The 56,195-nt window shown below is 71.0% G+C and carries 53 protein-coding genes (1 of these 53 cut by a window edge); 27 read left to right on the top strand and 26 right to left on the bottom strand.

The genetic code is table 11. The annotated features are described in order from the left end of the window. Positions 1–219, bottom strand: partial view of an alpha-L-fucosidase gene (locus tag VMS22_07120; protein ID HXJ33798.1) — the 5' portion only. The gene continues 1,053 nt to the left of window position 1, outside the view; only the first 219 of its 1,272 coding nucleotides appear in the window; the start codon lies at positions 217–219; the stop codon falls past the left edge of the window. Between the two features lie 18 nt (positions 220–237). Between VMS22_07120 and VMS22_07115 the strand changes: the two genes are divergently transcribed. Then, positions 238–1,023, top strand: a complete 786-nt coding sequence (locus tag VMS22_07115; GenBank protein HXJ33797.1) for a hypothetical protein — start codon at positions 238–240, stop codon at positions 1,021–1,023. Between the two features lie 6 nt (positions 1,024–1,029). Next, positions 1,030–1,569 (top strand): hypothetical protein, encoded by a 540-nt coding sequence (locus VMS22_07110; protein ID HXJ33796.1) that lies wholly within the window; start codon positions 1,030–1,032, stop codon positions 1,567–1,569. A 4-nt stretch (positions 1,570–1,573) separates the two neighbouring features. Here VMS22_07110 and VMS22_07105 read toward each other — a convergent pair whose 3' ends face one another. Then, on the bottom strand, positions 1,574–2,209 hold the full coding sequence (locus VMS22_07105; GenBank protein ID HXJ33795.1) for a peroxiredoxin: 636 nt from the start codon (positions 2,207–2,209) through the stop codon (positions 1,574–1,576). Between the two features lie 191 nt (positions 2,210–2,400). On the opposite strand from VMS22_07105, the gene modA reads away from it, so the two are divergent. The 4 genes from modA to VMS22_07085 are packed head-to-tail and all read left to right on the top strand — an operon-like array spanning position 2,401 to position 5,045. Beyond that, positions 2,401–3,108, top strand: coding sequence for a molybdate ABC transporter substrate-binding protein (gene modA / locus VMS22_07100; protein ID HXJ33794.1), 708 nt, complete (start codon positions 2,401–2,403; stop codon positions 3,106–3,108). After that, on the top strand, positions 3,105–3,770 hold the full coding sequence (gene modB, locus VMS22_07095) for a molybdate ABC transporter permease subunit (protein HXJ33793.1): 666 nt from the start codon (positions 3,105–3,107) through the stop codon (positions 3,768–3,770). Before modA ends, modB begins: the two co-directional genes overlap by 4 nt. Next, on the top strand, positions 3,767–4,444 hold the full coding sequence (locus VMS22_07090; protein ID HXJ33792.1) for an ATP-binding cassette domain-containing protein: 678 nt from the start codon (positions 3,767–3,769) through the stop codon (positions 4,442–4,444). The genes modB and VMS22_07090 overlap by 4 nt, the downstream gene beginning before the upstream one ends. A 40-nt stretch (positions 4,445–4,484) precedes the next feature. After that, on the top strand, positions 4,485–5,045 hold the full coding sequence (locus VMS22_07085; GenBank protein ID HXJ33791.1) for a hypothetical protein: 561 nt from the start codon (positions 4,485–4,487) through the stop codon (positions 5,043–5,045). Here VMS22_07085 and VMS22_07080 read toward each other — a convergent pair. From VMS22_07080 to VMS22_07070, 3 genes are read right to left on the bottom strand one after another with little or no spacing between them, the layout of a single operon-like run. Further along, positions 5,004–6,425: a hypothetical protein gene (locus tag VMS22_07080; protein HXJ33790.1), complete on the bottom strand. Its 1,422-nt coding sequence runs from the start codon at positions 6,423–6,425 to the stop codon at positions 5,004–5,006. The genes VMS22_07085 and VMS22_07080 overlap by 42 nt on opposite strands. Further along, complete coding sequence (locus VMS22_07075) at positions 6,425–7,192, bottom strand: glucose 1-dehydrogenase (protein ID HXJ33789.1); 768 nt, start codon at positions 7,190–7,192, stop codon at positions 6,425–6,427. The genes VMS22_07080 and VMS22_07075 overlap by 1 nt, the downstream gene beginning before the upstream one ends. Positions 7,193–7,232: 40 nt before the next feature. Further along, positions 7,233–8,438 carry an MFS transporter gene (locus tag VMS22_07070; GenBank protein HXJ33788.1) on the bottom strand — a complete coding sequence of 402 codons (1,206 nt, stop codon included), beginning with the start codon at positions 8,436–8,438 and terminating at the stop codon, positions 7,233–7,235. Positions 8,439–8,531: 93 nt separating this feature from the next. Here VMS22_07070 and VMS22_07065 point away from each other — a divergent pair, with 93 nt between their 5' ends. From VMS22_07065 to VMS22_07050, 4 genes are all read left to right on the top strand, one after another. Beyond that, positions 8,532–10,655 (top strand): YfhO family protein, encoded by a 2,124-nt coding sequence (locus tag VMS22_07065; GenBank protein HXJ33787.1) that lies wholly within the window; start codon positions 8,532–8,534, stop codon positions 10,653–10,655. Positions 10,656–10,731: 76 nt separating this feature from the next. After that, complete coding sequence (locus VMS22_07060) at positions 10,732–11,535, top strand: SDR family NAD(P)-dependent oxidoreductase (protein ID HXJ33786.1); 804 nt, start codon at positions 10,732–10,734, stop codon at positions 11,533–11,535. Between the two features lie 164 nt (positions 11,536–11,699). Beyond that, positions 11,700–13,556: an ABC transporter substrate-binding protein gene (locus VMS22_07055; GenBank protein HXJ33785.1), complete on the top strand. Its 1,857-nt coding sequence runs from the start codon at positions 11,700–11,702 to the stop codon at positions 13,554–13,556. A gap of 53 nt (positions 13,557–13,609) precedes the next feature. Continuing rightward, entirely contained in the window at positions 13,610–14,650 is a 1,041-nt protein-coding gene (locus VMS22_07050) for a dihydrodipicolinate reductase (protein ID HXJ33784.1), read from the top strand. Positions 14,651–14,698: 48 nt separating this feature from the next. On the opposite strand, the gene VMS22_07045 is transcribed toward VMS22_07050, so the two are convergent. The 5 genes from VMS22_07045 to VMS22_07025 all read right to left on the bottom strand — a co-directional run bounded on the left by VMS22_07045 (position 14,699) and on the right by VMS22_07025 (position 19,219). Beyond that, a complete protein-coding gene (locus tag VMS22_07045; protein HXJ33783.1) occupies positions 14,699–15,139 on the bottom strand; it encodes a DUF1134 domain-containing protein in 441 nt (146 codons plus the stop codon). A gap of 114 nt (positions 15,140–15,253) precedes the next feature. Next, a complete protein-coding gene (locus tag VMS22_07040) occupies positions 15,254–17,998 on the bottom strand; it encodes an OmcA/MtrC family decaheme c-type cytochrome (protein ID HXJ33782.1) in 2,745 nt (914 codons plus the stop codon). Between the two features lie 105 nt (positions 17,999–18,103). Continuing rightward, a complete protein-coding gene (locus VMS22_07035) occupies positions 18,104–18,301 on the bottom strand; it encodes a hypothetical protein (protein ID HXJ33781.1) in 198 nt (65 codons plus the stop codon). Then, positions 18,298–18,879 carry a NapC/NirT family cytochrome c gene (locus tag VMS22_07030; GenBank protein HXJ33780.1) on the bottom strand — a complete coding sequence of 194 codons (582 nt, stop codon included), beginning with the start codon at positions 18,877–18,879 and terminating at the stop codon, positions 18,298–18,300. The genes VMS22_07035 and VMS22_07030 overlap by 4 nt, the downstream gene beginning before the upstream one ends. A gap of 28 nt (positions 18,880–18,907) precedes the next feature. Continuing rightward, a complete protein-coding gene (locus VMS22_07025) occupies positions 18,908–19,219 on the bottom strand; it encodes a c-type cytochrome (GenBank protein HXJ33779.1) in 312 nt (103 codons plus the stop codon). Positions 19,220–19,430: 211 nt separating this feature from the next. On the opposite strand from VMS22_07025, the gene VMS22_07020 reads away from it, so the two are divergent. Genes VMS22_07020 through VMS22_07010 form a run of 3 tightly spaced genes read left to right on the top strand, consistent with a single transcriptional unit; the run spans position 19,431 to position 23,352 of the window. Then, on the top strand, positions 19,431–20,495 hold the full coding sequence (locus VMS22_07020) for a cytochrome c3 family protein (GenBank protein HXJ33778.1): 1,065 nt from the start codon (positions 19,431–19,433) through the stop codon (positions 20,493–20,495). Beyond that, positions 20,492–21,367: a DmsE family decaheme c-type cytochrome gene (locus VMS22_07015; protein ID HXJ33777.1), complete on the top strand. Its 876-nt coding sequence runs from the start codon at positions 20,492–20,494 to the stop codon at positions 21,365–21,367. Before VMS22_07020 ends, VMS22_07015 begins: the two co-directional genes overlap by 4 nt. Before the next feature lie 26 nt (positions 21,368–21,393). Further along, positions 21,394–23,352, top strand: coding sequence for a hypothetical protein (locus tag VMS22_07010; GenBank protein ID HXJ33776.1), 1,959 nt, complete (start codon positions 21,394–21,396; stop codon positions 23,350–23,352). Position 23,353: 1 nt separating this feature from the next. On the opposite strand, the gene VMS22_07005 is transcribed toward VMS22_07010, so the two are convergent. Continuing rightward, positions 23,354–23,773, bottom strand: coding sequence for a CBS domain-containing protein (locus tag VMS22_07005; GenBank protein HXJ33775.1), 420 nt, complete (start codon positions 23,771–23,773; stop codon positions 23,354–23,356). A gap of 192 nt (positions 23,774–23,965) precedes the next feature. Here VMS22_07005 and VMS22_07000 point away from each other — a divergent pair, with 192 nt between their 5' ends. From VMS22_07000 to VMS22_06985, 4 genes are read left to right on the top strand one after another with little or no spacing between them, the layout of a single operon-like run. Continuing rightward, the gene (locus VMS22_07000) at positions 23,966–25,753 is read left to right on the top strand and encodes a wax ester/triacylglycerol synthase family O-acyltransferase (protein ID HXJ33774.1); all 1,788 of its coding nucleotides are present in this window, start codon (positions 23,966–23,968) and stop codon (positions 25,751–25,753) included. Further along, positions 25,702–26,049: a hypothetical protein gene (locus VMS22_06995; protein HXJ33773.1), complete on the top strand. Its 348-nt coding sequence runs from the start codon at positions 25,702–25,704 to the stop codon at positions 26,047–26,049. Before VMS22_07000 ends, VMS22_06995 begins: the two co-directional genes overlap by 52 nt. Positions 26,050–26,070: 21 nt before the next feature. After that, complete coding sequence (locus tag VMS22_06990) at positions 26,071–26,478, top strand: DUF2267 domain-containing protein (protein ID HXJ33772.1); 408 nt, start codon at positions 26,071–26,073, stop codon at positions 26,476–26,478. Positions 26,479–26,524: 46 nt separating this feature from the next. Beyond that, a complete protein-coding gene (locus tag VMS22_06985; GenBank protein ID HXJ33771.1) occupies positions 26,525–27,514 on the top strand; it encodes a zinc-dependent alcohol dehydrogenase family protein in 990 nt (329 codons plus the stop codon). On the opposite strand, the gene VMS22_06980 is transcribed toward VMS22_06985, so the two are convergent. Continuing rightward, the gene (locus VMS22_06980) at positions 27,509–27,940 is read right to left on the bottom strand and encodes an Hsp20/alpha crystallin family protein (protein ID HXJ33770.1); all 432 of its coding nucleotides are present in this window, start codon (positions 27,938–27,940) and stop codon (positions 27,509–27,511) included. The genes VMS22_06985 and VMS22_06980 overlap by 6 nt on opposite strands. 200 nt (positions 27,941–28,140) lie before the next feature. On the opposite strand from VMS22_06980, the gene VMS22_06975 reads away from it, so the two are divergent. After that, the gene (locus VMS22_06975) at positions 28,141–28,866 is read left to right on the top strand and encodes a hypothetical protein (GenBank protein ID HXJ33769.1); all 726 of its coding nucleotides are present in this window, start codon (positions 28,141–28,143) and stop codon (positions 28,864–28,866) included. Between the two features lie 15 nt (positions 28,867–28,881). Continuing rightward, the gene (locus VMS22_06970; protein HXJ33768.1) at positions 28,882–30,597 is read left to right on the top strand and encodes an HAD hydrolase family protein; all 1,716 of its coding nucleotides are present in this window, start codon (positions 28,882–28,884) and stop codon (positions 30,595–30,597) included. Positions 30,598–30,612: 15 nt separating this feature from the next. On the opposite strand, the gene VMS22_06965 is transcribed toward VMS22_06970, so the two are convergent. From VMS22_06965 to VMS22_06950, 4 genes are read right to left on the bottom strand one after another with little or no spacing between them, the layout of a single operon-like run. Beyond that, positions 30,613–31,512 (bottom strand): carbamate kinase, encoded by a 900-nt coding sequence (locus tag VMS22_06965; GenBank protein ID HXJ33767.1) that lies wholly within the window; start codon positions 31,510–31,512, stop codon positions 30,613–30,615. After that, on the bottom strand, positions 31,509–32,843 hold the full coding sequence (locus VMS22_06960; protein HXJ33766.1) for a cyclic 2,3-diphosphoglycerate synthase: 1,335 nt from the start codon (positions 32,841–32,843) through the stop codon (positions 31,509–31,511). Before VMS22_06960 ends, VMS22_06965 begins: the two co-directional genes overlap by 4 nt. Further along, positions 32,840–35,263: an ATP-binding protein gene (locus tag VMS22_06955; protein ID HXJ33765.1), complete on the bottom strand. Its 2,424-nt coding sequence runs from the start codon at positions 35,261–35,263 to the stop codon at positions 32,840–32,842. Before VMS22_06955 ends, VMS22_06960 begins: the two co-directional genes overlap by 4 nt. Next, positions 35,263–37,224: a protein-L-isoaspartate(D-aspartate) O-methyltransferase gene (locus VMS22_06950; GenBank protein ID HXJ33764.1), complete on the bottom strand. Its 1,962-nt coding sequence runs from the start codon at positions 37,222–37,224 to the stop codon at positions 35,263–35,265. Before VMS22_06950 ends, VMS22_06955 begins: the two co-directional genes overlap by 1 nt. 189 nt (positions 37,225–37,413) lie before the next feature. Here VMS22_06950 and VMS22_06945 point away from each other — a divergent pair, with 189 nt between their 5' ends. Both VMS22_06945 and mgtA read left to right on the top strand, forming a co-directional pair. Beyond that, positions 37,414–37,911, top strand: a complete 498-nt coding sequence (locus tag VMS22_06945) for a hypothetical protein (GenBank protein ID HXJ33763.1) — start codon at positions 37,414–37,416, stop codon at positions 37,909–37,911. Next, entirely contained in the window at positions 37,896–40,415 is a 2,520-nt protein-coding gene (mgtA, locus tag VMS22_06940; GenBank protein ID HXJ33762.1) for a magnesium-translocating P-type ATPase, read from the top strand. Before VMS22_06945 ends, mgtA begins: the two co-directional genes overlap by 16 nt. A gap of 90 nt (positions 40,416–40,505) precedes the next feature. On the opposite strand, the gene VMS22_06935 is transcribed toward mgtA, so the two are convergent. The 5 genes from VMS22_06935 to acsA are packed head-to-tail and all read right to left on the bottom strand — an operon-like array spanning position 40,506 to position 46,065. Beyond that, positions 40,506–41,216, bottom strand: coding sequence for an OsmC family protein (locus tag VMS22_06935; protein ID HXJ33761.1), 711 nt, complete (start codon positions 41,214–41,216; stop codon positions 40,506–40,508). Next, the gene (locus tag VMS22_06930; protein HXJ33760.1) at positions 41,213–42,361 is read right to left on the bottom strand and encodes a dihydrolipoamide acetyltransferase family protein; all 1,149 of its coding nucleotides are present in this window, start codon (positions 42,359–42,361) and stop codon (positions 41,213–41,215) included. The genes VMS22_06935 and VMS22_06930 overlap by 4 nt, the downstream gene beginning before the upstream one ends. Further along, positions 42,354–43,328 carry a pyruvate dehydrogenase complex E1 component subunit beta gene (locus tag VMS22_06925; GenBank protein ID HXJ33759.1) on the bottom strand — a complete coding sequence of 325 codons (975 nt, stop codon included), beginning with the start codon at positions 43,326–43,328 and terminating at the stop codon, positions 42,354–42,356. The genes VMS22_06930 and VMS22_06925 overlap by 8 nt, the downstream gene beginning before the upstream one ends. Next, positions 43,325–44,272, bottom strand: a complete 948-nt coding sequence (gene pdhA / locus VMS22_06920) for a pyruvate dehydrogenase (acetyl-transferring) E1 component subunit alpha (protein ID HXJ33758.1) — start codon at positions 44,270–44,272, stop codon at positions 43,325–43,327. Before pdhA ends, VMS22_06925 begins: the two co-directional genes overlap by 4 nt. A 26-nt stretch (positions 44,273–44,298) precedes the next feature. Beyond that, positions 44,299–46,065: an acetate--CoA ligase gene (gene acsA / locus VMS22_06915; GenBank protein HXJ33757.1), complete on the bottom strand. Its 1,767-nt coding sequence runs from the start codon at positions 46,063–46,065 to the stop codon at positions 44,299–44,301. 138 nt (positions 46,066–46,203) lie between these two features. Here acsA and VMS22_06910 point away from each other — a divergent pair, with 138 nt between their 5' ends. The 3 genes from VMS22_06910 (at position 46,204) to groL (ending at position 48,870) form a co-directional block, all read left to right on the top strand. Further along, positions 46,204–46,746, top strand: a complete 543-nt coding sequence (locus VMS22_06910; GenBank protein ID HXJ33756.1) for a CDP-archaeol synthase — start codon at positions 46,204–46,206, stop codon at positions 46,744–46,746. A gap of 114 nt (positions 46,747–46,860) precedes the next feature. After that, entirely contained in the window at positions 46,861–47,247 is a 387-nt protein-coding gene (locus VMS22_06905; GenBank protein HXJ33755.1) for a hypothetical protein, read from the top strand. A gap of 3 nt (positions 47,248–47,250) precedes the next feature. Continuing rightward, positions 47,251–48,870, top strand: coding sequence for a chaperonin GroEL (gene groL, locus VMS22_06900; protein ID HXJ33754.1), 1,620 nt, complete (start codon positions 47,251–47,253; stop codon positions 48,868–48,870). A 190-nt stretch (positions 48,871–49,060) separates the two neighbouring features. On the opposite strand, the gene VMS22_06895 is transcribed toward groL, so the two are convergent. The 3 genes from VMS22_06895 to VMS22_06885 form a co-directional block, all read right to left on the bottom strand. Next, the gene (locus VMS22_06895; GenBank protein HXJ33753.1) at positions 49,061–49,276 is read right to left on the bottom strand and encodes a hypothetical protein; all 216 of its coding nucleotides are present in this window, start codon (positions 49,274–49,276) and stop codon (positions 49,061–49,063) included. Positions 49,277–49,428: 152 nt separating this feature from the next. Further along, a complete protein-coding gene (locus VMS22_06890) occupies positions 49,429–49,827 on the bottom strand; it encodes a cytochrome c (protein HXJ33752.1) in 399 nt (132 codons plus the stop codon). Positions 49,828–49,969: 142 nt separating this feature from the next. After that, a complete protein-coding gene (locus VMS22_06885) occupies positions 49,970–50,404 on the bottom strand; it encodes a pyridoxamine 5'-phosphate oxidase family protein (protein HXJ33751.1) in 435 nt (144 codons plus the stop codon). An 80-nt stretch (positions 50,405–50,484) separates the two neighbouring features. On the opposite strand from VMS22_06885, the gene VMS22_06880 reads away from it, so the two are divergent. Beyond that, positions 50,485–51,465 carry a ferritin-like domain-containing protein gene (locus VMS22_06880; protein ID HXJ33750.1) on the top strand — a complete coding sequence of 327 codons (981 nt, stop codon included), beginning with the start codon at positions 50,485–50,487 and terminating at the stop codon, positions 51,463–51,465. A 114-nt stretch (positions 51,466–51,579) separates the two neighbouring features. Here VMS22_06880 and VMS22_06875 read toward each other — a convergent pair whose 3' ends face one another. Together VMS22_06875 and VMS22_06870 are read right to left on the bottom strand one after the other, a co-directional pair. Next, positions 51,580–51,936 (bottom strand): hypothetical protein, encoded by a 357-nt coding sequence (locus tag VMS22_06875; protein ID HXJ33749.1) that lies wholly within the window; start codon positions 51,934–51,936, stop codon positions 51,580–51,582. 12 nt (positions 51,937–51,948) lie between these two features. After that, the gene (locus VMS22_06870) at positions 51,949–54,333 is read right to left on the bottom strand and encodes an arylsulfatase (protein ID HXJ33748.1); all 2,385 of its coding nucleotides are present in this window, start codon (positions 54,331–54,333) and stop codon (positions 51,949–51,951) included. A gap of 355 nt (positions 54,334–54,688) precedes the next feature. On the opposite strand from VMS22_06870, the gene VMS22_06865 reads away from it, so the two are divergent. Both VMS22_06865 and VMS22_06860 read left to right on the top strand, forming a co-directional pair. Continuing rightward, the gene (locus VMS22_06865) at positions 54,689–55,390 is read left to right on the top strand and encodes an ion channel (GenBank protein HXJ33747.1); all 702 of its coding nucleotides are present in this window, start codon (positions 54,689–54,691) and stop codon (positions 55,388–55,390) included. 240 nt (positions 55,391–55,630) lie between these two features. Further along, positions 55,631–56,122, top strand: coding sequence for a hypothetical protein (locus tag VMS22_06860; protein HXJ33746.1), 492 nt, complete (start codon positions 55,631–55,633; stop codon positions 56,120–56,122). Positions 56,123–56,195 lie beyond the last annotated feature (73 nt).

Genomic DNA, 56,195 nt, shown 5'->3' with positions numbered 1-56,195 from the left:
GCGCGCGGCCCCCGGACGCGGCGCGAACGTGAGCGCGTTGGCGTGGTACGCCTCGGCGGGCACGTCCTGGCAGTGGTGGAGGTTCTTCACGCCGCCCACGAGCGGCCACGAGAGCTCCCAGCCGCGCTGGCTGCCGTGGCCCCAGTGCACGAACAGGCCGAGTCGGGCGCCGCGAAACCAGGCGGCGGTGGGATCCCTGGTTGCGCTCTCGGCGGACATCGCAGTACGTCATCCTCGATGCAGGACTCCCCGGTCAAGGTCGGACACATGCTGCTCACCATGGTCGATCCCCATCGCGGCCACGAGGTCGCGTACAATCGCTGGTACGAGCGGGATCACTTCTACGCCGGGTGTCTGGTGGGGCCGTGGTTGTTCGCGGGACGCCGCTGGGTCGCGCCGCGCGCCTTGAAGGCACTGCGCTATCCGCGCGAGAGCGCGCTCGCGAAGCCCGACGTCACGGCGGGCTCGTACGTCGCCATCTACTGGATCCACGCCGATCGCTTCGACGAGCATCGCGAGTGGGCGGGGCAGCAGGTCCGCTGGCTCTACCAGAACGGACGCGGGTTCGCGGCGCGGACGCACGTGCACACGCTCCTCTACAACCTCGAGTGGACCCTCTACCGCGACGCCGATCCGGTGCCGATCGAGCTGGCGCTGGATCACGGCTTCGCCGGCATGGCGATGCTGGCCGTGCGGCGCGCGCCGGGCGTTTCCGCCGCTGCGGTCGACGCCTGGTGGCGCGCGGCGCTCCCGCCCGCGATCGCCGGCACGCCGATCGCCACCTGCGCGTCGTGGTCGGCGGTGCCGCAACGGGGCGCGCCGATGGACATTCCGGTCGTCGACGAGCCGGAGCGCCTCCGCATGCACCTCTTCTTCCTCGACACCGACCCGCTCCGCACCTGGCACCGCTTCGAGACCCTCGGGCGCGAGCTCGCGGCGTCCAAGCTCGGCGAGGTCGTGTTCGCGTCGCCATGGCTGCCGACGATCGTCGGCACCGACACCTACACGGACGAGCTCTGGTAGCCCGCGATGGCCGCGCCCTACCGCTGCCGCGACGACGTCGTCGTCCCCGCCGCGAGTGAGGCGTGCTTTGCGGTGCTGCGCGACATCGGAACCTACGCGCGGTGGTGGACGCTCGTGCGCGTCGATCCGGTCGCGGGCGGGACGCGGCTCAGCCCCGGGATGCGCTTCCGCTTCACGGGCGGCCGGCCCGATGGCCGGGAGGTATCGTGGGTGACGCGCGTCACGGCGGTGCACGCCCCGGTGCGGATCGGGCTCGAGTACGACGAGGGCGACCTCACCGGGAGCACGGGGTGGGAGCTCACGGACACCGCGGCGGGAACGCGGGTCGCCTACGTGTACTACGGCGTCACGCCGCACGGTCCGGCTGCGGAGGCGACGTTCGGCCGCTACGGCACCCGGCTCCACAGCGTCGCGATGCGCGAGGACGCGCTGGCGGGGCTGGTCCGGCTGTTCGGCGGCGCGGGCGCCGATCTCGACGACACCACGTGGCGCGCGCACGTCCGGTCCCGTCTCGTGGCCGGCGTGCGCGCGCTCGAGCGGTCGTGATGGGCTAGCGGTTCGGCTGCGGCGTCATCCGCAGGTACGGGCGGAGCGCCTTCCAGCCCTTCGGGAACTTCCCCTTCGCGTCCTCGTCGGAGAGCGCGGGCACGATCACGCAGTCGTCACCGTCCTTCCAGTTGACCGGCGTCGCGACCTTGTAGTCGTCGGTGAGCTGGAGCGAGTCGAGGACGCGCAGCAGCTCGTCGAAGTTGCGTCCCGTGCTCGCGGGGTAGGTGATCGTCGCGCGCACCTTCTTGTTCGGATCGATGAAGAAGACCGCGCGCACCGTGAGCGTGTCGTTCGCCTGCGGGTGGATCATGCCGTAGAGGTTCGCGACCTTGCGCTCGGGGTCGGCGATGATGGGGAAGTTCATCGTCGTCTTCTGGGTGTCCTCGATGTCGCCGATCCACCTCTTGTGCGACGGCAGGTCGTCGACGCTGACCGCGATCATCTTGCACTTCCGCTTCTCGAACGCCGACTTCAGCTTCGCCGCCATGCCGAGCTCGGTCGTGCAGACAGGCGTGAAGTCCTTCGGATGGGAGAACAGGACCGCCCAGGTGTTGCCGATCCACTCGTGGAATTTGATCCTGCCCGCCGTCGTGTCGGCCTCGAAGTCCGGGGCGATGGTCCCCAACTGAATCGCCATGGAATGCTCCTTTCGTTGGCTACGGTGAGACCCCGATGGCTAACCCGCGCCTCCAGCATGGTCAACGGCCGGGACATCCCATGATCAGGCGATGCCGCGTGGCGCGTTGACCCGGCTTCGACGCGCGGGCTAGAGCGACGCACGTGGGACCGCTCCACGGAGTGTTGTCGATTGCGCTCGTTCTCCTTGCCATGCCCGCCCTGGCCGAGGACTTCACGGTCTCGGTCGCAGCGAGCTTTCGCGACGTCGGGGCGGCGATCTCGAGCGCGTTCGAGAAGGAGCATCCGGGCGTGAAGGTCACGCTGAACAACGGGCCGTCGGGCATGCTCGCGCGCCAGATCGAGGACGGCGCGCCGGTCGACGTGTTCGTGTCGGCAGGCTGGCCCGAGATCGAACGCCTGCGGGCGAAGTCCCTCGTCGCAGGCGAGCCGGTCGTGGTTGCGCGCAACGAGCTCGTGCTCGTCGTCCCCAAGGGGTCGCCGTGGATCGGCAAGGACCCGAAGGCGCTCCTCACGTCGCCCGACGTGAAGCGGATCGCGAGCGGCGACCCGGCGACGGTGCCGTTCGGCGCCTACGCGAAGCAGGCGCTCACGGTGGTGGGCCTCTGGGACGCGGTGTCGCCGAGGATGGTGTTCGCGTCCGAAGTGCGTCAGGCGCTCACGTACGCCGACGAGGGCGCGGTCGATGCCGCGATCGTGTACGCGACCGACGCCAGGATCGCGAAGAGCGCGATCGTCCTGGGCGAGGTGCCGGGGTCGGCGGACCTTCGCATCGAGACCGTCGCGGTGCGCACCACGCGGGCGCCGGCCGAGCCGGCGACCGGCTTCCTCGTTTATCTCACCAGCCCGACCGCTCGCGCGATCCTGGCGGCGGCGGGGTTCCTTCCGGTCGATCGTTGAGCGGCATCGCGTTCCCGCTCTGGCTCTCGCTGCGCGTCGCTGTCCTCGCCACGCTGGTGGTCGTGCCCGCCGGCGTGCTGCTCGCGCATCTGCAGGCGCGCTACCGCTACCCCGGGCACGGCGTCGTGACGACGCTCGTCCTGATGCCGCTCGTCCTGCCGCCGACCGTGACCGGCTACTACCTGGTCATGCTCTTCTCTCGCGACGGCCTCATCGGCGCTCCGCTCGAGCGCGCGACCGGGATGAGCGTCCTCTTCACGTTCTGGGCCTGCGTCATCGCGGCGGCGACCATGGCGCTGCCGCTCGTCGTGCGCACGGTGCAGGCGGCCTTCGAGGCCCTCGACCCGACCTACGAGGAGATCGCGGCGACGCTCGGTGCCGGCCGCGTCGAGACGTTCCTGCGGGTCCGCGTCCCGCTCGCGGGGCGAGCGATCCTCGCCGCGGGCGTGCTCGCCTTCGCGCGCGCGCTCGGCGAGTTCGGAGCCACCATGATGCTCGCGGGCAACGTGCCCGGCCGGACCAACACCATGCCGCTCGAGGTCTTCTCGGCCTACCTCGCGGGCGACGATCGGCGCGCCCATCTCCTCGTCGTCGTGCTGACGATCGTGTCGGCGATCGTCATCGTCGTCGCCGAGCGCCTGGCGCGGAGGGCGGCGGCGTGAGCCCCGCACTCCGCTTCCACGTCACGCTCCGCGTGGGCGCGCGCGAGTGGCGCCATCAGGCGACGATGGACGGGCCGGGGACCCTCGTCCTGTTCGGACCGTCGGGGGTGGGCAAGACGATCACGCTGCGTGCGATCGCCGGTCTCACGAGCCCGGTGGCCGGCATGATCCGCTGCGGGGAGCGCACGCTCTTCGACGCGGCGGCGCGGATCGACGTGCCACCGCAGGACCGCGGCGTCGGCTACGTGCCGCAGCACGCGGCGCTGTTCCCGTACCTGACGGTGCGCGGCAACGTCGGCTTCGGCGTCGCGCGGCAGGAGCGTGCCGGGCGCGTGGGTGCGTTGCTGGACGAGCTCGGCATGAGCGGGCTCGCGGACCGCTGGCCGGCGGCGTTGTCCGGCGGCGAGCGCCAGCGCGTCGCCGTCGCCCGCGCCCTCGCGCGGCGGCCGACGCTCCTGCTCCTCGACGAGCCCTTCTCGGCGCTCGACCGCGCGGCGCGGCTCGATCTGCGGGCGTGGTTTCGCGCCCACGTGCGCGCACAGGGTCACGTGGTGGTGCTCGTCACCCACGACCGCGAGGAGGCGATGGAGCTCGGCGATCGCCTGGTGCTGCTCGACGACGGACGCACGATCGCCGAGGGGCGGCCGGCCGACGTGCTCGCAGCCGCCCTCTGACCTTGACAGCCGGCGGCGACGGGGCGCAGTGTTCCCGCGGATGGACGAGACCTCGAGCGACACGCCCGAAAATTTGTCACGCCTCGTCGAGATGCTCGAGGAGGCGGTGCGGACGGTCGACGAGCTCGATGCCGATCCCATCGTTCGCCGCCTGCTCGAGGCGTTCCGCCTGATGCCGATTCAGGACCGCGAGGTGGTCGTCGGCGCGATCGAGCGCGAGGTCCAGGCGCGCCGGCTCTCGCGCGCGACCGAAGAAGCGACCGGTCAGACGATGCACCCCAACCCGAACGCGCGCCTCTATCTGCGCTCGCACGAGACGGCGGTGCCACGCTCGCTGCTCGAGCGCGACGAGCTCATGCTGGCGATGCTGAGCGCGTTCCGCGTGACGCCGATCCTGATCGTCCCCGAGATCCACGCCGAGTGGATGGATGGGACGCGCGCCGCGCTCGAGCACGTCGAGCCGGAGACGCGCACAGTCGTCGCGCAGCTCCTGCGCGAAGTGTTGGCGATGGTGGAAGAGGACGTCTCGACGTCGCCGGGCGACGCGACCGCGCATGCGTCACTCCACGCGTTGGAACACGAACCAGCGAAAGCCCGATAGCGGCGCCGTCGGGTACTCGGTCTCCAGGCGATAGCGCGTGCCGAGTCGATCGGTGAGCGCCGGCGGCGGCGGCGCCTCCCCGAGGGCGCGATGCGCGACGTACCACCGTGGCCCCGGGGCGGTGAGCTCGTTCACGCGCACGTAGCGGATCGGTTTCGGGAAGCGCGGGGCGAAGTACTCGATCACGAGCCTGTTGCGGAAGTCGTGATCGCTGCCGACGGCGAGCGCGTCATCCGGCGTGTGGCGGACCATGTAGGCGAGGGCCTCCTGGTAGGCGCCACGGCCGTCGCGGAGCAGCCAGGCGATGCGCGCGCCGTTGCCCGCGAGGAAGGCGGCGAGCATGGCGGCGGCGAGGATCCGCGGGACGATGCCGCGCGTCCAGAGGGCGGTGAGGAGCTGGGCGAAGACGAGGAGCCAGAGCGTGGCGCTCACGAGGAAGTAGCGCTCGGCGTAGAGATTCGTCGGCTGCAGGATGCCGAGAAGCAGCGGCGAGCCGACGATGCCGGTGAGGTAGAACGCCCACGCGTCGGCGCGCCGGCGCAGGAGGTCGCCGACGCCCGCCGCCAGAACGGCGCCGGCCACGACGGCGAGCACGCCCGGCGGCGTGTCGAAGGGCAGCCCGGTCGTCGTGGCGATGGCGCGCAGGAGAGGGGGCAACGCGCCCTCGCGAGGGCCGCCGCCGACGGTGACGCCGTGCAGGAATCCAACGTAGAAGACGGCGAAAGCGACGGTGGGGACGCCGAGCCACCAGACGACCGTGACGAGGCCGCGCGCAATGCCGTCGCGCCGCAGGGCGCGCACGGCCGTCCAGGCGGCGAGGGCGACCAGGAAGTGGAGCGCGAGGGCGTGTGCGAGGAACGCGAGCGTGAGCGCAATCCATGCCAGCGGCGCGCGCCGGCTGCGGGGGGTGACCCCGTCCCCGAAGGCGATCGCGACCGCCGCCAGGCCGAAGGCGATCGAGAGCGCGTAGCCGCGCGCCTCGGATCCGTAGTGGACGAGCGGGTAGGAGCCGCCGAGCACGATCGCGGCCAGGAGCCGCCGGCCGCCGGCGTGCGGGTCGCCTTCGAGCGCCGCCAGGCGGATCCCGAGCAGCACCGTGGCGACGCCGGCGACCCACGCGGGCAACCGGTAGGCCCAGTCGGAGCCGAGCGGTCGCAGGCAGTAGAGCGCGAGCGTGTTGAGGACGTGGTTGTTGTCGTGGCGGAGCTCGGTCACGATGCCGAGCGGCGAGTGCAGCGTGTTCACCAGCGTCAGCGACCAGATCTCGTCGAGCCAGAGGTCGTTCCACGTGGCGGCGAGGCGCAGGACGGCGGAGCAGGCGACGACGGCGGCGACGGCGATGCGCAGCGAACGGCCGTCGCCGGACGCCGTGGCGTCCACTAGAGCGTGCTCACCGCGTGGCCGCCGTCGACGACGACGACGCTGCCGGTCATGAACGCCCCGGCATCCGACGCGAGCAGGAGGAGGGCACCGTCGAGGTCCTCGGGGCGTCCGATCCGCCGCTGCGGGATGCGCTCGATGAGGCGCGCACCCGCGGGTGTCGACCAGAAGTCGCGGTTGAGATCGGTCTCGACGTAGCCGGGCGCGATCGCGTTCACCTGGATGCCGTGACGCGCCCATTCCATCGCCAGCACGCGGGTCAGATGAATCAATCCGGCCTTGGCGGCGGCGTACGGCGCGAGCTGTCCGATCGTGCGCAGGCCGGTGATGGACGCGATGTTGACGATCCGTCCGGGACGCCGCGCGGCGACGAGCGCCCGCGCCGCCGTCTGCGCGACGAGCCAGGCGCCGCGCAGGTTCGTGTCGACGACCGCGTCCCAGTCCGCCTCGTCGAGCTCGAGCGGTGGCTTCAAGATGCTGATGCCGGCGTTGTTGACGACGAGGTCGACGGGACCAACGGCCTCGGACGCCGCCGCGAAGGCGGCGCGCACGGAGGCGCCGTCGGTCACGTCCATCGCGACGGCGACGGCGCGCCCGCCCGCCGACGTGATCTCGCGCGCGAGCTCGTCCAGGCGATCGGTCCGCCGGGCCGCGACCGCGACGGCCGCCCCGTGCGCGGCGAGCGTCCTCGCGAAGTGGTGGCCGAGACCCGCGGAGGCGCCCGTCACGAGCGCGATGCGGCCGGTGAGGTCGAAGGGTGCCGGCATGCGGGCGGTCATAGCGCAGGCCGGGGCGCCGATCGACGGCTCAGGCGATCCGGTAGCGGCGCAGCTCGGGGACGCGCGCGGCGATCACCGCCAGCACGACCAGGCACGCGAGCCCGCCGCTCACGACGGCGAACGGCGCGCTCGTGAGCGCCGCTACGAAGCCCGACTCGGCGGCGCCGAGCTGGTTCGACGCGCCGATGAACAGGAAGTTGACGGCGCTGACGCGGCCACGCACCTCGTCGGGGGTCGAGAGCTGGATGGCGGTGCTGCGCATGACCACGCTCACCTGATCGGCGACGCCGACCAGCATGTAGGCCGCGACCGAGAGCGGGAACCACCGCGACAGCCCGAAGACGATCGTCGCGCAGCCGTAGACCGCGACCGCACCGAGGAGCGCGGGCCCGGCGCGCCGGACGGTCGGCAGGACGATCAGGGCGAGCGAGGTCGCGAGCGCGCCCAGCTCGAGCGAGGACGCGAGGAGGCCGTAGCCCCGCGGTCCCACGTGCAGGATCGTCTCGGCATAGACCGGAAGCAGGGCGGCCGCGCCGCCGAAGATCACGGCCAGCATGTCGAGCGTCATGCAGCCGAGCACCACCGGCTGCCGTCGCACGAAGCGGAGCCCCTCGCGGATGGCGTCCAGGCTGACGCCGCGCTGCGTGCTTCCCGTCGGCGGGCGCGGGCCGAGGAACGCGAGGCCCACGAGCGACCCGAAGACGAGGACCGCGTAGGCGCCGTACACCGACCCGATCCCCGCGGCGGCGATGAGCACGCCGCCCAGCGCCGGACCGGTCGCGAACGAGAGGGCCTGCGTGGTGGCGGCGATCGTGACCGCGCGCGGGAAGACCTCGCGCGGGACGAGCGTCGGCAGCAACGCGGCGCGGGCGGGGTTGTCGAACGCAGCCGCGGCGGCGACGACCACGACCAGGCCGTAGAGGAGCGGCAGCGTGACGGCGCCGCGGGCGGTCGCGACCAGCAGGACGACGGCCGCCGTCATCGCCACGCTCTGGGCCGTCATCATGATGGCGCGGCGATCACGGGTGTCGGCGACGGCGCCACCCACCAGCACGAGCGCGAAGCCCGCGAGGAACTGCACGAGACCGACGAGCCCCAGGTGGAAGGCCGATCCGGTGATGGCGAACACGTGCCAGCCGATGCCCGCGCGCAACATCATCATGGCGGCACCCGAGCAGAAGCGGCTCGCGAGGTACGCGACCAGCGTCCGGGAGCGCAGGGGATGCGGTGGCACGGGCCGCGCAGGGTATCGCGCTTGCGCGCGCCGTTCGACTTGAGGCAGCACTGCCCGCGTGCCATCGATCACGGTCGCGCTCCCGGGGTGGACATGAGGGCGCGTTGGCGCGAGCTCGCGCTCGCCGCCGTGCTCGCCGCGAGCCTCGGGGGATTGGTCGCCGCCCGCGGCGGGTTCGGCGCGCGCATCGGCGGAGCGGATCTCTACGCGACGTTCCTCGCAAAGTATCGAGCGGCGGCCGACGCGATCGCGGCCGGTCGCGCGCCGCTGTGGAACCCGGACGAGTACTGCGGCCTGCCGCTGCTCGGAACCGCGCAGGGCGCCGTCCTCTACCCGCCGGTCGTCGTGACGAGCCTCGCGATCGCCTCGCCGTGGGCGGGGTTGCAGGTGCTCTACGAGGTGCATCTCTTCGCGCTGGTCGCCCTCACGATCTGGTTCCTGGCGCGCTCGGGCGTGGGGCTCGCGGGCGCGACGCTCGCGTCGGCGCTGGTCGTGGCCAGCCTCTTCGACGGCGCGGCGGACGCGGGCCGGGACCATCCGAGCTTCCTGTTCGCCCTCACGTGGGTGCCGGTCATGCTCTTCGCCGGCTCGCGGCTCGACGCACGCTGGCGGCCCCGTGCCGTCGCGCTGCTCGCGGGCGCGAGCGCCCTGCAGTGGCTCGCGGGCTACCCCGAGTTCGCGATGGACATGGCGCTCGTGGTCCCGCTGGTCGTGGTGCTCGGACCGCCGCCCCGCGCCCGACGGCTCGCGGCGGCGGCGCTCGGTCTCGGGTGCGGTGTGCTTCTCGCCGCGCCGCAGATCCTGACCCTGGCGGAGACGACGGCGGAGAGCGTGCGGGGCCAGCCGGGACGCACGCCGTCGTTCGTCGCGCTCTTCCAGATCTTCGACGCGCGATACCTCGTGACGGTGCTCTTGGGCCGCATGGGCGCGGCGGGCGTCGTCTGCCTCGCCCTCGGCATCGCGGCCGGCGGATGGCGCCGGCGCGCGTGGCTGGGAGCCTTCCTGCTCGCGCTCTTCGCGCTCAACCGCCCCCTCTCGTATCTGTACGACGTCTATCCCTTCTCGGGCGCGCGCTCGGCCTACGGCTGGCACCACCTGTGGCCGGTGTTCGCGGCGTATCTCGCCGCGGTGGGGCTGGAGGTCATGCGCACGGGCACGGCGCCCGCGCTCGCCTCGTCGTCCAGCCTGGTCGTCGCGGCGGCCGCCGCCGCGGTCGGTCGCGGAACGGAGGCGCTGGCGGCGTTCGCGTGCGGCGTGGCGGCGTTGCCGATGCTCGCGCGCCGGGGCGCCTGGCTCGTCGTCGTGTTCCTGGCGGCGGTTCACGTCGTCGGCGTCGTGGCGGGCGTGCCGACGCGCGGGACACGCCTGCCGCCCGATCTCGCCGCGCTCGCGCCGCGGGTGACCGCGCTCGCCGAGGTGCGCGCACGCATGCCGGGCGCGCCGCGCGTGGTGGCGGGCCCCGAGCTGCGCGCGGGCGTGCCGCTGCGCGACGACCTGCCGTCGCCGACCGGGCACGAGCCCGCGCTGCCCCCGCGCCGCGTGGTCGACCTGCTCGCGCACGTCGGGCTCGACGGCCTCGTGACGGGCCTCTTCGAGCGCCGGATGTGGGAGCGGATGGCGGCGGCTCCGAACGTCGCGGCGGCCCTCGCCGTCGGGATGGTGGCCGCGCCGGCGGCATTCGCGCCGATCCTCCAGCCCGCGGGCTGGGCCGAGGTCGGGCGCCTGCCCGACGGCGATCGGATCCTGTTCCGGGCGGCGCCGCGCGCGCGGCTCGTGCACACCGTCGTGCGCGCCACCGACGAGGCCGACGCGCTCGGCCGCGTCACCGCTCCGGATTTCGATCCCGCGCACGCGGTCGTTCTCGAGCCGGGTCCGTCGTGGCCCGAGGTGGCGCCGGCACAGGGTGAGGAGTCGGTGCGGATCACGACCGACCGACCCGAGCGCGTGGTCGTCGCGACCGACGTCTCGAGCGCCGCCGTGCTCGTCCTCGCCGACACCGACTTCCCCGGCTGGACGGCGCACATCGACGGCGCGCGCGTTCCCATCGTGCGGGCGAACCACGCCTTCCGCGCCGTCGCGCTCGCGCCCGGCGAGCACGAGGTCGAGTTCGCCTATGCGCCGACCTCCTTCCGTGTCGGGGTGGGGCTGCTCGCGGTCGGTCTCGCCGTGCTCGCCTGGCTCGTCTTCGGCTCGAATCGGCCGCTGCCGACCGACTAGGAAGCCGACCCTCGTTTGTCGCGCCTGCTTTGCTGGGCCTTGCGCGCTCCGATCGACTTGAGGCAGCACTGGCCGCATGGGCGTTCTCGACGGGAAGATCGCGCTCGTGACCGGCGCCAGCCGCGGGATCGGCGTCGCGATCGCGCGGCGGCTGGCCGGGGAGGGCGCCGCGGTGGCGCTCGTCGCGCGCACGCTCCACGCGGAGCCGGGCGCGCATCTCGAGGGCTCGCTCGGCGAGACGGTGGCGGCGATCGAGGCCGACGGTGGCCGCGCCGTGCCGATCGTCGCCGATCTCGCAGACCCGGCGAGCCGGGCGCGCATCGTGCCGGCCGTCCACGAAGCGCTCGGGCCGGTCGACGTGCTCGTGCACAATGCGGCGGCCGCCATCTACGCGCCGCTGGCGGAGATGCCGCTGCGGCGCCGGCAGATCGTGTTCGAGGTGAACGTGCATGCGGCCGTCGACCTCGCGCAGGCGGTGCTGCCCGACATGCGGGCGGCGGGGCGCGGCTCGATCGTGAACCTCTCGAGCGCGAGCTCGGCACAGCCTCCGCCGCCGCCCGCGATCGGTGTCCCGACGACGATGAGCATCTACGGCGCGAGCAAGGCGGCGCTCGAGCGCCTGACGATCGGCCTCGCTGCCGAGGTCTACGCCGACAACATCGCGGTCAACACGATCGCGCCGGTCGCCGCCGTCGCGACCCCGGGCGCGGAGGCGCTGGTGGGGAAGCTCCTCGCCGAGCACCCCGAGCTGGTCGAGCCGGTCGAGTGGCTCGCCGACGCCGTGCTCGTCCTCGCCACCTGCGAGCCGCGACGGTGCACCGGGCGCGTGCTGTACTCGCGTCCATTCCTGGAGGAGATCGGTCGACGGCGGCAGGTGTAGCGCGTCGCCCGGTGCTCTGAGCCGCAGCCGTCGACATCCCGCAGTGTCCGATCGACCGGACAGCGTGTACAGGCGAACGGACAAGCCTCCACGTCTTTCGGGCCACCACCCCCGCCTCGGCGGTCGGCAGCCCGTTTGCTTACGCCGGCGAGGAGGGCTTGCTCATGCAGCCGGTTCTTGCGCTCCACCGTCGTGCCGGAGCAGGTGCGCAGCGTTCGGGGACCGCCATTGCCCTGTTGTACGCGACCGTCGCCGGCGCCGCGCCTCAGATCTCGATTGGCGTCATCTCGCCGAAGATGGGGGCCTCGAGCGCGACGGGCGAGGCCCACGAGGCCAGCATCGAATTCGCGCTCGGCAAGCGTCGTCAGGTCGCCCTCCCCGATGGTCAGAAGGTCGAGCTTCGCGTGGTCACACGAGACGACCGGGGCGATCCAAAGATCGCCGCCGAGGTTGCACGCGACCTGGTCGAAAACGAGAACGTCGTGGCCATCCTCGGGCCGGTCAACAGTCGATGCACGCGCGCCGTGCTCGACGCCACGCTCGACGTGCCGATCATCTCGGCGCTGTCGACGGCGCAGTCGCTGGCTGGACCGAAGCGCGATCACTGGTTCTTCCGGGCGACCGTCAGCGATCAGGAGCGGATGCGACAGTTCGTGAAGCTGCTGAAGAAGTACGATGAGCTTCTGGCGCCGCCGTTCCTCGTCCTCTACGAGGACGAGGAGTACGGGCGCGGCTTGCGCGACTCCCTGGGCAAGGTGTTCGATCTCGGCAGTGCGACCGTCCGCTCGTGGACGGAGGTCGCTTCCGAGCCGGCCGGAGCCGACGCGAGCCTGAACCACGACTCTCTTCTGCGCCCCGAGTTCATCGCGGGCCTTCCGTCGCCACCGCGAAGCATCTTCGTTCTCGGCAGCAACGGCGAGGGGGTCGTGCTGGCGCGCCAGCTCGACGCGGCGTTGCCTCCGGCTTTCGGCAAGCGGCTGTTCTTCTTCGTCGGTTCGGACGATCGCCTCCGCGTCCAGGCACCCGAGAACAGCCTCACGATCGGCGAGCCGACGGTGCTCGAAGAGGACACTCTCGACAGCCTGCGTGACGAGTTCCATCGGGTATCGGGTCAGAAGCCGGAGGCGCTGCTGGTGACGGCCTACGAGGCGGCGTACTACTTGGTTCCGCTCGCGCTCGAAGCAGCGCTGAAGGGTGTGCACGGCGTCCCTGCCGTGCCCGTGCTGCGGACCCAGCTGCGCGATGCGCTCGAAGCGGGGCAGTTCGAGTCGCTGGAAGGTTGGCGCAGCATCAACTTCGACGGCGGCGAGCTGCGCCAGGCTCCCGTCGTGGCGGTCTATCGTGCCCAGCGCGAGCTGGAGCTCGTGGAGATTCCCGACCCGCCCCCGTACGTCGACATCCAGGTGCCTCGGCAAGCTGGCTTCCTCGTCGGGCCGGTGATGGTGCGCCTGAAGGGCCACTCGGTCGAGAAGGCCCACGTGACGATCTCCCGCGTCGACGGCGACAACGTGCGGCCGGTGTCCGAGGAGGATGTCGAGCTCGATGATGACGGCGAGGGGACGTTGGGGTTCTATCCCTGGTGGCCGGGACGCTTTCGGTTCGACACCGACGTTCGGTTCGCACCTCCGAGACCCGAGACGGAGGTCTGGTGGAGCGGATACTATCTCTTGTCCTTCCTGGGCGCGCTGATCGGCACGTTCCTGTTCGTATCGGTCACGCGCGAGCGTGGCGGACGCGTCTCGCCGAGGCGGATCGTGGAAGGGCTCGTGTGCGCCCTTCTTCTGACGGCGCTCTCGTTCTACCGCTCGGTCTTGCCGATCCTGTCGACGCTGCCGTTGCTGGGAGACTCCCCGGGTTCGTCGGCCTTCATGACGGGATTGGTGGGGGGATGGTTCGGCCCGAGCGTGGTCGTGATCATCCTTCGGTACTTCAAGATCGACGTCGGCGACGACCGAGAGGAAGCGGGCGAATCGCGCTCGCATCCGCCCGGGCCGCCTCCTGCCGAGGCCGCGGCCCACTAACGGCGGCCCCAGCTCGCCTTGACCCGCACTGCGGCGGCGCGCGACAAGCCGCCATGGCCTATCGTGTGATCCAGTGGGCGACCGGCAACGTCGGTCGCGCGGCGGTCGAGGGGATCCTCGCGCATCCCGATCTCACGCTCGTGGGCGCGTTCGTCACCAACCCGGCCAAGGCCGGGCGCGACGTCGGGGAGATCTGCGGTCTGCCGAAGGTCGGCGTCGCCGCGACGAACGACGTCGACGAGGTCCTCGCGACACGCGCGGACTGCGTGCTGTACGCGCCGCTGCTCGCGCAGACGGACGAGGTCGTGCGCCTGCTGCGCTCGGGGAAGAACGTCGTGACGCCGGTCGGCTGGTTCTACCCCGAGCGAGGTCCCGGTACCGCAGAAATCGAGGAGGCTTGCCGCGCCGGCGGCGTCTCGCTCCACGGCACCGGCATGCACCCCGGCGGCTTCACCGAGCGCTTCCCGCTCACCTTCTCGGCCATGTGCATGAACGTCCGCCACGTGCGGGCCGAGGAGTTCTCCGACCTCCGCAACTACCAGGCCGAGTTCGTCGTGCGCGAGATCATGCTGTTCGGAAAGACCCCGCAGGCAGCGCGCGAGAGTCCGATGCTGCAGCTCCTCGCGCAGGGGTTCCATCAATCCATCGACATGGTGGCGACGGGGCTCGGCGTGACGCTCGACACCGAGAAGCGCGACGCGCACGAGATGGCGGTGGCGACCCGCGACCTCGACACGCCCGTCGGACGCATCGCCGCGGGGACGATCGCCGCGCAGCGCTTCACCTGGCAGGGCACCGTGCGCGGTGAGCCCGCCGTCACTGCGCGCGTCAACTGGTTCATGGGCGACGGCCATCTCGATCCGGACTGGCGCCTCGGCGAGGAGCGCTTCGAGGTGGCGCTCGACGCCGATCCGCCGATCGCGGCGACCTTCCACGGCATCCACCCGCCCGAGGTGGGGAAGAACCTCCACCGTCTACCCGGCATGGTCGGCACGGCCATGCACTGCGTGAACGCGATCCCGTACGTGTGCGAGGCTGCGCCGGGGATCCGCACCTACCTCGACCTGCCGCTCGTCTGCGGCCGGCGAGGGTGACGTTCCGCGAGGGTCGGGCGCACCGGCCCGACCCCCACGGCGCGCCGTCTACTCCTTGATCTTGATGTCGACGCCGCCACCGCCGATGGCGATCTTCACGCCCTGGGTGGTCGCGACCAGGTCGATGGTCACGCCGTTCTGGTTCCGCATCGTGGTGATGCTGCCGCCGCCCGCCACCGTCGCACCGGCGCCCACGGCCGTGTAGTTGCCGCTGAAGTCACCGATCTGCTTCAGGTTGTAGACCTTGCCCGAGGCTTCGAGCGAGGTGATCCCGACGTCACCGACCGAAAGGCCCTTCACGTCGATCGGATAGTCCTTGCCCTTGTAGCTCAGCGTGCCGCTGCCCCAGCTGATGCCGATGCCGGCGGCGATCGATCCGCCGCTCAGCTTGACGGTCGCGTCCGGCGTCTTCTCTTCGGCGACGGCGAGCGTGAACGTGAGTGCCACGCCGAGCGCGGCGACCGCAATGAACCCTGCCATCCTTTTCATGGTTCTCCCTCCTAGAGTCGTTGGGCGTCGACCACTACGGTCGCGCGCTCCGCGGATGCCCGTTTCTCCATGGCGAGTCTTGCCATTTCGCGCCAGGGAGGCAATGGGGGAATTTTACCGCGCGTGCACCACCGAGACCGCCTCCGCCGATCCCTCGCCGTGGCAGACTGCGCACGCCTCGGCGCCGGACGCGGTGGTGTTGGTCTCGGCATGCGCGGCGGTGGCGTCGTCGTCGTGACACGCCCGGCACGCGTCCTGGATCGGCGGCGTGGTGCCGGTCACGACCTCGGCCCCCATGTCGATCATGCCGACGTTGGTCGGGAGCACCCCGGCGGGTAGCGGAACGAATTGCGTGCCGGCCGCGTGACAGGTCTCGCAGTCGCGGAGGTCGCCGGGGAAGAGGACGTCGCCGAAGTCCACACCGCCGCTGAAGCCGTAGACGATGTACGGCTGGTGCTCCAGCGCCTCGCCGCGGTGGATCTTGTGGATCATGTGCTTGAACGCGATCGACTGGGTCATCGGATCGGCGCCGTTCGCGATCTGACCCACACGGCGCGCCACGTCGCTGCCCTTCGCGTTGTGGCACATCACACAATACTCGACCCGGTTCCTGAGGTTGCCGTGGATGCTGAAGTCCTTCGAGAACGTGCCGTGGCAGTTGGAGCAGTTGGCGTCGGTCACGACGTCGCGGCGCGGGGCGACCGGCGAGCCGTCGACGCTGAAGTCGAAGACGGGGTTCGGCGCCGCCTCGTTCTGACTCTGGCCGTTCACCATGACGGCGCGCCGCGCCTCGAGCCCGATCGTCCAGGTGCCCATCGCGTCGGCAGGGAGCATCGCCGCGGTGGTGTACGTCGCGAGGCCCGTTCCGTCGGGTGGGACAAGCGTGCCCGTCGAGCCACCGCCGACCGCCGTCGGTGCGATGAGGGGAACGGACGACCCGCCGTAGTCCGTCGTCGGTCCCGAGATGCCGAAGCCGATCCGGTTGAAGCCGCCGTAGCTCGTGATGGGATTGCCTGCGCCGTCGCGCAGGCGGAACTGCACCGTCACGGCCATGTTGGGCGCGCCCGTCGCCGACAGGATCTCCGCCTGGAGGCCAGTCAGCGTCGTCGAGCGCAGCGGGATCGTGTGCGCGCCCGGGACGGTGAGGTCGAACTCGGCGTCCATCGCGGTCTTGTGACAGACGCGGCAGAGCTCTTCGGGCTGCTGGCCGGGCACGTGGTTCGTTCCGGGGGCGAGCCCGTTGATCGACATCATGCCCGGATTCACGTCGTCGTGGCATCCGGTGCACGCGAGCGTCGACGGCAGCGCATGGTAGTTGGCCGCGGTCGCCCCCGCGCCGTGGCACTTCGTGCAGTTCCGGATGTCCTGCGGGAACCCCACGCCGATGATCGTCGTTCCGGTGCACGTGCCACCGTCGCAGTCGGCGTCGGCGGTACACGGCGCGGACGGGAAGGGGCCGTTAACGCACGCGCCCACCTTCTTGGAGAAGACGGCCTCGCTGCCCTGGAAGCCGATGATCGAGTACTTCGCGCCGACGGAGCCGTTCACGACGGACGGAAGATCCTTCCCCATGTGCAGGCGGTGGACCATCTGCTTGAAGTCGATGGTGTTGCCCGTGTCGGGATCGATCGCCTGGTCGGTGTGACAGAGGATGCAGAGCTTCACCTCGCGCCGCCCGCCGCCGTGGGCCTGGAGCGGGTTGTGGCAGGCGTTGCACTGGTCGGTCGTGGTGTCCTCGCGCACGGTCGTGACCGCGCCGCCGGCCGGCACGAAGTCGAAGGTGGGATTCGCGACCAGCTGCTCGCCCTCGAAGGTGCGCTCGATCTGCGCGCCCACCGTGTGCGTGAGCGTTCCCGGGAAGCCCGCGGGGAGCATCTTGCCGAACGTGTAGCGCCACGTGCCCGACGCCGCATCGACGAGCGCGACCGATCCGCCGGAGTCGAACGTCGGCTGATCGGACGACACCGAGCCACTCGTCGCGTGCGTCGTGATGTAGTTCACGTATTTCGTGAAGGTCGTGCTGAAGCCCTCGGTCGACGGCATGTCGACCTGGATGCGGGCGATGGTGAAGCGGACGCGCGCCGTGTCGGGATCCGACGTGGACCCGGTTTTCGGCACGACCGCGACGCCCGCGGTGTCGGTGAGGGTGAAGGTCACCACCACCTGTCCGGCCGCCGAGATCGTCACGCCGGTGATCACCGACTTGAGGCCCGCGCCCGGCGTGCCGAGCGTCGGCGGCAGCGTCGTCGACGTCGACGTCGTGGGCTCGAGGGTGGTGGTCGTGGCGGTGATGGTGGTCGTGGTCGGTCCGGTCGAGGGCGGCGCGGCGGTCGGCAGGCAGACGAACTTGTAGGTGTCCTTGTCGGTGCCCTTGGTGGTGGCGGCCTTGGCGGTGAGCTGCGCCTTTCCTTCGACGAGCTGGCCCTTCGCGTTGGGACCCTGCACGGAGAGCGTGAAGTCGACCGCTTTCGTGCACACCGATGCCTGGCTCGGGAGGCCGAGACCCGCGACCGCCGCGTCGAGGGCGCTCGTGTCGACCTTGCTCTTGCCCACCTTGCCCTTCCACTTGATCGACGACACCTGGGCGAGGCTGCACTTTGGGAAGGCGGGATCGGCGACGTTGATGCACGCGATGGTCGTGAAGTGGCAGGATCCGTTGATCTGCCCGTCGGCGTCGCAGGAGCCGCCGTCGGGGCAGGTCGTGCCGGTGAAGGTCTTCCCGGCGGGGAAGCCGCTTCCGTTCACCATCAGCTCGAGGTGGCAATCGGTCCCCTTGGGACCGCCGCCGGGAAGCGTGACCGCTCCCGCCGAGAACGCCGTCAGGAGCACGATGGAAGCCGCCAGCACGCCTCTGGTCATGGGGTCCTCTGCAGCCGATGTGCCATTCATACAGATGCCGTGTGCCAGCGCGGTTTTCGCGCGGCTACGAACAGTGGAGTCCGGTTTTCCAATCCCCGCCAAGCCTCAGAGCATCCGGCGGGCTCGCAGGTCCCGCAGGACGCGTACGGTGAAGGCCGCGATGCCGGCCGTCCCGAGGCCGAGGCCGCCCCCCAGGAAGAGCGCGATCGTCCGGGGCGTGGGGTAGGCGAGACAGACGAGCATCAGCATGAGCGCCAGGGCCATGCAGACGACGGCGACGCGCATGAGACCGTCGACCCTCACCGGTGTGCCGCCTGCTCGGGGTGGACGGGCGCATGGCAATCGAGGCACGTCATACTGCCGTCGGCGATCGCCTCGGCCGCGTCCGTGTGCGCGTCGAGGTATCTCTTCGACTCGGCGTGGCAGTGCAGGCAGTTGTTGAAGCGGTACGGCTGGTAGAGCTCGATGGGCGACGCGTAGGTCCCGAACTCGTAGTGCAGCATGTGCAGCATGCCGCCGAGCTTGGCGCGCAGCGGGCCCGCGAAGCCGTAATCCGTGTGGCAGGTGTAGCACTGGTCGTCGAGGATGAAACGGTTCTGGTAGTGTATCGCCGCAAGCGTCTTGCTGTCTGGATTCCGGAGGTCTTCGATCCACGGACCCATGACGTGGCACGAGCCGCAGAAGGACGGCTGCTTCGACGCGTCCATCGCACGACCCGCACCGAGCAGCAGGGCGAGTCCCGGGAACACCGCCACCCCGAAGAGCAGCAGCCAGTGGCGGCTCGTCGACTCCGGGATACGCACCACCGCGACCGCGACCAGGAAGACCAGCGCGACGAAGCCAATCGAGAACGCGATCGTGTACGGGGGCAGGGCGGGCATCATGTGGTCGATCCCGCGCCGGCGCCCCTCACTTCAAGCTCAGCATGTAGTCCACCAGCGCCTTCAGTTCCTCGTCGCTGTACTTGAGCTTCGGCATCTTGGCGTCGGGCATCTTCGACTTGGGATCGGCGATGTACGCCTCGAGCCAGGCGCGGTCGCGCTTTTTGCCGACCCCGTCGAGCGGACCGCCCTTCTCTGCCTGCTTGCCGCCCACGCCACCGACGCTATGGCAGAGCTTGCACTTCTTGTCGTACGACTCCGGGGCGCCCTGCGCCTGTACCGTCGCTGCGCCGATCGCGAGAAGGCCAGCTACCATCGGCCATCCGAGCTTCCGTCTCACCTTCGCATCCTCCTTCCGCCGCTGCGGCGGGCGTGTGAGCCAGGACCGTGCATCTTGCGTGACGATCCCGCTCCGTGATGACCTTCGCAAAGCTCGGAAGGGGGGTCGGAGTCAATCCCGCTCGTGGGAACCCCTTTCGTGCCGACGTTCGCCAAAGCCGGCGCACCGCTTGCTCCGTGGCACGGCGTCTTGTACGGCGCGGCAAGCGCTGATGGCTCAGGGGAGGCTCACGACGAGCATCAAGGCGATCATCGTGTGCGTACTCGCCTGCGCCACCGGCGCGGCGGCGGCCACCGTCTCCGAGGCGGGGGGCGAATGCGCCCACTGCCACACGATCCAGTCCGACCGTGCGGCGACGACCACCAGCCACGCCGTCGTGCTCGACTGCAAGTCCTGCCACGACGATCGAAAGCCCGGCCGCGTCGGCAACCGTCACCGCTCGATCCCCAACTGCGTCGATTGCCACGACCAGCCGACGCACCCGGCTCGCAAGAAGCGCCGTTCTGCGAGGGCGACCACGAGGAGCTGCCTCGCCTGCCACGACGTGCACGGCTCGCCCAACCTGTCGCTGGTGGCGACCGATCTGTTCTGGCGGCGGCGCGTCACGGGCGTGCTCTTCACGAGCGAGGAGGGCGCCTCGCCGACGGGCTTCACGCACCCCGACGCGCCCGGCACCGGGCTCTGCGAGACGTGCCACCGCAAGACCGACTTCTACCGCGGGAAGGGATCGAGCAAGCCACACTTCACCGATCGCTGCACCCTCTGCCACAGCCACGATGCCGCCTTCGGGGTCGTGATCTCGCCCGAGAGCTGCGGCGTGTGCCACGGCGACGAGGTCGCGCGGCTCGCCATGCCGAGCAAGCACTCGGGGCTGCCGTGCGCCAAGTGCCACACGCAGGTCGCCGCCGCTCCGGGGCCCGGGCACGAGGCGAGCGAGCCGTGCTCGGCATGCCACGCCGACAGCGCGACGCACGCGCCGGGCGGCGTCGGCATGCCGTGCACGCAGTGCCACGATCCGCACGGCAGCGCCAACACCGAGCTCGTCCGGGAGATGCTGACGACGACCGCCGGCACCGACGTGCCGATCCGCTTCGACAACCGCGACGGCCGTGTCGACGGCAGCTTCGCGAGCGCGTCGATGCCGGGCACCGGGATCTGCGAGGTGTGCCACACGACGACCCGGTTCTATCGCGCCGACGGGATGGGCGAGGACCACTTCACGTTCTCCTGCTTCCCGTGCCACCTGCATGGGAACGGATTCGAGCCGCAGCAGTGAGGACGCCGCTCGTCCTCCTCGTCGCGGCCCTTTCGGCATGCTCGGGGTCACCGGTGCACGTCGACGAGGCACCCCCGCCGTCGGGCGCGACCTACGCCGGCGACGAGGTGTGCACGACGTGCCACGACGAAGCGGCGACCGCGTACGGCAAGACGATTCACGCGCGCGTGCTGAGCGACCCGAGCCGTCCCGAGTCGGAGCGCGGCTGCGAGGCCTGCCACGGGCCGGGCAGCATCCACGCCGACGAGGGTGGCGGCAAGGGCGTGGGCGGCATCAAGGGCTTCGGCAGCGAGGAGACCGCGTCGTCGCGGTCCGCCGCGTGCCTCAATTGTCACGCGAAGCAGAGCGCGCTGCACGACTTCCTCGCCGGGGAGCACTCGTTCGGCACGGTGGCATGCACCGACTGCCACGCCATCCACAAGCCCGGCGCGTCGCCGTCGCTCGCGCAGAAGCCGCCCGGGCTCTGCTACGGGTGTCACGAGGACCTTCGCGCGACCTTCGCGCTCCCGCAGCACCACAAGGTGCCCGAGGGCGTGATGTCGTGCACCGACTGCCACCAGCAGCACGGGAGCCGCAACACGGCCGGGCTGCGCGACGCCGACGATCGCACGTGCTTCACCTGTCACGCCGAGGTGCAGGGACCCTTCGTGTTCGAGCACGGCGCCGAGATCACCGAGGGCTGCACGCGCTGCCACGACCCGCACGGCAGCGTGAACCGGCATCTCCTCATCCGGCAGAGCACGGCGCAGCTCTGCTACGAGTGCCACACCGTCACTCCGTCGACGCACGTGCAGCCGAGCTACCGCGACTGCACGCGCTGCCACGTCGCGATCCACGGCTCCAACACCGACGCCCACTTCTTCGCCCCCTGACGATGCGGCGGCGAGGGGCACTGCTCATGGTCTTGCTCGCGGGCCCCGCGCTCGCAGCGGAGGCGGAGTCGCCCAAGCTCACCCTCGGCGGCTACGACCTCGGCGGCGCCGTCACGGCTGGCTACCGTCTCGTCGACGTCGACGGATCGGCCAACAAGTTCCTTCAGGACTACAACCTGCACACGGGCCTGCGCCTGTTCGACCTCGACGTCGGCGCCACGGCGACGAACCCGGACGAGGCGCCGCTCGACCGCTTCCATCTGGTGGTCGACACGCCGGGCAACGAACCGGTGTCGACCTATCTGCTGACGGCGAGCGACACCAAGAACTGGGATCTCCGCGCGAACTTCGTGCAGTCGAAGTACTTCTACGACATGCCGCAGCTGTTCCAGAACCCGGTGCCGGGCGACAGCCGCCTCGACGATCTGCACGGCTTCGACCAGACGCGCACGAACGGCTCGGTGGATGTGATCGTGCGGCGTCCGAACCTGCCGACGTTCTTCGCAGGGTACCGGCTCTACCAGCTCGAGGGCGACAACACGTCCACGATCTTCCAGAGCCCCAGCGAGACCTTCGTCGTGCGCGCGCCGGAGGCCACACGCGCGAGCGTCGCCCGCGTCGGCACCGAGTTCCAGGCGCTCGGCACGGACGTGTTCCTGCAGCAGGAGTACCGCTGGGTCACCCGCGACGTGGGAGGGCACGGTCCCGTCCCGGGGGGTGCGGCCGGCGTCGATCCGACCGACGGAGCGGTGCTGAACAACTACCAGTCGTCCGGGCACGAGGAGATCGACGCGCCGACCACGACCGTGCGCATCCGGCGTCCGTTCGGCGATCGCGCCGAGGTGACGGGCGCCTACCTCTACAGCCACGCGTCGCTCGACGCGGCGTGGAACACGGTGCGGAACGCGACCAGCGATTCGCCGTCCGTCCCGGTGGCGAGCCGGGTGGCGAGCTCGTCGAACGCGTCGCTCGACACGCAGGTGGTCGACCTCGCCGGCTCGGTGCTGCTGACGCCCCAGGCGCGCTTCCACCTCGCCTATCGTTTCGACGAGCGCGCGCAGAGCGGCGGGATCGACCAGTCGGGCACCGGGGGCCTGCTCGTCGCCGGCACCGGGTACCACGTGCGTCTGAATCGCGTCACGGGCGACGTCGAATACGAGCCACGGCGCGATCTGTCGCTGCGCGCCGGCCTGCGCTTCGCGTGGCGCGACGCGAACCTCTCGGGCGGGCCCGGGCCCGTGTCGACGACCGTCCTCGGCGTGATCGCCGACGCGCGCTACCACCCCGCGCCAATGGTCGACGCCTTCCTGCGCTACGAGACGGCGCAGGTGGACGATCCATATTTCATCGCGGGCGATCCCACCTCGCGGCCGCCGCTCCCCGGTCGCGAGATCACGCTCACGTTCACGAACCGCGGCTCGGCGGGCCTGACCTTCCGGCCGCGGCCGTGGGCGTCGCTCACCTATCGCTTCATCGCCGACAGCCGCGAGAACTCGAGCTTCGCCGCCCATTCGGAAGCCTTCGGCAACAGCCTCGCCGTCACCTTGACCCCGCTGCCGAATCTGACCGCGCTGGTCTCGTACGCACGCCGCGACCTCGACAACCGCGCCGACATCCTGTTCGCGCCGCGCTACGCGCAAGCGACGTCGCTGCAGTCGGGGACCGAGAACGTGCTGGTCAGCCAGCTGACGTACGCCTTCGGGCTCGCCGGCCAGCGCTGGGAGAGCGGCTGGAACGTCTACTACATCCAGACGAGCCAGGCAGTCGGCGTCCCCGGGCACGAGCAGATCGCGGGCCGCAGCCGCCTCGATCTCGATCGCATCGACGCCGGTGCGTTTCTCACCTGGCGCCACGCCTGGATCGAGCCGTCGATCGAGGTGCGTCGGATCGACTACACTGAGTCCGGTTTCGAGGCGAACGACTACCGGGCGACGATCGTATCCTTCAAATTGACCAAGCGGTTCGGCGCCGCCCCGACCCCGTAGCTCAGACGAGCCCGCGCTCGAGCGAGAGGAATGCGTCCAGCACGTCGCTCCGCGTGAGGATGCCCACCAGGCGCTTGCCCTGTACGACGGGCACGGAGCCGATCCGCTCTCCGCGCATGAGGCGCGCGCCCTCGCGCACGTCGGCCTCCGGATCCAGGGTGAGGACGTTCGCGCTCATCACGTCCTCGACGACGATGCTGGCGGGGTCGGTACCGCGGGCGCGCCGGGCGCGGCGCACCTCGAACACGGAGGGGAACGCATCGCGCAGATCGCGGTCGGTGACGATGCCGACCAGACGGTCGTCGACCACGACCGGGAGCTGGTTCACGCGGTGCTCCTCCATGACCCGGCGCGCGTGCACGATGGAATCGCGCGGCCGCACCGTGATCACGTGCTTTTGCATCCAGCGTCCGACGTTCATCACTCCTCCGCGAGCGCAAGTGTCGTGCCGCCGCGCTGCGCGCGCCGGGCCGCGACGGCTTCGCAGGATCGCGAATCGGGCACCGGCGGGTTGGCAAAGGTGCGAGGGGCGGCGCCCGGCGTCGCGTGGGACGGCCGCGCCCGGGAGTCCCCCGATGGCATATCCCGTGCTCCGTCGGTCGGGAGGCTTGGGATGGCGAACTCCAACCGATTGTCGCCACTGGACGCCGCGTTCCTGTACCTGGAGCGCCCCCATCAGCTCATGCACGTCGGCTGCGTGGCGCTACTCGACGGACCCATCCCGTTCGATCGCTTCGCGGTGGCCATGGCGGAGCGCGTGGGGCGAATTCGGCGCTACCGCCAGCGTCCGGTTCGCCCCTTCCTCGATCTCACGTGGCCCCGGTGGGAAGACGACGCCGCGTTCGACGTCCGGCGCCACCTGCGGCACGTCGCGGTGCCCGCTCCCGGCGGCGAGGACGAGGTCCACCGCCTGGTCGACACGCTCTTCGCGACCCCGCTCGACGATCGCCGCCCGCTCTGGGAGACGTATCTCGTCGACGGCCTCGCCGGGGGCCGCGCGGCCATCCTGTGCAAGGTCCACCACGCGATGATCGACGGCGTCAGCGGGGCGCAGGTGCTGGAGGCGATGGCGGATCCCGTGCCCGTCGCCGCCGACGCGCGACCCCGGCCGCAAGGGGCGGCTCCCGCGCTTCCCTCTGCACTCGCGGCGTTGAGCCCTCAGGCGCTCTTGGCGACGGCGCGGGACGCCGTCGAGGCGGCCTCGACCTTCGGGTCGATGATCGTGCAGCCATCCTCGACGCTTCCGTTCAACGGCCCCATCACCGATGCGCGCCGCATCGTGTGGGCGTCGTTCGCGCTCGACGACTTCCTCGCGATCCGGGGGACGGTCGGCTGCAAGGTGAACGACGTCGTGCTGGCCGTCATCGCCGGTGCGCTGCGTCGCTACCTGCACGCGAAAGGCGTGCGATCCGACGGCCTGCGCGTCCGAACGCTCGTTCCGGTGAGCGTGCGGCGCCCCGAGGACCACATGTCGCTCGGCAATCTCGTCACGTCGATGTTCCCGACCCTCCCGATCGATGTCGCCGATCCCATCGCGCGGCTCACCCGCATGAGCGACGAGATGGGACGATTGAAGGAGCGCGGCCAGCCGCGCGCGACGGCGCTCACGATGCAGCTCATGGGACTGCTTCCGGCGCCGGTGAACGCCTTCCTCGCGAGGATCCTCCCGGACGGATCGCCCCTCAACACGGTCTGTACGAACATTCCCGGGCCGCGGGAGCCGCGCCAGATCCTCGGACGCCAGATCACCGAGGTGCATCCGATCGTGCCGCTGTTCTCGGGCATGGGGCTCGAGTTCGCGATCCTCAGCTACGCCGGACGGATCTCCATCTCGGCTGCGGCCGAGGCGAACCTCGTTCCCGACGCCGCCGAGATCCCCGGACACCTCCACGCCTCGCTGCAAGAGCTGCGCGACGCGCTCGGGATCGAGACCGGACCCCGGCCGGAGATCGCCGCCGCCGGGCCGCTGGTCGGCGAGCTCATGCGCTCGCGCGTCGTCACCATCGGACCCGGCGAGTCGCTGGCGACGGCGTATCATCTCATGCGGACGCATCGCATCCGCCACCTGCCGGTGACGACCGAGCAGGGACGGCTCATCGGCCTGGTCAGCCACCGCGACCTGCTCGCCGCCACGTCGAGCTCGTTGCTCATGAACGAGGAGAAGCGGGTACGCCTGCTGGGCCTCGCGCGCGTCGTCGACGTCATGGAGACGCACGTGGTGGTGGCGAACGCCTCCGCGCCCGCGGCCGAGTCCGGCGAGCGCATGATCCGTCACAAGATCGGCTGTCTCCCCGTCGTCGAGGCGGAGGAGCGGCTGGTGGGCATCGTCACGGAAGAGGACTTCCTGCGTTGGGCGACGACACACATGGCGCCGGCGGCGCCGCTGCGCGCGACGGCGTGACAACCGAAATGGAGGGAACCACGATGACCAACGATTCGCAGTGGCTTCGGGACGTCCAGGGCATCGAGCAGCTTCGCGACGAGCTGCGCGTCAAGGCGGCGCTCCTGCGGGCCGACCTTCGTGACGAGATGGCGGCGCTGGAGAAGCAGTGGGCCCGGATCGAGCACGAACTGGCTCCCTTGCGCGCGGCGGCAGGGACGACGGCCCGCGAGATCGGGACCTCGACGGTGGCGTTGCTCAAGACCGTGCGCACCGGCTACGAGCGGATACGGGACGCTGCCAAAGGTCACGGCTGAGGGCGGCGCCAGGAGGAAGCCATGGACGAGAGGACTTTTCTGCGCGAGATCGCCGACCAGCTCGGCTGCGACGAGCGGCGCGCCGAAGCGGTCACGTTCGCGGTCTTCGGCGAGCTTCGCGATCGAATCTCGCCCGAGGAACGCCGCGACCTGCGGGCGCAGCTCCCGACGGCTTTGAAGCGCCTCTGGGAGGTCGGCGATCGGACGGATCGCCCGGCGAACAAGGTCCACCGGCACGAGTTCATCGGCCGCGTGCGGCAGCGCGCCGTCCTGCCGGACGACGACGAGGCGGAACGGGCGGTGCGCGCCGTGTTCCACCAGCTCCAGCGGCTGCTCGGCAGCACGACGGGCCGCGAAGGTGAGGCCTGGGACGTCTACAGCCAGCTCCCGAAGGACCTGAAGGACCTCTGGCTCGACGCGGCCCACTGAGCCGTCACGCGCGCCATCGGACGTGAGCGCACCCACTGGCCGGGCGATGGTGCTCGAGCACCCGCACGGACCGCTCGTTCGTCGCGAGCGGAGCGTGCCGGTGCCGGCACCGGGCCAGGTGCTGGTCGAGGTCGTCGCCTGCGGCGTCTGCCGGACGGACCAGCACCTCCTCGACGCCGAGTTGCCCGACATCCCGTACCCGATCGTCCCGGGCCACCAGATCGTGGGTCGGGTCGCCGGCACGGGCGAGGGAGTCGCCGGCCTGCGCGTCGGCCAACGGGTCGGCGTCCCCTGGGTCGGCTACACCTGCGGCGCCTGCGATCATTGCCGGCACGGGCGCGAGAACCTCTGCGACGACGCCCGCTTCACCGGCTACCAGATCGACGGCGGCTACGCCTCGCACTGCGTCGCCGACGCCCGCTACGCGGTCGGGCTGCCGGACGGCTACGCCGACCTCGAGGTGGCGCCGCTCCTGTGCGCCGGCCTGATCGGCTATCGCAGCTTGCGCATGTGCGGCGATGCGACCCGGATCGGCTTCTACGGATTCGGCGCGGCCGCGCACGTGATCGCCCAGGTCGCACGCTGGGAGGGGCGCGAGGTCTACGCGTTCACACGGCCCGGTGATGCGACGGCCCAGGCCTTCGCCACCAGTCTCGGGGCGGTCTGGGCGGGCGGCTCAAACAAGCCCGCCCCCCGACCGCTCGACGCGGCGATCATCTTCGCGGCCGCGGGGGACCTCGTGCCGGTGGCGCTGCGAGCCGTGCGCAAGGGCGGCACGGTCGTGTGCGGCGGCATCCACATGAGCGACGTACCGAGCTTTCCCTACGCGCTGCTGTGGGGCGAGCGCAGTCTGCGTAGCGTCGCGAACCTCACCCGCCGGGACGCCGGGGAGTTTCTGGCATTGGCGCCCCGGGTTCCCGTACGTACCCACACCACCGCGTACCGGCTCGACGAGGCCAACCAGGCCCTGGCCGACCTCCGCAGCGGTCGTCTCACCGGCGCGGCCGTCCTGACCGTCTCCCGGGGAGACCTATGACACGGCCACCTTGATCTGCTGCGCCTTCGTCTGCTTCGCCTTCGGCAACGTGATCTTGAGGGTGCCGTTCTTCAGATCCGCCGTCGCCTTCGCCGCCTCGACCTCGGCCGGCAGACGGACGGCACGCTGGAACGCCCCGTAGCGGATCTCCTGGCGGTAGTAGTTCTTCTTCTTCTCCTCGTGCTCCTTGCGGACCTCGCCGCGCACGGTCAGCACGTCCTCGTCGATCGCGACCTGGAGCTGGTCCTTCTCGACGCCGGGGACGAGCATCTTCACCGTGACCTCGCCGTCGGACTCCGCCACCTCGACCGGTGGCTCGAGCGCGCCGGCGCCCTCGCGGCCGAACACGTCGCGCACCAGATCCTCGAACGCATCATCCCGGCGCCGCAGCGCGCGGAACGGATCCCAGGTCATGAGAGAGCTCATCGGCTTCCTCCTTTTCCTTGCGAGCGTTCGACCAATGAAGCAGTTGCCGTGCCAGATTGGCCGCGGCGCCGGCGCGATGGCGATTCCGAGGGCTGCAAGGCGAATTCGTGTCGCCATCCGATCGATGACAAGCCGAGGTGCGATTCCCCGCGCTCCGTCACGGCGCCACGCCTGGCCGGATCCTTGCACGCCAGGATGCCGTGACGGCCGGAGAGGGATTGTCGGCCCAGCGCTTGCGCGTTCCGGTCGACGGGGTCGTGCTCGAGGCGGATCTCCATCTGCCGGAGCCGCCGCTGGCCGTCGTGGTCGTGGCGCGTTGCGATGCGCCGCATGACGCCGCGATGCGGAGCGATGCCGCCATTGGCGTGTTCGCGGCCCACGGGCTCGCCACGGTGATCGTCGATCTGCTCGTGGCCTCCGAAGTCGCGGAGGCGCGCCGCAAGTTCGACGTTTTCCTGCTGGCGCGGCGTCTCGAGGCGCTGACCGACACCGTCGCACACCTGCCGGCGATGGCCGGATTGCCGGTCGGCTACGTAGCCGCGGGACCCGGAGCGGCCGGGGCCCTGGTCGCCGCGCTCGGCGACCCACGAATCCGTGCCATCGTCTCGGTGGACGGACGGCCGGACCTGGCCGAGGGGGTCCTCGGCAGCGTGACCGTGCCGGTGCTCCTGATCGCCCGAGAGACCGAACGGGGTATGAACGCGGCAGCATTCGAGCGCATGCGCTGCTCGAAAGAGCTGGCCGCGCTGGACGACCGTACGGGCGACACCCCCATCGATTCGATGCTCGCCTGGCTCTCGCGCCATCTCGTGGCCCCCGCCATGGCTCGCCAGGCCGAGTCGGCCCCGGCTCCGAAGGAGGTGCGAGCGCCGCGGCGACGTGGCGTGCTCGCGCGTCGCCGCCCGTCCCCGCCACCGGCGGCGTGACGCCAATCGCCACCGATGTATTGCCGGGTCCTCGCCTGCGATTTCGACGGGACCGGCGCCGTGGACGGTCGCCTGGCGCCCGAGGCCGCCGAGGCTCTCGTGGCGGCTCGGCGATGCGGCATCGTCACGCTGCTCGTGACCGGGAGGGTCCTCGAGGACCTGCAGATCGCCAAGGTCGACCTGGGAGCGTTCGACGGCGTCGTCTCCGAGAACGGAGCGGTGGTGTCGCTGCACGATGGCGGGCAGCGGATCCTCGTCGGCGACCCGCCGCCGGAACGACTGCTGGTCGCCCTGCGCGAGAGCGGGATTCCGTTCCACAGCGGGGCCGTCGTCCTGGGCACCTGGGAGCAGCATGCCGCCGACCTCCTCGGCCTGGTGCGGCGCCTCGGGCTCGATCAGCAGCTCGTCTTCAACCGCGCGGCCCTCATGCTGCTGCCGTCCGGCGTCAACAAGGCAGTCGGGATCGCCCGGGCGCTCGACGAGCTCGGTCGCTCCCCGCGCAACACGATCGCGTTCGGCGACGCCGAGAACGACTGGTCGATGCTCGTCGCGGCGGAGGTGGGCGTCGCGGCCCGAGGGGCGGTGCCGGCGGTGTGGGTCGGTGCGGACGACCGTTTGTCCCAGTCGTCCGGCGAAGGCATCGCGACCTACGTCCGCCGTCTGCTCGAGCAGGACTGCGTGAGCCCGACCCCGGCACGCCGCCACGTCACGCTCGGGACCAGCACGGACGGCACGCCGGCGACGCTGCCCGCGAGCGGGACCAACGTCCTGATCAGCGGCGATCCGCGCGCCGGGAAGTCGTGGCTCGGCGGCCTGATTGCCGAGCGGCTGCTCGTCGAGGGCTATCGGCTATGCGTGATCGATCCGGAGGGGGATCACGTCGCGCTGAACACGCGACCAGACGTGCTCCTCTTCGGAGACGCCCTCGCCCTGCCCGAGCCGACTGCGATCGTGGAAGTGCTCGTGGCGAAGCCGCTGAGCGTGGTGTTGACGCTCGCCTCGTTGTCGCACACGCAGAAGGTCGACTACGTCGGGAGGCTGATCCCCGTCCTCGTCGAGGCGCGCCGGCGCAGCGGGCTGCCGCATTGGACGCTCGTCGACGAAGCGCACTACTTTCTTGACGAAGGCTCCGCGTGCGTCGACCGGCTCGACCCTCGAACCGGGAGCCTGCTGCTGCTCACCTATCGCCCGAGTCAGATCGCGGCCTCGGTATACGCCACGGTCGGTGCGCACGTGGTGACGCACACGACGGTCGACAACGAGCGCTACTTCGTGGACGCCATTCTGCGCGCTGCGGATCTCGGGGACCTCTCCGCGCCGGACGCGCTGGCGACGATCGAGCCGCCGCTCGCCGGCCTGCTACGTCCGGGCTGCACGCCACGCTGGCAGACGTTTCTGCCGCGGGCGCGGCTGACGAGCCACGTGCATCACGCGCGCAAATACATCGACGAGCTTCTCCCGCAGGGCAAGGGATTCTACTTCCAGGCGACTCCGGTGCCGGTCCTCGCCCGCAACGTCGCGGAGTTCTGCAATGCGATCGCGAGCGTGTCGGTCGAGTCGCTGCGACGTCATCTTCTCGCCGGCGATTTCGCGCGCTGGGCGAAGGACGTCCTCGGCGACGAGCCGTTGGCCGCGGGCTTCCGCAAGCTCGAGCACACCGCGCGGACTTCGGGTCGGGTGAGCGCGGCCGAGCTGCTACGACACGTCTACGACCGGTACGCGATCGAGTAGCGGGCACGCCGGAGCTCAGGGGACGATCGTCGTTCCCGTGGTGCCGCGGAGTCCCGTCGCGACCGAACCGAGCTCCGCGATGACGGCCGGCCGCCCCGTCGCCTGCACGAACTCGATGGCGCTCTCGACCTTCGGCGCCATCGATCCGGGCGCGAACACCCCACCGGCGAGGCGCTCGCGCGCCTCGGCGATCCGCATCGTGGGGATGCCTCGCGCCTCCGGCCGGCCGAAGGCGTCGAACGCGCCGGACACGTCGGTCACGAAGACGAGCCGTTCGGCGCCGAGTGCCGTCGCGAGCAGGGCCGCGACCCAGTCCTTGTCGACGACCGCGGAGCGTGCGGCGCGCGCGCCGCGGGTGGTGCTCCGTCGTGCCAGCGCGACCCCCCCGCCGCCACCGGCGATCACGTGGTGGGTGGCGAGCAGGGCGCGGATCGCCTCCAGCTCCACGACCGCGTGCGGGCGCGGCGAGGCGACGACGCGCCGCCAGCCCCTCCCGTCCGGAGTTCGCATCGCCGGCGCCCCGCGCGGCCGCGCGGCGAGGACCGGACCCACCGGCTTGGTCGGCGCTTCGAAGGCACCGTCGTTCGGGTCGACCAGGACGCGGGTCACGAGCGCGACGCACGGCCGCTCGGCGCGCGTCTCGAGCGCTTCGGCCAGCAGGTAGCCGAGCTCCCCCTGGGTCTGGGCGACGTGCACGTCGAGCGACCCGGGATCGCCCAGCTCGGGCGCGGCGAGCAGGCGACCCACCTGGGGCCCGTTGCCGTGCACGACGAGGAGGCGCGCGGTGCGTGCGAGATCGGTCAGCTCGTCCGCGGCGCTGGCGATCGCCGCCCGCTCCGCGTCGAATCGCATGCCCCCGCGGGCAGGGCTCACGGCGTTGCCGCCGAGCGCCACGACCGTGAGGCCGGAGCTCACGCGCCGTCTCGTCGCCCGACCCGAGGCAGTCGCGCATCGAGCAGGGCGCCGAGGCCCGGCTGGTCCACGTCCGCGAACTCGTACCGCGCACGGACGACGGGCGTCGTGAGCGCGAGCAGTGCGGCGAGGTCGATCGGCGTGCCGGAGACGACGACGTCGGCGCGCGCCCCATCGATCGTCTCGGCGAGCGCCGCGAGCTGCGCCGGGCCGTAGCCCATCGCCGGCAGGACGGGGCCGATGTGCGGGTGGCGCGCGTACACCTCGCGGATGGGCTCCGCCGCTGCGCTCCGCGGGTCGACGATCTCGGCCGCTCCCGCGTCGCGCGCCGCCACGAGTCCGGCGCCATGGGGCATCCCGCCGTGCGTGATCGTGGGTCCATCCTCGACCACGAGAACCCGCCGCCCGCGCACGGCGGCCGGGTCGTCGAGCCGGACCGGCGACGCGCCGCGGACGATCGGGGCCCGCGAATTGACGCCACGCACCTCGGCCATGACGGCCGCCACGTCGGCCGGCGTCGCCGCGTCGACCTTGCTGACGACGACGATGTCCGCCGCGCGCAGCACGGCCTCGCCGGGGTGGTACGCCAGCGCCTGCCCGGGCCGCAGCGCGTCGACGACCACGACGTGGACGTCCGGCCGCAGGAACGGGAAGTCGTTGTTGCCCCCGTCCCACACGATGACGTCGCAATCGGCAGCGGCGGCCTGCACGATGGCGCGATAGTCGACGCCAGCGAACACGACGTTGCCGGCGGCGAGGTGCGGCTCGTACTCTTCGCGCTCCTCGATGGTGCAGCGAGCGGCGGCGAGATCGGCGCGCGTCGCGAACCGCTGCACGCGCTGGCGCTCGAGGTCGCCGTACGGCATCGGGTGACGGAGGATCGCGACGCGACGGCCCTGCGCGCGGAGCCGGCGGCCGAGCCAGCGCGCGATCGGCGACTTGCCGGCGCCCGTGCGTACGGCCGAGATCGCCACGACCGGCAGGGGAGCTTCGATCATCGCGCCCGTGGGCGAGGGCAGCACGAAGTCGGCGCCGGCTGCGAGCGCCCGCGACGCGCGGTGCATCACGTCGACGTGGGAGACGTCGCTGTAGGCGAACACGACTTCCGTGGCGCCCGTCCGCCGGCACACCTCCTCGAGGTCGTCTTCGGCCTCGATCGGGATGCCGTCGGGGTAGCGCGGACCCGCGAGCGAGGCGGGATAGCGGCGCCCGGCGATGCCGGGAATCTGCGCGGCCGTGAAGGCCACCACCGCGACCGAAGGATCGTCGCGGTAGCGCTCGTTGAAGGTGTGGAAGTCGCGGCCCGCCGCGCCGAGGATGACCAGGCGTCTCATGCGCCCGTGCCCGAGGGCGGTTGGCGCAGGGCGCGCAGGCGCTCGACGTTCGCATCGAGCGCCGCATCGATCGCGGCGTTGACGGTCCCCGCGGCGAAGCGCCCCTCGGCGTCGCGCTCGCCCGCGGCGCGACCCGAGAGGAGCGCGATCGCCTCGTCGACGCTCGCCACGGCGTGGACGTGGAAGGTGCCCGCGCGGACCGCCTCCACGACGTCGTCGCGAAGCATCAGGTGGATCGTGTTGACGGCCGGGATGATCACCCCCTGCCGACCGCTGAGGCCGCGGCTCAGGCAGAGGTCGAAGAAGCTTTCGATCTTCTCGTTGACACCCCCCACCGCCTGCACGTCCCCGTGCTGGTTCACGGCGCCGGTGATCGCCAGGTCCTGGCGCAGCGGCAGGCCCGCGATGCTCGAGAGCAGCGCGCACAGCTCGGCCGCCGACGCGCTGTCGCCCTCGACGCTCTCGTACTGCTGCTCGAACGTGAGGGTCGCCGACAGCGCGAGCGGCCGGGCGCGCGCGTGTCGGCCGGCGAGGAAGCCGGTGAGGATCATCACGCCCTTGGAGTGCAGCGGGCCGCCGAGCTTGGCCTCGCGCTCGATGTCCACGACGCCGGGCTCGCCGCCGAGGAAGGTCCGCGCCGTGATCCGCGTCGGCCGCCCGAATGCGTGATCGCCGAGGGTGAGGACGGCGAGACCGTTCACCTGGCCGACCACCTCGCCCGCGGTCGCGATGGCGAGGGTCCCCTCGGCAGTCATGCGCGCGAGCCGCTCCTCGACCAGGTTCGCCCGCTGGCGTCGCTCGTCGACGGCGCGCGCGACGTCGTCCCGCCGGACGAGGGCGTGCTCGTTCGTGGCCGACCAGAAGACGGCTTCGCGGATGAGGTCGATCAGGTCACCCAGGCGTGACGTCAGGCGGTCCTGGTGCCACACCGTGCGCGAGCAGTGCTCGATCAGCCGGGCGACGCCGTCGGGTGCGAAGTGGCGAAGCCCCTCCTCGCGGCACACGTCGCCGACGAAGCGCGCGATCAGCATCTCGAACTCCGGCGTACGCGGCAGCGAGTCGTCGAAGTCGACCTTCACCTTGAAGAGGGCGCGGAAGTCCTCGTCGAGGGCGTGGAAGAGATAGTAGAGGTAGGGGTTGCCGATGAGGACGACCTTCACGTCGAGCGGGATCGGCTCGGGCGCCAGGCTGGTCGCGCTCACGAGGCGCAGGTCGGCGAACGGCTCCTCGATGCGGACGGTGTGACTCTCGATCGCCTTCTTGAGCGCCTGCCATGCGCCGGGGTGCGCGAGGACGTCCTTCACCTCGAGCAGCAGGTAGCCGCCGTTGGCCCGGTGGAGCGCGCCCGCCTGGAGCAGGGTGAAGTCGGTCACCAGCGTGCCGAATTGCACGTGATGCTCGATGCGTCCGACCAGGTTCGCGAAGCTCGGTGCCTCCTCGACGATCACCGGCGCGCCCGTGTCGGCGGTCCGGTCCACCAGCACGTTCACGCGGTAGCGTTCGAGAAACGCGCCCGGCGGCGCCATCCAGGGCAGGGCCGGCGGGCGCTGCTCGGCCAGCTGGGCGAACTCCTCGGCGTGCTCGATGAGGTCGGCCGCCACCTGCTCCAGGTAGCGCGCCACCGCGTCGAGGCCGGTGAAGCGCTCCCGGACCTCCTGCACGAGCGGGCGGATCGCCGCCGCTCCCACCTCGTGGACGAGCCGGCCATGCGTGTCGCGCGCGTCGCGCTCGTGCTCGCGCAGGCGGCGCAGCGTCTCCTCGAGCCGCTCGTTGAGGGCGGTTCCGGCGGCGTTGATGCGCGTCTGCTCCGCCTCGGGCAGCGCCGCGAAGTCCTCGGCGCCGAGCGCCTTGCCGTCCCGCGCCGGCGCGATCGCGAGGCCTCCCGGCGTGCGGACGATCACGAAGCGCTGGGCCTCCACCTCCTGCTCGAGGGCGGCCATCTCGGCCTTCTGGCGGGTCGTGAGCTCGTCGAGGATGCGCGCCTTCTGGTGGCCGAAGGCTTCGCCCTCGAACGCTCGCGGCACCCGTCCCTTGCAGTCGTCGACCAGGCGCTGCATGGCGGCGCGCAGCTCGCGTCCGCGCCCGGCCGGGAGCGCCAGCGCGACGGGGCGATAGGGGTCGGTGAAGTTGTGGACGTAGCACCAGTCGGGTGGTGCCGCTGCCTCGCGCGCCGCCGCCTCGATCACGCGCCGGATCGATCGCGTCTTGCCGGTCGCCGGCGGCCCGAGCACGAAGAGGTTGTAGCCGGCGTGCCGCATGCCGATGCCGAAGCGCGTCGCCCGCGTGGCCCGCTCCTGTCCGACGATGCCGTCGAGCGCGGGGAGGTCCGCGGTCGAGGCGAACGGAAAGGTGGCCGGGTCGCAGGCCGCACGCAGCCGCGACGCGTCGACTCGCCCGGAGGGGGCCGCCGCCCGCTCCATCAGGGGGGGCCGTAGGGGGCAAAGGGATGCGCGCGGGGGAGGCCGCGCGCCTCGGCGTCGGTGACGGGACGGACGGCGTGCGTCTCGTCGATCCAGATCCACTCGTCGAACTGGTGGGGCAACACGGCATGGAAGTAGTGGCTCTGGAGCTCGGTGTCCGGACGGTAGACGACGCCGATCGCACGCTCGAGCCGCGCGGCGGCGAGCTCCTCGCGCACCTCGGGCCGCGCCGGCGCCCGAAGCGGCAGGAAGAACGCGGGCAGGCGGGCGTCGTGACAGAGGCGCTCGTAGCTCTCGGGGTGGGAAGGCCGCACGTCCATGACGTGCATCGGGCCGTCCCAGTCGTGCGCGGCAGCGACGCTACCGTGGTCGGTGCCGAACCCGACGAGATACGCGCCGTCGCCGAAGGTCGTGCGACAGAGGTGCCCGACGTTGAGCTCGCCGCGAACGCCCATCTCGGTGGCCGCGGCGTCGCCGAGGTGCGAGTTGTGCTCCCACAGCACGGCCTTGGCGCCCGGACCGTGGAACCGCAGGAGCGACTCCAGCGTCTCGAACATGTGGCGGTCGCGCAGATTCCAGGACGCGCTGCCGCCGTAGTACATGACGCGATAGTAGGCCTCCGCGTTCGCGACCACGCGGGCGTTCCCGACCGCGTCGAGGAAGTGCTCGCCGTCCTGCGCGGCGTAGTCGAGCTCGCGCGCCAGCATGTCGCGCAGCATGGTCACCACCTCGTCCTCGCAGGCCCGGTAGCTGCCGGTCACGGCGGCGCGACCGTAGGTCGCCGGATCGCCCTCCCACGGCATCAGCGCGCCGTAGCGCTCGCGCGCCACGCGCGCCGCGGCGGGGTCCACGCGATCGAGGTAGTCGAGCACGAGGCGGATCGACCGATACAGGCTGTAGAGATCGAGGCCGTAGAACCCGACCGGCGTTTGCGTCCGGTTCCATTCGCGCAGCCACTCGACGAAGGCGCCCACCTCGTGGTTGCGCCACATCCATTGCGGAAAACGCGAGAACGCGCGCCACTCGGGCCGCACGGGCGCGGCGACGCCCTTCACGTATCGATCGGTGCGCGCGGCGTCCGGCCAGTCCGCCTCGGCCGCGACGATCGTGAAGCCGCGCCGGCGCACGAGCTCCTGGGTGATGCGTGCGCGGAGGGCGTAGAACTCCGACGTGCCGTGCGTCGCCTCCCCGAGGCAGACGATGCGGGCGTCGCCGATCCGCTCGAGGAGCGCTCCGACGTCGGCGTCGGAGACCGGCCCCCCGATGGGCTCGCCGACTTCGCGCAGCAGGCTGCTCACGCTGGCGCGGCCGCTCGGGACCCGCGGGCTCCCGGTCCACGCCGCCTCGTCCCAGCCCTGCGCGCCGATCAGCGGCACGAAGCGGACGTCGCCCAGATCCTCGCGTTCGAGCCGACCGCTCGCCATGCGCTTGACGCGCACGAGGCGTTGCAGCGAGCGATCGGCCCCGATCGGGATGACGAGCCGCCCGCCGGCGGCGAGCTGCTGGAGGAGCGCTTCGGGGACGTCAGGGCCGCCCGCCGTGACCACGATCGCGTCGTACGGCGCGTGCTCCGGCCAGCCGAGCGTCCCGTCGCCGTGCAGCACGTGGACGTTGTGACAGCCGACCTCGCGCAGGCGCGCAGCCGCGGCCTCGGCGAGACTCTGGTGGCGTTCGATGGTCCATACCTCGCGGGCGATCCGACCGACGATGGCCGCGGCATAGCCCGATCCGGTGCCGATCTCGAGCACGCGATCCTCGGGCCGCAGCTCCAGGGCCGCCGTCATCAAGGCGACGATGTACGGTTGAGAGATCGTCTGGCCCTCGGCGATCGGCAACGGACAATCCTCGTAGGCGAACTCGGCGAGCCGGGGCGGGAGAAATGCCTCGCGCGGGATCGTCCGCATGGCTTCGAGGATGGCGGGATCCCGGATGCCACGGGCGGCGATGTGCCGGCGCACCATGGTCTCTCGGGCTGCGCGGAGGTCGGACATCGCCACATGGAGCAGGCGATGTGCCAAAGCCGTATGGCGGAAAGGATCGTCGTCGATTCCGATCGGAGCGAACGCCTCGACGCGCCCCTTCTCGTTTCTTGGGCGCATCGGCCCCGCCCGGGGCTGGCACGATCGGTGCAGCGGGATATGGGTATGGTGATGATGTCCCTTCGCCCAGTAGCGCTTGCGATCCTGATCGTCGCGGCGGCATCGCGGCCGGCCCCCGCCGCGACCGGCGCCGCCTCGCTCACAGGTACGAGCCGGCTCGCCGCGAAGGGCTGCGGCGCCGACCGCGAGCCGCTCGTGGCGACGGTGACGGTGCGGGACGACGGTACGTGGAGCGCCGAGTCGCCCGGCGACCAGTCCTCCGGGACCTACACGTCGGTGGGTAGGACGGGAAGGAAGCTCGCATTCGCGTTCGACGCCCCGACCCTCACGGCGCTGACCGGCAGGATCGTGGAAGGCGTCTCCGGCCTGTGCAACGTGTCGGGTGTCGTCATCACGTCCAGCCGCGCGAAGGCGCTGACGCTCACGATCAACCGCAAGCTCACGCGAGCCAAGCTCGTGCTGCGCTACGTCTTCGCCGGCACCGCCGGTGGGCGCCGGGGGACGGCGACCTACACCGCGCGCGCCGCGGGACCGTGGACGCCGCAATAGCCCGCGTGCCGGCGGCGACCGAGCCGCCGCCGATCGTGGGCCTCACCACCGAGGAGGCGCGGCTGCGGCTGCGCCAGGTCGGGCCGAACGAGGTCGCGCCCCCACCGCGTTTTGCGGCGCTGCGCGCGCTCGCGGGGTACGCGACCAATCCGCTGGTTCTCATCCTGGTCGCCGCGAGCATGGTGTCCGCCGCGCTCGGCCAGGTGCCGAGCGCCCTGATCGTCCTGCTGATGGTGGTTCTGTCCATCGTCCTCAACTTCGTGCAGTCCTATCGCTCGCAGCGCGCGGCAACGCTGCTGCGCGACCGGATCGCGCCCATGGCGACGGTGGTGCGCGACGGGCGCATGGCGGTCGTCCCGGTGCGCGAGGTCGTCCCGGGCGACGTCGTCCACCTGGCCGTCGGCGATCTCGTGCCGGCCGACGCCCGTATCGTCGCGGCGAAGGACCTCTTCGTGAACGAGGCGGCGCTCACGGGCGAGTCGGTCCCGCGTGAAAAGCACGTGGCGGCCGATCCGGCGATCGGGATGATCTATCGCGGCACCTCGGTCACGAGCGGCATTGGAACCGCGGAGGTCCTGCGGACGGGGACCGCCACCCAGTTCGGTCACATCGCGGCGACACTCGCCGCCCGGCCCCCCGAGACCGAGTACGAGCGGGGGACGCGTGAGTTCGGCGTGCTCGTGCTGCGGATCGTCGTGTCGCTGGTCCTGTTCGCCTTTCTCGCCAGCGCCTTCGTGCGCCACGAGCCGTTCGAGGCGTTCATGTTCGCGGTCGCGCTGGCGGTCGGGCTCACACCCGAGCTCCTGCCGATGATCGTCGCGGTGACGCTCGCGCGCGGCGCCGTGCGCATGGCGCGCCAGAAGGTGATCGTGAAGCACCTGGCCGCGATCGAGAACCTGGGGAGCATGGACGTCCTGTGCTGCGACAAGACCGGGACCCTGACCGAGGGGCGCATCACCGTCGACCGGCACGTCGACCTCACCGGGCAGGACAGCGAGGCGGCGATCCGTTTCGCGGCGCTCAACAGCTTTCACCAGACGGGGCTCCGCAGCCCGATGGACGAGGCGATCCTGCAGCACGAGCACCCGGCGGTCGAGGGTTCGCGCCTCGTCGACGAGATCCCTTTCGACTTCACGCGCCGGCGGCTGTCGGTCGTGGTGGAAGAGGGCGGGCGTACCGTGCTCGTCGCCAAAGGCGCGCCCGAGAGCGTGCTCGCGGTGTGCACGGCGGTCGAGATCGCCGGCGTCGCGAGCCCGCTCGACGACACGGCACGCGCGCGAGCCGAGGCGTTGGTCGGGGACCTCGGACGGAAGGGGTTTCGCGTTCTCGCCGTCGCCTACCGCACGGTCGCGCCGCAGGCCTCCTTCGGCGTCGCGGACGAGCACGATCTCGTGCTGGTGGGGTTGGCGGCGTTCTTCGATCCGCCGCTGCCGGAGGCGGCGGAGACGATCGCCGCCCTCGCCGCCGACGCCGTCACCGTCAAGATCCTCACCGGCGACAGCGCCGAGGTCGCCGAGCACCTGTGCGCGACGGTCGGGATCGATGCGGGCCGCATCGTTCGCGGTCCCGACATCGACCCGCTGTCGACGATGGCGCTCGGCGCGCTCGCCGAGCGGACCACCGTCTTCGCCCGCATCACGCCTGCTCACAAGGATCGCATCGTGCGCGCGCTGCACGCGCGCGGACACGTGGTCGGGTGCATCGGCGACGGCATCAACGACGCCTCCGCGCTGCATTCGGCGGACGTCGGGATCTCGGTCGCCGACGCCGTCGACGTCGCGCGGGAGGCGGCCGACATCATCCTGGTCGAGAAGCGCCTCGCCGTGTTGCACGATGGGATCGTCGAGGGCCGGCGGAGCTTCGGCAACGTCATGAAGTACGTGCTCATGGGCACGAGCTCGAACTTCGGGAACATGCTCTCGATGGCGCTCGCGTCCCTGCTGCTGCCCTTCCTGCCGATGCTGCCGCTCCAGATCCTGCTCGCGAACTTCCTCTACGATTGCTCGCAGGTGGCCATTCCGACCGACGAGGTCGACCGGGCGGACCTGGCGGCGCCACGCGGCTGGGACGCGGCATTCATCCGCCGCTTCATGCTCGTGCTGGGCCCCCTGAGCTCGGTCTACGACCTGGCCACCTTCGCCGTTCTGCTCTGGCTCTTCCAGGCCGATCCGTCGCTCTTCCGGACGGGCTGGTTCGTGGAGTCGCTCGCGACCCAGACGCTCGTCGTCTTCGTGATCCGGACCCGGGAACGTCCCTGGCGGAGCCGTCCGAGCCCGGCGCTCGTCGGGGGAGTTCTCGGCGTGGTCGCGATCGGCATCGCCCTGCCGTTCTCGCCGGTCGCGAGCCTGCTCGGGTTCCACGCGCTTCCCGGGTCGTTCTTCGTCTTCCTCGCGGTGGTCGTTGTCACCTACCTCGCGATGGTCGAGCTCCTGAAGACGCGCCTCGGCGTCTGGACCCCGGGCGGTCCGGCCCGCGCAGCGGTCACGAGCCCGCGAGCAGCATGAGCGCCCGCACCAGGGCGGCCGCGAGCAACGCGATCACCAGCCACCGCACGACGCGGCGCACGGGGTGCGCCGGGGAGGAGGGGTCCGTGCTCATGCGACCACGACCTCCGGCTCGATGCGGACGGCCGACGTGATCGACCTCGCGACGAAGCAGGCGTCGTGCGCCGCGTCGACGAGGGCGCGCGCCTTGGCGGCATCGCCGCCGGGTGCCACGACGATCCGCGGCCGCAGCACGACCTCGGTGATGCGCATGCCCCGATCGACCGCGGCGAGCGTCGCCACCGCGTGATCCTCGTAGCGCGCGACCGCGACGCCGGCGCGCTTCGCGAGCGCGAGGTAGGTGAGGAGCTGGCACGACGCGAGCGAGGCGACGAAGAGCTCTTCGGGCGAGAGACGCGTCCCGTCACCGTGAAACTGCGGCGGCGCCGACATCGCGAGGTCCGGCCGGCCGGTGAAGGAGACGACGTGAGCGAGCATCGCGCTCCCGTCCTGCGGCGTCCACTGGAGCGTGGCCTCGAAGCGGTGCGCCGGGCGCGACCCACGCGAGGCCGGCGGCGGTGCCGTGTGGGCGCGAACGTAGCCCTCGCAGCCGGCGAGCGTGGCGAGCGCGGGGTAGTCGCTCTCGGGGATGTCGATGCCGAAGCCCTCGTGCAGGCCGATCACGAAGTTGAGGAAGTCCATCGAGTCGAGGTCGTACTCGTCCCGCAGCACGGCCTCCGGGCGGACCGTCTCGGGATCGACCTCGGGGGCGACGCGCACGAGCGCGGCGAGGATGCGCCGGCGGACGTCGTCGGGCGTCATAGCGCCTCCGGGGCAGCGAGCCGCCGCGCGACGCCGGCGAGGAAGGCGGCGGCGTGATGCCCGTCGGTCACGCGATGGTCGGCGGCGAGCGTCGCGGTGACGACCGGTGCGGCCACCACCGCGCCACCGTCGCACCACGGGCGCTGCACGACCGTGCCGAAGCCCACGATGGCGACCTGCGGCGGGTAGATCACGGGGAAGACGGTCTCGACGCCGTTGTCGCCGAGGCTCGTGACCGTGATCGTGGGGCTGCCGAGCTCCGAACCCCGCAGGCGCCCGGCGCGGGCGCGGCTCACGAGATCCCGGAAGCCGGCCATGAGCTCGGTCAGGGATCGGCGGTCGGTATCGAGGAGCGCCGGGGCGACGAGGCCACCACCGCGAAGCGTGATCGCGACCCCGACGTGCACCGCCTCGCGCGCGACCGGCCCCCCGTCCTGCCAGACCGCGTTCAGCTCGGGCGCGTCGTGGAGCGCGAGCGCGACGGCCTTCACGAAGAGCAGGCCGAGCAGGAGGCGCTCGCCCACCGGCCGGCTCCCGTTCGTTCGCGCCAGCCAGCTGGTCGCGGCGCGGAGGTCGACCGTGGTCGCGAGGTAGAAGTGGGGAATCTCGCGCTTCGACCGGCTCATGGCGGCGGCGATCGCCCGCCGCATGCCGCCGGCCGGGGCCGACCCGGCGGCGGCATGCTCGACGTCGGCGACGGTGATCGCGGCGTCGGGTCCGCTGCCCGCGACGTCCTCGATGCGCACGCCGAGGTCGGCGGCTCGCCGCCGTGCGGCCGGCGAGACGCGCGCGCGCGTCGCGGGCGCCGGGCTGCCCACCGCAAGTACGACCGGCGGCGGTGCGGGGACCGGCGGCGGTGCGGGGACGGGTGGCGGCAGGGCCGCCGGGGCGCCGTCGGACACGGGGGCCGCGTCGCCGCGAATCGTCGCGAGCGGCGTCCCGACGGGCACCTTGGTTCCGGGAGCGACGAGGTGCCGCTCCACGACGCCGCTCTCGTACGCCTCGATCTCGATCAAGCCCTTCTCGGTTTCGACCTCGGCCACGACGTCGCCGCGCGTCACCCGATCGCCGGGCCGGCAGCGCCACGCGACGAGCACGCCGGCTTCCATGTCGGCGCCGAGGATCGGCATCACGAGGTCAGCCATGCCGCCCCATGAGCGCGCGCGCGGCGGCGGCGATGGTCGCGGCCTGAGGCAGTGCCGCATCCTCGAGGTGCTTCGGATAGGGCAACGGTACCTCGGCACCGCAGATCCGGCCGATCGGCGCGTCGAGGTCGTAGAAGACCTGCTCGGCGAGCGAGGCCGCGATCTCGGCGGCGAAGCCGCCGGTCCGCCAGGCCTCGTCGACCACGATGGCGCGGCGGGTGCGCGCGACCGACGCGGCGATCGTCGGCAGGTCGAGCGGGCGCAGCACGCGCACGTCGACGACCTCGGCCGAGACGTCCTCACGCGCGAGCGCATCGGCGGCGGCCAGCGCCTTCGGCAGCGCGGCGCCGAAGGCGACGAGCGTGAGGTCGCGTCCGGCTCGGCGGACGAGCGCGTGGCGCAGATCGGCGGGACCGGCCGCCTCGTCGACCTCGTCCTCGACGGGGTAGAGCACCGCGGGCTCGAACAGGAACACGGGGTCCGGCTCGCGCATGGCGGCGAGCAGCATACCGCGCGCGTCGGCCGGCGTCGCCGGCACGGCGACGCGGATGCCGGGCACGTGGGCGTACCATCCCTCGAGGCTGTGCGAGTGCTGCGCGGCGAGCTGGCGGCCGCCCCCCGTCGCCATGCGGACGACGAGCGGGACCGAGATCTGGCCGCCCGACATGTGCCGGAGCGTGGCGGCGTTGTTCACGATCTGGTCGAGCGCGAGCAGGCTGAAGTTGACCGTCATGATCTCGACGATCGGTCGCATGCCGCCCATGGCGGCTCCGATGCCGGCGCCGAGGAAGGTGGACTCCGCGAGCGGGGTGTCGCGCACGCGCTCGGGGCCGAACTCCTCCAGTAGCCCCTTGCTGCACGCGAACGAGCCTCCGTACGCGCCCACGTCCTCGCCCATGAGGAATGCGCGCGCGTCGGTCCGCAGGATCTCGCGCAGCGCCGAGCGAACGGCCTCGCGATAGGTCATGCGCACGACGTCGTCTCCGGCGCGTCGGCGGTGTAGACGTCGCGCACCAGGCCGTCGAGCGGCTCCCACGCCGCCGCCTCGGCCGCGGCGACCGCGGCGGCGATCTCGGCCGCGACCTCGGTCTCGAGCGCCGCGAAACCGGCGTCGTCGAGCCGCCCTGCGCTCCGCAACGTCGCCGCGAACGCCGGGAGGGGGTCGCGCAGCTTCCACTGCTCGACCTCGGCCTTGGTGCGGTAGAGCTCGGGGTCGTACATCGAGTGGGCGCGAAAGCGATAGGTTCGTGCCTCGATCAAGCGCGGTCCACCGCCGTTCCGGATCGCGGCTCCGTGCGCCGCGACCGCCGTCTCCACGGCGTGCAGGTCCATCCCGTTCACCGCCTCGGCGGGGACACCGTAGCCGTCGGCCTTGCGCGCGATGTCGGGCTGCGCCTGGTGCCGCGCGACGTGGGTGCCCATCGCATAGAGGTTGTTCTCGCACAAGAACAGGACGGGGAGCCGCCAGAGCGCGGCGAGGTTCATCGCTTCGTGGAACTCGCCCTCGGCGACGGCGCCGTCACCGAACAGGCACAGCGTGATGGCGGCGCGTTGCTGCATCTGGTCGGCGAGGGCGAGGCCGACGGCGAGCGGGAGGCCCCCGCCCACGATCGCGTTCCCGCCGTAGAAGCGGCGCCCGACGTCGAAGAAATGCATCGAGCCGCCGCGCCCGCGGCAGCACCCGGTCACCTTGCCGAAGAGCTCCGCCATCAGCGCGGCCATGGGGACGCCGCGTGCGAGGGCGTGGCCGTGCTCGCGATAGGTCGACACCACGTTGTCGCTGGCCGACAGCGCGGCGAGGGTGCCGACCGAGACGGCCTCCTCGCCGATGCACAGGTGCAGGAAGCCGCGGATCTTGCCCTGCGTGTAGAGCTCCGCGGCCTTCTCCTCGAAGCGTCGGATGCGCAGCATCTCGCGCAGCGCGGCACGATCGTCGGTCACACCGGGTCCTCCAGCATCGACGTGTCGCCCTCCGGAAGACCGAGCTCCCGCGCCCGCAGGAGGCGGCGCATGATCTTGCCGCTGCGCGTGCGCGGCAGCGTCGAGCGGAACTCGAGCTCCTTCGGGGCGACGACGGCGCCCAGCCGCTTGCGCGCGTGAGCGACGATCTCGCGCGCGAGGGCGTCGGTCGGATCGACGCCGGGCTTCAGGGTGACGAAGGCCTTCACGATCTCCATCGCGACCGGATCGGGCTTGCCGATCACGCCCGCTTCGGCGACCGCCGGATGCTCCATCAGCACACTCTCCACCTCGAACGGCCCGATGAGGTGTCCCGACGTCTTGATGACGTCATCGCCGCGTCCGACGAACCAGAAGTAGCCGTCGGCGTCGCGGCGCGCGAGATCGCCGGTGAGGTACCAGCCGCCGGCGAAGCACTTTCGATAGCGCTCGTCCTCGTGCCAGTAGCCGCGGAACATCGACGGCCATCCGGGCGCGAGCGCGAGCTCGCCCTGCACGTCGGGCTCGTGCACGACGGCGGCGCCGCCGCCGGCCTCGCGGCGCACGATCGCGGCGGTGACGCCGGGCAGCGGGCGCCCCATCGAGCCGGGGCGCACCTCCATGGCGGCGAAGTTCGCGATCATGATGCCGCCCGTCTCGGTCTGCCACCAGTTGTCGTGGAACGGGATCCCGAAGGTCTCGTGGCTCCAGATCACGGCCTCGGCGTTGAGCGGCTCGCCGACGCTCGCGAGGAAGCGCAGCGCCGAGAGATCGCGCGCGCGCGCCTCGGCGGCTCCGGCCTTCATGAGCAGTCGGATCGCGGTGGGCGCGGTGTACCAGACCGTGATGCGCTCGCGGGCGAGCGTGTCGTACCAGCGGCCGACGTCGAACTCCGCTTCGTCCACCACGCAGGTGGTGCCGAGGGCGAGCGGTGCCACGATCCCGTAGGAGGTGCCCGTGACCCAGCCGGGGTCCGCCGTGCACCAGTAGACGTCGTCGGGATGCAGATCCAAGGCGAGGCGCCCCGTCGCGTGATGCGCGACGACCGCCTCGTGGACGTGCAGCGCACCCTTCGGCCGGCCGGTCGTTCCGCTGGTGAAGTGCAGGAGCGCCGGCGTCTCGGGGCGCGTAGGGGCGACGGCGCGACGGGGCGTCGCGGCGCGCAGCAGGGTGGCGAGATCGCGCGTGCCGGGCACCGTCGTCACGGCGCCGAGCTCACCGGCCAGCAGGACGTGCTCGAGCTCGGGGAGCGCCGATCGCAGCGCTTCGACCTTGCGCCGATGGATCGCCTCGGTCGTGACCAGCACGCGCGCGCCGCCGAGCGCGAGCCGGGCACGGATCGGCTCGGGGCCGAACGCCGAGAAGAGCGGGCAGAAGACGGCGCCGTGGGCGAGCGTGCCGAGCGCCACCGCGAACAGCTCGGGCACGCGGCCGAGCAGCGCATAGACGCGATCGCCGCCGCGGACGCCGAGGTCGTCGAGCACCGCTGCGAACCGACCCGTGAGATCGGCGAGCTCCGCGTAAGTGACTTCGCGACGCCCGCCGCCGCGCCCGAGCCAGCGGAGCGCGATCCGGTCGCCGCGCCCCGCGGCGACGTGCCGGAAGACCGCCTCGTGCGCGATGTTGAGGCCGCCGTCGGGCAGGCCTTCGAGCTCCGCTCGCGCCTCCTCCCAACGAAACGCCGCACACGCCGCGTCGTAGTCGGTGAGGTTCGGCGGGACACGGAAGCGTGCTGGCTTGTGGATCCGGGCGCGGTCCTCCTGCATCGTCGAGAAGCGCCGGGTGCAAGGGACGTTCCGTCCCTTCGTGCGGACCGTGGGGCGGCCCGTATCAGATTTGGGAAGACCTTCCCTTGGGTGGGGCGGTGGCGCGGCATGCCGGTTGCTCTCTTCGGCGGTGGAACCATGGATGCCACGCTCGTACAGACGCTGTGGTTCTTCGTGCCCGCCTACCTCGCGAACATGGCGCCGGTCTTCGTGCGCGGACACCTCGCCTGGCTCGATCGGCCGCTCGACGGCGGCCGCATGTTCGCCGGCCAGCGGCTTCTCGGGGCGCACAAGACGTGGCGGGGGGTCGTCGCGGGAACGGTGGTCGGCGCGCTCGTCTTCCTCGGACAGCAGCTGCTGTCCGACGCGGGCATTCTGCGCGGGCTGGCTCCGGTCGGCTACGACACGTTGCCCGGCTGGCTCGGCGCCGCCCTCGGCCTCGGAACGGGCGTCGGTGACGCGGTCAAATCGTTCTTCAAGCGCCGCATCGCGATCGCGCCGGGCGAGCCGTGGCTCGGCTTCGACCAGCTCGACTTCATGGTCGGCGCCTGGCTCTTCGCGGCCCCCGTCTACGCCCCGCCGCTCGGGGCCTTCCTGCTCTGCCTCCCGATCGTCGGCGGCGGCAGCGTCGTGGTGACGGCGATCGCCTACGAGCTGGGCATGAAGGAATCTTGGATCTGAGGCGACCACGCGCGGGGCCTCCCGATCCTGAGAAGCGTTCACGACGGCTCGCGGCCCGGGGCTGCCTTGTCCATGGCATGCGAGGTGCTTCCTTGGCCTGCAGGAGGAAGGCCAATGGCGAAGAGCGTGAATGGCAGCCCCGGAGCGAGCATCCGCGAGGCGGTGACGAGGATCCAGCGCGACGGCAAGCAGACGATCGGCCGGGTCGAAAAGCAGGTGCGGCAGTTCGTGCGCCGTGCCCGGGCCGACCTCACGACGGATTCGGCCGCGGTACGCCGGGAGATCGCGACCCGGCTGAAGGGGGCCGAACGTGAGTTCGAGCGCCGCATCGCGACTTTGGAGCGCGGCGTTCGCGCGCAGCTCGGCGTCGCGGGGACGGACGATGTTTCGAAGGTGCTCCGGCAGATGGCGGGGCTCGAGCGCCGCGTCGGCGACCTCGAGCGCCGCATCGAAGAGCTGAGGGAGCAGCTCCACGACGCGCTGCCCTCGGCCCAGGGCTAGCGGGTGGCGTCGAAGCAGCTCCTCTTCCGCTCGAGCGCGCGCGAGAAGATCCTGCGCGGCGCGAGCGCGCTGGCCGACGCGGTGCGCGTCACCCTCGGCCCGAAGTCGAAGTGCGTGCTCATCGAGAAGAAGTGGGGGAGCCCGGTCGTCTGCAACGACGGCGTCACGATCGCGAAGGAGGTCGAGCTCGACGATCCCGAGGAGAATCTGGGTGCCCGCATGCTGCGCGAGGCGGCGTCCAAGACCGGCGAGCTGGTCGGCGACGGGACCAGCACGGCGACGATCCTCGCGCACGCGATCCTCGTCGAGGGTATACGCAACATCGCGGCGGGCGCGAGCGCGATCGACCTCAAGCGCGGGCTCGATCGTGCCTGCGCCCTCGTGACCGGCGCGCTGAAGGATCTCTCCCGCCCGCTCGCCGGCCACCGCGAGCGCGAGCAGGTCGCGACCATCTCGGCGCACAACGACACCCGCATGGGTGCGCTCGTGGCCGACGCGGTCGACAAGGTCGGCCCCGAGGGTGTGATCACGGTCGAAGAGGCCAAGGGCACCGAGACCGCGCTCGAGGTCGTGCAGGGGATGCAGTTCGATCGCGGTTATCTCTCGCCGTACTTCGTCTCCGATCCCGAGCGCATGGAGTGCGTCCTCGAAGAGCCGTGCATCCTGCTTCACGAGAAGAAGATCGTCCTCATGCACAATCTGCTGCCCGTGCTCGAGCAGGTGGTGAAGGCCGGCCGCCCCCTGTTGCTCGTGGCCGAGGAGATCGAGGGCGAGGCCCTCGCGACGCTGGTGGTAAACAAGCTGCGGGGGACTTTGACCGCAGTCGCCGTCAAGGCGCCCGGGTTCGGCGACCGGCGCAAGGCGATGCTCGACGACATGGCGATCCTGACGGGCGGGCGCCTCATCGCCGAGGAGCTCGGCCAGAAGCTCGAGCACGTCACCCTGGCCGACCTCGGACGCGCGTCGCGCGTCGTCGTCACCAAGGACCACACCACCATCATCGGCGGGCGCGGGGACGCGAAGGCGATTGCCGGCCGGGCCGACCAGATTCGTGCCGAGATCGGGCGCAGCACGAGCGACTACGACAAGGAGAAGCTTCAGGAACGCCTGGCGAAGCTGGCGGGAGGCGTCGCCGTGATCCGGGTGGGCGCGGCGACCGAGGCCGAGCTCAAGAGCCGGAAGGAAGCCTTCGAGGACGCCATCAGCGCGACGCGCGCGGCGCTCGCGGAGGGCATCGTGCCCGGCTGCGGCCTGGCGCTGCTGCGCGCGATCGATGTGGTCGAACGCGACGAGCAAGGCGCCGAAGGTGACGAGCGCACGGGCATGCGCATGCTGCGGCTCGCACTCGAGGCACCGACGCGGCAGATCGCCGCCAACTCGGGCGCGGACGGTGGCGTCGTGGTCGAGCGCATGCGCGCGGGCACCGGCGCCCATGGATACGACGCCGCCCGCGGCTGCTACGTCGACCTCTTCGAAGCGGGCATCATCGACCCGACGAAGGTGGTTCGTATCGCGCTCGAGAATGCCGTCTCGGTCGCGAGCGTGCTCCTGTTGACGGAGGCGACGCTCACCGAAATCCCGGAGAAGAAGACACCGGCGCCTGGGATGCCCGAGATGGCATAGCGGCCGGTTCGCCCGTCGCCGTCAGTGGCAGGTCGACGCCCAGGTGCCGGCCGGGTTCCCGAAGGCGTCGGAATCGTCTCGAACGGTGCCAGCGAGAAGACGGGCCCGTCCCGCAGAACGTAGCGCGACCCGAGGTAGCAAATGCCCGCACTCGCCGGTGCCGCATCGCATCTGGCGCCGGGGCGGCGCCTCAGGCGGCCAGCATCCGGTCGAGGCGCTCCCGCTCCAGCGTCGCTCGGATCGCGTGCGGATCGAAGCCGAGATGCTCGCAGAGGGGCACGAACGCGAAGGGCCAACTATGGTCGTCCGATCGGATCCACGCCTCCGCCGCGTGTACGCTCGGCAATCGCTTCGCCGCACCCGGATGGCGATAGATGCGGATCGCGTCGTCGAGGACGGCGGCCATGAGCCGTTGCTCGGGCGTGGGACGCCCAGATCGTTGGGTCGCGGAGAGGAGAGGGATCGTCGTCATACCCCACGACGAAGCAAGTTTCCGGCCAGGCAGGCCCGCTCCTGCGCGGCCAGCTCCTTCCGAGGATCGGGACGCCGGCGGTCGCCCTACTTCTGCTGAATCGAGCGCACGTACTCGGTGATTGCCACGACCTTGGAGCGTGCCTCGTTCTGCGGCCCCTGCGGCGATCCCGCCTCCTCGCGGAAGATCTCGCCCCAGACCGGCATCTGCGGGTCGCCGTGCGCGCGCACCGTATTGCGGCCGTCGATGTCGGCCATCACGCGCGTCACCGGGAACTCCCCGCCGTTCTTCTTGGCGATCTGCGTGAGATCGGTCGGCTTCGGGCGCATGAACGTGCCCGCGATCCCGTCGCCCCTTCCGTCGGGCCCGTGACACGCGCCGCAGTAGCGCAGGTAGGTCTGCTTGCCCGCAACGTCCTCCGCGCGGGCGACCGTGCCGGCGAGAAGCAGTGCAGCGATCAGGGCCGTCGTCGAGATTCCACGCATCGAGGTCCTCCCTTTCGTGCGGCGTCGGAGCAACCGCCGTGCCGCGATGAGGCATGCCGGGACGCGACCCGTCTCGCAGGGGCGACAAAATGGGCGAGGGGGCTTCCTGAAGGCGCGAACCAACCTCGGCAAAGAATCCCCATCAGGCCGTCCTGCCGAAGTCGCGCGAGTACCACCGCTCGGGGCGGATGCGGACCACGATCTCGTTCGTCCCGTTCGGCCGCGTGTTGTCGACGTACGCGTCGCCGACTTCGGCTCCGAGGTACTTGCGGACGACGGGCTTCACGTCGCGCGCGACGTCGGCGGGCGTCGCCGAGCGGACGCGCCCCTGGATGGTCACGTACCTGGGCGGCATCTCCTCGGACTGGACGCAGAACGCGACCCGCGCGCCATCGCGCAGGAGTTGCGCCTTGCGCGCCTCGGGGCGTGTCACGACGACGATCTCGCCGCCCGGCTCGTAGAGATACCACACGGGGACGGACAGCGGTCCGCGGCCGGGCTCGTCGACGGTGAGGATGCCGACGTGCAGGCCGGCCAGGAACTCTTCGCGCTCTGCGCGTGTCAGGGGTGCGGGCACGGCGCCTTCGGACCACGCCCGTCGGGGCGCCGTCAAGCACCCTTCCGATCGCTCGTCGCGCGGGGTAGCGTCGCGTCACCATGCGGACGCGCGATCTCGTGAGGCTCCACAACACCGGCCATCCCGGCATCAACGCGCTCTTCGCGAAGGCGCACTCCGCCGACTGGGACATCGAGAACGACGTCGACTGGAGCGTCGCGGTCGGCGCCGACGATCCCCTCGTCGCACCCGAGTGGGCGGCGTACGGAGGGACACCGACCTTCCGGTCGTTGCCGCAGTCCGTACAGACGTACGCCACCCGCCGCTCCCTGGGGCGGATGCTGAACATCCTGCAGGTGGGCGAGAGCGTGGCCCAGAACGTGTGTGCGAAGCTCGTGCTCGTGCTGCGCGAGGAGGACTACCGCAACCACGCCGCCGCGCAGGCGATGGACGAGGCACGCCATCATCTCGCGTACCGTCGATTCCTCGATCGCATGGGCGAGGAGCCCGAGGACATCGACGGCGGCACGGAGATGATGTTCGACGCGCTCCTCGCCGAGGACGACCCGCTCGAGCTGATCGCGACCGAGCAGTTCTTCCTCGAGGGCTTCGCCATGAGCATCTTCGAAGGCCTGCGCGACCACGCGACGCATCCGCTCCTCCGCCGCGTGATCGAGCTCATCACCCGCGACGAGAGCCGTCACATGGGTTTCGGCGTCCTGTACGTCGCCGAGTGGCTGCGCCGTCAGCCGCAGCCGAAGCGCATCGGCTTCGCCCGCCACTGGCTCGCGCAGATCCTGGGCTCGCTCCTGGACAAGCCGGGTCCCATCTTCCTCTCGCGCGTCGTGCGCCGCCTGAAGGAGGCCGGCGTCCGCGACGCGGAGACGCTCGGGCCCGCGATGCTGCGCGAGCAGCGTGAATTGAACGCGCGCGAGCTCGCCGATGCGGCCTCGGGCGTGAAGGTGCCGCACCTCTTGAAGAGCGCCCGGCGCGCGGGGCTGCTCGCGCCGGACATCGTCGAGGCGCTGGGGCTCGCGAACCAGCCGCTCATCCGCGGCGCCCTGCAGGGGGCGGGCGAGTAGCAGGTCGGTGCGCGTGGCGCTCGCGGTGACCGCCAGTTGAACCGGGGCGGGCCATTGGAATCGCAACTCCCGCGTGATCCCCATGATCGAGCGGCCTCTCGGCTAGCGACGCGCTCAGCGTGGCTCGTGTCGACCGCGCGGTGCGAGCTGCAGCCGGGCGAGAAGCACCGTGATGGCGGCGTGGGCCACCACGGCCGGCCACAAGAGCGGCCCAACCCACTCGCCCGAGATGCCGAGAGACGAGAGGTACACCGTGATGAGCGTGCCGTAGGTCAACATGCCCAACAAGGCCGGGCCCGGCCAGGACGCCACGCTCAAGGCGAACAAGGCGATGCCGGTCACACGACAGATCGGAATGGAGACTCCGGCAGCCTCCGCGCCGAGCAACAGGCGTACGACGACCGGCGGAACGACCAGGAGTGCCGCGCCGGTGGCCGCCTCGACGGCGGCGGCGATGGTCAGTAGGGTCATCGGCCTCGGCGTCTAGTCCTTCGCGCGGGCGACGCGGTCGGCGACGGCCGGAAGCTGCTTGCGATCTTCTTCCGTGTACTGTGCCGGACCGAGCTCGAAGGTCAGCTTGTCGATCGTGCCGGTGAACTTGAACGGGCAATCGTAGCGATACTCGAGGAGGGCGACCGGCGTACGGGTGTCCTCTCCGATGTCGAAGTCTTCGTCCTCCGGGAACGTGATGGGCGTGGTGTGGTCCATGGTGTTCCTGGCCACTTCCTTGCCGTCCACGGACAGCACCCCCGTGCCGCCCTTGCCGAAGCCGGGACCATCGAACTTGAAGTCGAACACGATGGTGTGCTTGCCCGCCTTGAGCTCGGGCCCTTCCCAGGTCGTCCGCTTCAAGTCGAGCAGATTGTAGAGAAACACGGGCTTACCCCGCCCGATGCCCAGCTCGCCCTTGCTCAGGAAGAGGCCGTAGCCGCCGAAGCGCCCGCCCTCCGTGACGATCATGCCTTCCGCGCCGCCATCGGGAATCTCGACCTCGGCCGTGATGGTGTAGGACTTGTCCAGGATGTTGGGGGCGGCGCTGGCCGGCACGCCGCTCAAGGTGCCCGAATACGTGAAGCTCTTTCGTCCGGCCGTCGCGCTCGGACGCGGCGTGAGAAAGCGCGCGAGCGTCGAGTTGTCGAGCGGCAGGACGTCGTACTTCTTCGCTTCGGCGTAGAAGAGGTCCTGCATCTCCTTGAGCCTGTCCGGCATCTTGGCGGCGAGATCGTTGGACTCGGTGGGGTCCTCGTTCAGGTTGTAGAGCTCCCAGTTGTAGCCGGTGATCACGTCCGGCGGCGCAGCGGTGCTCAGCTCCCACGGAATGGTCACCGGGCTCGTCAGCGCCATCCAGCCGTCGTGGTAGATGGCGCGGTTCCCCAGCATCTCGAAGTACTGCGTCGTGTGCCGGGTGGGCGCGGCGGCGTTCGCCTTGTCCCACGTGTACGCCATGCTCACGCCTTCGATGGGACGCTGCCCGATGCCGTCGATGGAGTCGGGCGGGGCGATGCCGGTCGCTTCGAGGATGGTCGGCACGATGTCGATGATGTGGTGGAACTGATGCCGGATGCCGCCCACGTCCTTGATGTGGCCGGGCCACGACATGGCCACGCCTTGCGCCGTTCCGCCGCGATGCGAGGCGACCTGTTTGACCCACTTGAACGGCGCGTCGAGCGCCCATGCCCAAGCCGCCGCAAAGTGTGGGAACGTCCGCTCCGATCCCCAGAACTCGTACCACAGGAACTGATCCTTGACGGGGACGGCCACGCCGTTGAAGGTCGTGAACTCGTTCGGCGTCCCGTTGAGCATGCCCTCGGCGCTCGCGCCGTTGTCGCCGCTGATGAAGATGATCAACGTGTCGTCGAGCTTGCCCATGTCCTCGACGGCCTGAATGACCCGCCCGATCTCATGGTCGGTGTAGGCGAGATATGCGCCGTACACGTCGGCCTGCCGGATGAAGAGCTTCTTCTCGTCCCAACTGAGCGAGTCCCACTGCGGCAAGTCCTTCGGCCATGCCGTCAGCTGGGCGTTGGCCGGCATGATGCCGAGCCGCTTCTGGTTCTCGAGGATCGTCTCGCGGAGCTTGTTCCAGCCGCCGTCGAAGAGGTGCATGTCGCTGATCTTGGAGATCCATTCCGGCGTCGGGTGGTGCGGCGCGTGCGTGCCGCCGGGCACGTAGTAGACGAAGAAGGGTTTGTCGGGAGCGACCTCGCTCAGCTGCTTCATGTACGCGATGGCATCGTCGGCCATCGCCGTGGTGAGGTTCCAACCGGGATTGCCAGCGAAGGGATAGATGGCCGTCGTGTTACGGAAGAGGTTCGGCTGCCACTGGCTCGTGTCGCCGCCGATGAACCCGTAGAAGTAGTCGAAGCCCATCCCGATGGGCCACTGGTCGAACGGTCCGGCCTGGCTCGCCTGGTAGAAGGGCGTGTTGTGGTCCTTGCCGAACCACGAGGTCGCGTACCCGTGCTCCTTGAGGATGCGCCCGATCGTGCCGGTATCCTTCCGGATGACGGAGTCGTACCCCGGGAATCCGGTTGCTGCTTCGCCCACGACACCATAGCCGACCACGTGATGGTTGCGTCCGGTAATGAGGGCCGCGCGCGTCGGCGAGCACAACGCGGTGGAGTGGAACTGCGTGTAGCGCAGCCCCGCGTTCGCGATGCGGTCCAGGGCCGGTGTCGGGATGACGCCGCCGAACGTACTCGGCGCGCCGAACCCGCAGTCGTCGGTCATGATGAGGAGCACGTTGGGTGCGCCCTTCGGCGGAACGACGGTGGGCGGCCACCAGGCCTTGGAGTCCGACGCTTTTTCCTTGATCACACCGCCGAACTTGGGCTCGGGTGGCGGTAGCTGCTTGCCATCGATCGACATCGTGGCGCTCGGCGAGCCCGGAACCCCGTTGATTTGCTGGGCAACGGCCACGGTGCCGAGAGTGGCGATCCCGATCGCTATGACCAGTACCGCCGTGTTGTGTCGACGCATCGTGGCTCCCCTCGCTTGTAGGCAGGCCGTCGATCTCGCAGGCGTCAAAGGCGCGACACCACCCATGCGTAGACGGCCTCTTAGATCGTTTCACCTCCGGCGTCCGCGATCTTGCCATTTCGCGCCACATCGTGCCGGGTGGGCCCCCATCTGTCCGGCCACATGTCGAGATCGAGAGTGCCCGCTCGATGGGGAACGACCGGGCAGTTGCCGGACGGGGCCGCCCGCATGTACGGCGGTCCGAATGTCGTCTCGCCGCGAGTCCGTCGCACGCTTCTGGTTGAGCGACTGGAGCCTCAGCGTCCTCGAGGCCCTGCTCGTCGTCGACATCTTCATCCTCGTTCCCATCATCCAGTTCCGGGAGACGCCGGGCGCAGTCCAGCCCGTCGTCTACTCGCTCTTCGTCGTCGCGGCCACGCCGATCGCGCTCAGGAGCCGCTGGCATCGCGGTGTCACCGTCCTCCTCGGCACGCTCGGCGTCGTCAGCGTCCTCATCCGATGGACGAGCTACGGTCACCCGAGCGCCTGCCTCGCGTGCGCCGACACCGTCGCGTCACTGGCGTTCTGCGTCGTCCTCACCGCCGTGGTCCTCGCCCAGGCGTATGCGCCGGGACCGATCGACCTGCGCCGCATCCAGGGAGCGGTCGCCGCCTACCTGCTGCTCTCCTACGCGTGGGCGCTAGCGTACAAGCTGGTCGCGTTGGGCGATCCCGTGGCCTTCAGCTTTCCGACCACGGGCCTCCCACCACAGACTCTGACGGCCCGGCTGATCTACTTCAGCATGTCGACGCTGACGACGGTCGGGTACGGCGACATCACGCCCGTCAACCCCGTCGCCCGCTCGCTCGCGAATCTCGAAGGAGTGATCGGGCAGCTCTTTCCCGCCCTCACGCTCGCCCGGCTCGTATCGATGCAGATGTCGCATCGCCAGCAGCGAGACGAGTAGGCGAGATACCCTGGGGTTCGTTCCGCCGTTCCGGGCGGTGGTCCCATGACGGCGACGCGATTCCTTCAGGTGGTCGCGCTCGTGGTGCTCGCCCGCGTCGCCGACGCCGCGCCGCTCGTCCTGTGAGAGACGCGCGCTCACACCCTCGTCGCGCGTGCAGCCTGCCGCCGGAAGGAGTCGCCGCTCTCGCTGGCCTCGGTGGGCGCGCCCGGCCCGAGTGGAAATCCGGGAGCGGCGGGCATGCAGGGACCGCCGCCGCTCGAAGCCGTCGACGCCGGCGGCAAGCTCGTCGGTCCCGTGGTCTTCACCGAGGACTTCCTCAATGCGCTCGGGCTCGGGGACGAATTCCAGCTGACGTTCGTGCTCGTGAAGACCTCACCGGTCGGCGAGCCGGTCCTGCTCGGTCTCAATCTCGGCGGCGATCCCACCGGAATCGTCAGCTATGAATCGGGCGACTGCACGGGAACGCCGCTGGTCGGGGGTGGCGGCTCGATCCCGGTCGTGCAGACCGTGGCCGATACGGTGTTCTTCCCGATGACACCAACGACGGCCGGAATGATCAACTCGATCGAGAGGACCAACCGCAGCTACGGCTGCACGTCGATCACGCCGCACGGCGGTTGTTGTCGCACTCAGATATCCGGTATCGGGAACCCGTACGCCGCGGGCACGGTGCCCTTCGCGAACCTCGGCATCGTACGCCCGCTCCACGCAGTGTCGACGATACCCTGACGCGGGGGCGGACGTCGCCCGAGCACGCGACGCGACGAAGCACTTTGCGACCTCGCCGCGGCTTGACGCCCTC

The organism is Candidatus Eisenbacteria bacterium (genome assembly GCA_035577985.1).
Classification (GTDB): domain Bacteria; phylum Desulfobacterota; class Binatia; order DP-6; family DP-6; genus DATJZY01.
This window is presented reverse-complemented; position numbering and strand designations above follow the sequence as displayed.

Excerpts from the sequence above, each read along its gene's own strand:
- VMS22_07115 (HXJ33797.1), top strand. The coding sequence starts at position 238 with ATGCAGGACTCCCCGGTCAAGGTCGGACACATGCTGCTCACCATGGTC.
- VMS22_07110 (HXJ33796.1), top strand. The coding sequence starts at position 1,030 with ATGGCCGCGCCCTACCGCTGCCGCGACGACGTCGTCGTCCCCGCCGCG.
- VMS22_07105 (HXJ33795.1), bottom strand. The coding sequence starts at position 2,209 with ATGGCGATTCAGTTGGGGACCATCGCCCCGGACTTCGAGGCCGACACG.
- modA (HXJ33794.1), top strand. The coding sequence starts at position 2,401 with ATGCCCGCCCTGGCCGAGGACTTCACGGTCTCGGTCGCAGCGAGCTTT.
- VMS22_07085 (HXJ33791.1), top strand. The coding sequence starts at position 4,485 with ATGGACGAGACCTCGAGCGACACGCCCGAAAATTTGTCACGCCTCGTC.
- VMS22_07075 (HXJ33789.1), bottom strand. The coding sequence starts at position 7,192 with ATGCCGGCACCCTTCGACCTCACCGGCCGCATCGCGCTCGTGACGGGC.
- VMS22_07065 (HXJ33787.1), top strand. The coding sequence starts at position 8,532 with ATGAGGGCGCGTTGGCGCGAGCTCGCGCTCGCCGCCGTGCTCGCCGCG.
- VMS22_07060 (HXJ33786.1), top strand. The coding sequence starts at position 10,732 with ATGGGCGTTCTCGACGGGAAGATCGCGCTCGTGACCGGCGCCAGCCGC.
- VMS22_07055 (HXJ33785.1), top strand. The coding sequence starts at position 11,700 with ATGCAGCCGGTTCTTGCGCTCCACCGTCGTGCCGGAGCAGGTGCGCAG.
- VMS22_07050 (HXJ33784.1), top strand. The coding sequence starts at position 13,610 with ATGGCCTATCGTGTGATCCAGTGGGCGACCGGCAACGTCGGTCGCGCG.
- VMS22_07045 (HXJ33783.1), bottom strand. The coding sequence starts at position 15,139 with ATGAAAAGGATGGCAGGGTTCATTGCGGTCGCCGCGCTCGGCGTGGCA.
- VMS22_07040 (HXJ33782.1), bottom strand. The coding sequence starts at position 17,998 with ATGACCAGAGGCGTGCTGGCGGCTTCCATCGTGCTCCTGACGGCGTTC.
- VMS22_07030 (HXJ33780.1), bottom strand. The coding sequence starts at position 18,879 with ATGCCCGCCCTGCCCCCGTACACGATCGCGTTCTCGATTGGCTTCGTC.
- VMS22_07020 (HXJ33778.1), top strand. The coding sequence starts at position 19,431 with ATGGCTCAGGGGAGGCTCACGACGAGCATCAAGGCGATCATCGTGTGC.
- VMS22_07010 (HXJ33776.1), top strand. The coding sequence starts at position 21,394 with ATGGTCTTGCTCGCGGGCCCCGCGCTCGCAGCGGAGGCGGAGTCGCCC.
- VMS22_07005 (HXJ33775.1), bottom strand. The coding sequence starts at position 23,773 with ATGAACGTCGGACGCTGGATGCAAAAGCACGTGATCACGGTGCGGCCG.
- VMS22_07000 (HXJ33774.1), top strand. The coding sequence starts at position 23,966 with ATGGCGAACTCCAACCGATTGTCGCCACTGGACGCCGCGTTCCTGTAC.
- VMS22_06990 (HXJ33772.1), top strand. The coding sequence starts at position 26,071 with ATGGACGAGAGGACTTTTCTGCGCGAGATCGCCGACCAGCTCGGCTGC.
- VMS22_06985 (HXJ33771.1), top strand. The coding sequence starts at position 26,525 with ATGGTGCTCGAGCACCCGCACGGACCGCTCGTTCGTCGCGAGCGGAGC.
- VMS22_06980 (HXJ33770.1), bottom strand. The coding sequence starts at position 27,940 with ATGAGCTCTCTCATGACCTGGGATCCGTTCCGCGCGCTGCGGCGCCGG.
- VMS22_06970 (HXJ33768.1), top strand. The coding sequence starts at position 28,882 with ATGTATTGCCGGGTCCTCGCCTGCGATTTCGACGGGACCGGCGCCGTG.
- VMS22_06960 (HXJ33766.1), bottom strand. The coding sequence starts at position 32,843 with ATGAGACGCCTGGTCATCCTCGGCGCGGCGGGCCGCGACTTCCACACC.
- VMS22_06955 (HXJ33765.1), bottom strand. The coding sequence starts at position 35,263 with ATGGAGCGGGCGGCGGCCCCCTCCGGGCGAGTCGACGCGTCGCGGCTG.
- VMS22_06950 (HXJ33764.1), bottom strand. The coding sequence starts at position 37,224 with ATGGTGCGCCGGCACATCGCCGCCCGTGGCATCCGGGATCCCGCCATC.
- VMS22_06945 (HXJ33763.1), top strand. The coding sequence starts at position 37,414 with ATGATGTCCCTTCGCCCAGTAGCGCTTGCGATCCTGATCGTCGCGGCG.
- VMS22_06935 (HXJ33761.1), bottom strand. The coding sequence starts at position 41,216 with ATGACGCCCGACGACGTCCGCCGGCGCATCCTCGCCGCGCTCGTGCGC.
- VMS22_06930 (HXJ33760.1), bottom strand. The coding sequence starts at position 42,361 with ATGGCTGACCTCGTGATGCCGATCCTCGGCGCCGACATGGAAGCCGGC.
- VMS22_06925 (HXJ33759.1), bottom strand. The coding sequence starts at position 43,328 with ATGACCTATCGCGAGGCCGTTCGCTCGGCGCTGCGCGAGATCCTGCGG.
- pdhA (HXJ33758.1), bottom strand. The coding sequence starts at position 44,272 with ATGCTGCGCATCCGACGCTTCGAGGAGAAGGCCGCGGAGCTCTACACG.
- acsA (HXJ33757.1), bottom strand. The coding sequence starts at position 46,065 with ATGCAGGAGGACCGCGCCCGGATCCACAAGCCAGCACGCTTCCGTGTC.
- VMS22_06910 (HXJ33756.1), top strand. The coding sequence starts at position 46,204 with ATGGATGCCACGCTCGTACAGACGCTGTGGTTCTTCGTGCCCGCCTAC.
- VMS22_06905 (HXJ33755.1), top strand. The coding sequence starts at position 46,861 with ATGGCGAAGAGCGTGAATGGCAGCCCCGGAGCGAGCATCCGCGAGGCG.
- VMS22_06895 (HXJ33753.1), bottom strand. The coding sequence starts at position 49,276 with ATGGCCGCCGTCCTCGACGACGCGATCCGCATCTATCGCCATCCGGGT.
- VMS22_06890 (HXJ33752.1), bottom strand. The coding sequence starts at position 49,827 with ATGCGTGGAATCTCGACGACGGCCCTGATCGCTGCACTGCTTCTCGCC.
- VMS22_06880 (HXJ33750.1), top strand. The coding sequence starts at position 50,485 with ATGCGGACGCGCGATCTCGTGAGGCTCCACAACACCGGCCATCCCGGC.
- VMS22_06875 (HXJ33749.1), bottom strand. The coding sequence starts at position 51,936 with ATGACCCTACTGACCATCGCCGCCGCCGTCGAGGCGGCCACCGGCGCG.
- VMS22_06870 (HXJ33748.1), bottom strand. The coding sequence starts at position 54,333 with ATGTCGATCGATGGCAAGCAGCTACCGCCACCCGAGCCCAAGTTCGGC.
- VMS22_06865 (HXJ33747.1), top strand. The coding sequence starts at position 54,689 with ATGTCGTCTCGCCGCGAGTCCGTCGCACGCTTCTGGTTGAGCGACTGG.
- VMS22_06860 (HXJ33746.1), top strand. The coding sequence starts at position 55,631 with ATGCAGGGACCGCCGCCGCTCGAAGCCGTCGACGCCGGCGGCAAGCTC.